The organism is Micromonospora sp. ABR4_055 (assembly GCF_056160425.1).
On record NZ_JBSWXD010000016.1, the window covers coordinates 1 to 55696 of the forward strand.

General features: G+C 71.0%; 58 protein-coding genes and 2 pseudogenes (1 of these 60 cut by a window edge). 21 read left to right on the forward strand and 39 right to left on the reverse strand.

Annotation, left to right across the window (positions count from 1 at the left end; translation table 11 throughout):
• Positions 1 to 134: 134 nt before the first annotated feature.
• Positions 135 to 1181: a S1 family peptidase gene (locus tag ACXAHD_RS06700; RefSeq protein WP_475049197.1), complete on the reverse strand. Its 1047-nt coding sequence runs from the start codon at positions 1179 to 1181 to the stop codon at positions 135 to 137.
• A 182-nt stretch (positions 1182 to 1363) separates the two neighbouring features.
• On the opposite strand from ACXAHD_RS06700, the gene ACXAHD_RS06705 reads away from it, so the two are divergent.
• Both ACXAHD_RS06705 and ACXAHD_RS06710 read left to right on the forward strand, forming a co-directional pair.
• Entirely contained in the window at positions 1364 to 1684 is a 321-nt protein-coding gene (locus tag ACXAHD_RS06705) for a hypothetical protein (RefSeq protein WP_289212831.1), read from the forward strand.
• Positions 1685 to 1743: 59 nt separating this feature from the next.
• Entirely contained in the window at positions 1744 to 2727 is a 984-nt protein-coding gene (locus ACXAHD_RS06710) for a threonine/serine dehydratase (protein WP_289212832.1), read from the forward strand.
• A gap of 31 nt (positions 2728 to 2758) precedes the next feature.
• Here ACXAHD_RS06710 and ACXAHD_RS06715 read toward each other — a convergent pair whose 3' ends face one another.
• Both ACXAHD_RS06715 and ACXAHD_RS06720 read right to left on the reverse strand, forming a co-directional pair.
• The gene (locus tag ACXAHD_RS06715; protein ID WP_289212833.1) at positions 2759 to 3457 is read right to left on the reverse strand and encodes a S1 family peptidase; all 699 of its coding nucleotides are present in this window, start codon (positions 3455 to 3457) and stop codon (positions 2759 to 2761) included.
• Between the two features lie 84 nt (positions 3458 to 3541).
• Complete coding sequence (locus tag ACXAHD_RS06720) at positions 3542 to 4147, reverse strand: TetR/AcrR family transcriptional regulator (RefSeq protein WP_289212834.1); 606 nt, start codon at positions 4145 to 4147, stop codon at positions 3542 to 3544.
• Positions 4148 to 4278: 131 nt separating this feature from the next.
• Between ACXAHD_RS06720 and ACXAHD_RS06725 the strand changes: the two genes are divergently transcribed.
• Positions 4279 to 4695 carry an FBP domain-containing protein gene (locus ACXAHD_RS06725; protein ID WP_289212835.1) on the forward strand — a complete coding sequence of 139 codons (417 nt, stop codon included), beginning with the start codon at positions 4279 to 4281 and terminating at the stop codon, positions 4693 to 4695.
• 6 nt (positions 4696 to 4701) lie between these two features.
• Here ACXAHD_RS06725 and ACXAHD_RS06730 read toward each other — a convergent pair whose 3' ends face one another.
• A complete protein-coding gene (locus tag ACXAHD_RS06730) occupies positions 4702 to 5781 on the reverse strand; it encodes a cation diffusion facilitator family transporter (RefSeq protein WP_289212836.1) in 1080 nt (359 codons plus the stop codon).
• Between ACXAHD_RS06730 and ACXAHD_RS06735 the strand changes: the two genes are divergently transcribed.
• From ACXAHD_RS06735 to ACXAHD_RS06760, 6 genes are all read left to right on the forward strand, one after another.
• Entirely contained in the window at positions 5780 to 6136 is a 357-nt protein-coding gene (locus tag ACXAHD_RS06735) for an ArsR/SmtB family transcription factor (RefSeq protein WP_289212837.1), read from the forward strand. The genes ACXAHD_RS06730 and ACXAHD_RS06735 overlap by 2 nt on opposite strands.
• Positions 6137 to 6211: 75 nt before the next feature.
• Positions 6212 to 6826, forward strand: a complete 615-nt coding sequence (locus ACXAHD_RS06740; protein WP_289212838.1) for a hypothetical protein — start codon at positions 6212 to 6214, stop codon at positions 6824 to 6826.
• 218 nt (positions 6827 to 7044) lie between these two features.
• Positions 7045 to 8526: a rifampin monooxygenase gene (gene rox / locus ACXAHD_RS06745; RefSeq protein WP_281554867.1), complete on the forward strand. Its 1482-nt coding sequence runs from the start codon at positions 7045 to 7047 to the stop codon at positions 8524 to 8526.
• Between the two features lie 39 nt (positions 8527 to 8565).
• On the forward strand, positions 8566 to 8925 hold the full coding sequence (locus tag ACXAHD_RS06750; RefSeq protein WP_281554868.1) for a hypothetical protein: 360 nt from the start codon (positions 8566 to 8568) through the stop codon (positions 8923 to 8925).
• On the forward strand, positions 8922 to 9584 hold the full coding sequence (locus ACXAHD_RS06755) for a nucleotidyl transferase AbiEii/AbiGii toxin family protein (protein WP_281554869.1): 663 nt from the start codon (positions 8922 to 8924) through the stop codon (positions 9582 to 9584). Before ACXAHD_RS06750 ends, ACXAHD_RS06755 begins: the two co-directional genes overlap by 4 nt.
• A 112-nt stretch (positions 9585 to 9696) precedes the next feature.
• Positions 9697 to 10356 carry a flavodoxin family protein gene (locus tag ACXAHD_RS06760; protein WP_281554870.1) on the forward strand — a complete coding sequence of 220 codons (660 nt, stop codon included), beginning with the start codon at positions 9697 to 9699 and terminating at the stop codon, positions 10354 to 10356.
• Here ACXAHD_RS06760 and ACXAHD_RS06765 read toward each other — a convergent pair.
• The 7 genes from ACXAHD_RS06765 to ACXAHD_RS06795 form a co-directional block, all read right to left on the reverse strand.
• Entirely contained in the window at positions 10296 to 10835 is a 540-nt protein-coding gene (locus ACXAHD_RS06765) for a hypothetical protein (RefSeq protein ID WP_281554871.1), read from the reverse strand. The two genes, ACXAHD_RS06760 and ACXAHD_RS06765, sit on opposite strands and share 61 nt — an antisense overlap.
• A complete protein-coding gene (locus ACXAHD_RS06770; protein ID WP_281554872.1) occupies positions 10825 to 11217 on the reverse strand; it encodes a carboxymuconolactone decarboxylase family protein in 393 nt (130 codons plus the stop codon). The genes ACXAHD_RS06765 and ACXAHD_RS06770 overlap by 11 nt, the downstream gene beginning before the upstream one ends.
• Positions 11218 to 11221: 4 nt before the next feature.
• A complete protein-coding gene (locus tag ACXAHD_RS06775) occupies positions 11222 to 12451 on the reverse strand; it encodes an MFS transporter (RefSeq protein ID WP_281554873.1) in 1230 nt (409 codons plus the stop codon).
• Between the two features lie 7 nt (positions 12452 to 12458).
• Positions 12459 to 12971, reverse strand: coding sequence for an aromatic-ring-hydroxylating dioxygenase subunit beta (locus tag ACXAHD_RS06780; protein ID WP_281555586.1), 513 nt, complete (start codon positions 12969 to 12971; stop codon positions 12459 to 12461).
• Positions 12972 to 12976: 5 nt separating this feature from the next.
• Positions 12977 to 14242 carry an aromatic ring-hydroxylating oxygenase subunit alpha gene (locus tag ACXAHD_RS06785; RefSeq protein WP_289212839.1) on the reverse strand — a complete coding sequence of 422 codons (1266 nt, stop codon included), beginning with the start codon at positions 14240 to 14242 and terminating at the stop codon, positions 12977 to 12979.
• Positions 14239 to 15405, reverse strand: coding sequence for a glycosyltransferase (locus ACXAHD_RS06790; protein ID WP_281554875.1), 1167 nt, complete (start codon positions 15403 to 15405; stop codon positions 14239 to 14241). Before ACXAHD_RS06790 ends, ACXAHD_RS06785 begins: the two co-directional genes overlap by 4 nt.
• Positions 15406 to 15495: 90 nt before the next feature.
• Positions 15496 to 15930 carry a hypothetical protein gene (locus tag ACXAHD_RS06795; protein ID WP_281554876.1) on the reverse strand — a complete coding sequence of 145 codons (435 nt, stop codon included), beginning with the start codon at positions 15928 to 15930 and terminating at the stop codon, positions 15496 to 15498.
• A 121-nt stretch (positions 15931 to 16051) separates the two neighbouring features.
• Between ACXAHD_RS06795 and ACXAHD_RS06800 the strand changes: the two genes are divergently transcribed.
• Together ACXAHD_RS06800 and lepB are read left to right on the forward strand one after the other, a co-directional pair.
• Positions 16052 to 16411: a PadR family transcriptional regulator gene (locus ACXAHD_RS06800; protein WP_281554877.1), complete on the forward strand. Its 360-nt coding sequence runs from the start codon at positions 16052 to 16054 to the stop codon at positions 16409 to 16411.
• Between the two features lie 2 nt (positions 16412 to 16413).
• Positions 16414 to 16968, forward strand: coding sequence for a signal peptidase I (lepB, locus tag ACXAHD_RS06805; protein WP_281554878.1), 555 nt, complete (start codon positions 16414 to 16416; stop codon positions 16966 to 16968).
• Positions 16969 to 17024: 56 nt separating this feature from the next.
• Here lepB and ACXAHD_RS06810 read toward each other — a convergent pair whose 3' ends face one another.
• The 3 genes from ACXAHD_RS06810 to ACXAHD_RS06820 are packed head-to-tail and all read right to left on the reverse strand — an operon-like array spanning position 17025 to position 19606.
• A complete protein-coding gene (locus ACXAHD_RS06810) occupies positions 17025 to 17990 on the reverse strand; it encodes an aminoglycoside phosphotransferase family protein (protein ID WP_281554879.1) in 966 nt (321 codons plus the stop codon).
• Entirely contained in the window at positions 17962 to 18984 is a 1023-nt protein-coding gene (gene pip / locus ACXAHD_RS06815; RefSeq protein ID WP_281554880.1) for a prolyl aminopeptidase, read from the reverse strand. Before pip ends, ACXAHD_RS06810 begins: the two co-directional genes overlap by 29 nt.
• Positions 18985 to 18994: 10 nt before the next feature.
• Entirely contained in the window at positions 18995 to 19606 is a 612-nt protein-coding gene (locus tag ACXAHD_RS06820; protein WP_281554881.1) for a TetR/AcrR family transcriptional regulator, read from the reverse strand.
• 122 nt (positions 19607 to 19728) lie between these two features.
• On the opposite strand from ACXAHD_RS06820, the gene ACXAHD_RS06825 reads away from it, so the two are divergent.
• From ACXAHD_RS06825 to ACXAHD_RS06835, 3 genes are all read left to right on the forward strand, one after another.
• On the forward strand, positions 19729 to 20976 hold the full coding sequence (locus ACXAHD_RS06825; RefSeq protein ID WP_475049242.1) for a macrolide family glycosyltransferase: 1248 nt from the start codon (positions 19729 to 19731) through the stop codon (positions 20974 to 20976).
• A 10-nt stretch (positions 20977 to 20986) separates the two neighbouring features.
• Positions 20987 to 21826, forward strand: coding sequence for an AraC family transcriptional regulator (locus ACXAHD_RS06830; RefSeq protein ID WP_289212840.1), 840 nt, complete (start codon positions 20987 to 20989; stop codon positions 21824 to 21826).
• Between the two features lie 64 nt (positions 21827 to 21890).
• Entirely contained in the window at positions 21891 to 22481 is a 591-nt protein-coding gene (locus ACXAHD_RS06835) for a dihydrofolate reductase family protein (protein ID WP_281554884.1), read from the forward strand.
• A 13-nt stretch (positions 22482 to 22494) separates the two neighbouring features.
• On the opposite strand, the gene ACXAHD_RS06840 is transcribed toward ACXAHD_RS06835, so the two are convergent.
• From ACXAHD_RS06840 to ACXAHD_RS06915, 16 genes and pseudogenes are all read right to left on the reverse strand, one after another.
• Positions 22495 to 23193, reverse strand: coding sequence for a histidine phosphatase family protein (locus ACXAHD_RS06840; protein WP_281554885.1), 699 nt, complete (start codon positions 23191 to 23193; stop codon positions 22495 to 22497).
• 76 nt (positions 23194 to 23269) lie between these two features.
• Positions 23270 to 23983 (reverse strand): D-Ala-D-Ala carboxypeptidase family metallohydrolase, encoded by a 714-nt coding sequence (locus ACXAHD_RS06845; protein WP_289212841.1) that lies wholly within the window; start codon positions 23981 to 23983, stop codon positions 23270 to 23272.
• A 591-nt stretch (positions 23984 to 24574) separates the two neighbouring features.
• Positions 24575 to 24835: pseudogene (locus ACXAHD_RS06850) on the reverse strand (transposase); the annotation flags it as partial.
• Between the two features lie 75 nt (positions 24836 to 24910).
• A pseudogene (locus tag ACXAHD_RS06855) lies at positions 24911 to 25090 on the reverse strand (transposase); the annotation flags it as partial.
• An 86-nt stretch (positions 25091 to 25176) separates the two neighbouring features.
• The gene (locus tag ACXAHD_RS06860) at positions 25177 to 25752 is read right to left on the reverse strand and encodes a cob(I)yrinic acid a,c-diamide adenosyltransferase (RefSeq protein WP_281554888.1); all 576 of its coding nucleotides are present in this window, start codon (positions 25750 to 25752) and stop codon (positions 25177 to 25179) included.
• Positions 25740 to 26672 carry a phosphotransferase family protein gene (locus ACXAHD_RS06865; protein ID WP_281554889.1) on the reverse strand — a complete coding sequence of 311 codons (933 nt, stop codon included), beginning with the start codon at positions 26670 to 26672 and terminating at the stop codon, positions 25740 to 25742. The genes ACXAHD_RS06860 and ACXAHD_RS06865 overlap by 13 nt, the downstream gene beginning before the upstream one ends.
• An 8-nt stretch (positions 26673 to 26680) precedes the next feature.
• On the reverse strand, positions 26681 to 27874 hold the full coding sequence (locus tag ACXAHD_RS06870; RefSeq protein WP_475049220.1) for an MFS transporter: 1194 nt from the start codon (positions 27872 to 27874) through the stop codon (positions 26681 to 26683).
• A gap of 14 nt (positions 27875 to 27888) precedes the next feature.
• Positions 27889 to 30441, reverse strand: coding sequence for a lantibiotic dehydratase (locus ACXAHD_RS06875; protein ID WP_289212843.1), 2553 nt, complete (start codon positions 30439 to 30441; stop codon positions 27889 to 27891).
• On the reverse strand, positions 30438 to 31373 hold the full coding sequence (locus ACXAHD_RS06880; protein ID WP_281554892.1) for a PHP domain-containing protein: 936 nt from the start codon (positions 31371 to 31373) through the stop codon (positions 30438 to 30440). The genes ACXAHD_RS06875 and ACXAHD_RS06880 overlap by 4 nt, the downstream gene beginning before the upstream one ends.
• Positions 31370 to 32419 carry a hypothetical protein gene (locus ACXAHD_RS06885; RefSeq protein ID WP_289212844.1) on the reverse strand — a complete coding sequence of 350 codons (1050 nt, stop codon included), beginning with the start codon at positions 32417 to 32419 and terminating at the stop codon, positions 31370 to 31372. The genes ACXAHD_RS06880 and ACXAHD_RS06885 overlap by 4 nt, the downstream gene beginning before the upstream one ends.
• Positions 32416 to 33501 carry an agmatinase family protein gene (locus ACXAHD_RS06890; RefSeq protein WP_281554894.1) on the reverse strand — a complete coding sequence of 362 codons (1086 nt, stop codon included), beginning with the start codon at positions 33499 to 33501 and terminating at the stop codon, positions 32416 to 32418. Before ACXAHD_RS06890 ends, ACXAHD_RS06885 begins: the two co-directional genes overlap by 4 nt.
• Positions 33498 to 34829: a B12-binding domain-containing radical SAM protein gene (locus ACXAHD_RS06895; RefSeq protein WP_475049225.1), complete on the reverse strand. Its 1332-nt coding sequence runs from the start codon at positions 34827 to 34829 to the stop codon at positions 33498 to 33500. Before ACXAHD_RS06895 ends, ACXAHD_RS06890 begins: the two co-directional genes overlap by 4 nt.
• Positions 34830 to 34865: 36 nt before the next feature.
• The gene (locus ACXAHD_RS06900; RefSeq protein ID WP_289212845.1) at positions 34866 to 37400 is read right to left on the reverse strand and encodes a lantibiotic dehydratase; all 2535 of its coding nucleotides are present in this window, start codon (positions 37398 to 37400) and stop codon (positions 34866 to 34868) included.
• A 206-nt stretch (positions 37401 to 37606) separates the two neighbouring features.
• Positions 37607 to 37867: a DUF6879 family protein gene (locus ACXAHD_RS06905; RefSeq protein WP_353850373.1), complete on the reverse strand. Its 261-nt coding sequence runs from the start codon at positions 37865 to 37867 to the stop codon at positions 37607 to 37609.
• A gap of 163 nt (positions 37868 to 38030) precedes the next feature.
• On the reverse strand, positions 38031 to 38213 hold the full coding sequence (locus tag ACXAHD_RS06910) for a DUF397 domain-containing protein (protein WP_289212847.1): 183 nt from the start codon (positions 38211 to 38213) through the stop codon (positions 38031 to 38033).
• A complete protein-coding gene (locus ACXAHD_RS06915) occupies positions 38203 to 39090 on the reverse strand; it encodes a helix-turn-helix domain-containing protein (RefSeq protein ID WP_289212848.1) in 888 nt (295 codons plus the stop codon). Before ACXAHD_RS06915 ends, ACXAHD_RS06910 begins: the two co-directional genes overlap by 11 nt.
• A gap of 456 nt (positions 39091 to 39546) precedes the next feature.
• Here ACXAHD_RS06915 and ACXAHD_RS06920 point away from each other — a divergent pair, with 456 nt between their 5' ends.
• Complete coding sequence (locus ACXAHD_RS06920) at positions 39547 to 39828, forward strand: flavin reductase (RefSeq protein ID WP_289212849.1); 282 nt, start codon at positions 39547 to 39549, stop codon at positions 39826 to 39828.
• Here the strand turns inward: ACXAHD_RS06920 and ACXAHD_RS06925 are convergent.
• The 4 genes from ACXAHD_RS06925 to ACXAHD_RS06940 form a co-directional block, all read right to left on the reverse strand.
• Positions 39791 to 41845: a tetratricopeptide repeat protein gene (locus ACXAHD_RS06925; RefSeq protein WP_289212850.1), complete on the reverse strand. Its 2055-nt coding sequence runs from the start codon at positions 41843 to 41845 to the stop codon at positions 39791 to 39793. The genes ACXAHD_RS06920 and ACXAHD_RS06925 overlap by 38 nt on opposite strands.
• Positions 41775 to 42242, reverse strand: a complete 468-nt coding sequence (locus ACXAHD_RS06930; RefSeq protein ID WP_475049229.1) for a hypothetical protein — start codon at positions 42240 to 42242, stop codon at positions 41775 to 41777. Before ACXAHD_RS06930 ends, ACXAHD_RS06925 begins: the two co-directional genes overlap by 71 nt.
• Positions 42243 to 42379: 137 nt before the next feature.
• Entirely contained in the window at positions 42380 to 43171 is a 792-nt protein-coding gene (locus ACXAHD_RS06935; protein WP_289212851.1) for a pentapeptide repeat-containing protein, read from the reverse strand.
• Between the two features lie 483 nt (positions 43172 to 43654).
• Complete coding sequence (locus ACXAHD_RS06940; protein WP_281554905.1) at positions 43655 to 44869, reverse strand: PP2C family protein-serine/threonine phosphatase; 1215 nt, start codon at positions 44867 to 44869, stop codon at positions 43655 to 43657.
• 75 nt (positions 44870 to 44944) lie between these two features.
• Here ACXAHD_RS06940 and ACXAHD_RS06945 point away from each other — a divergent pair, with 75 nt between their 5' ends.
• A complete protein-coding gene (locus ACXAHD_RS06945; RefSeq protein ID WP_281554906.1) occupies positions 44945 to 45334 on the forward strand; it encodes a DUF1304 domain-containing protein in 390 nt (129 codons plus the stop codon).
• A gap of 277 nt (positions 45335 to 45611) precedes the next feature.
• Entirely contained in the window at positions 45612 to 46436 is an 825-nt protein-coding gene (locus ACXAHD_RS06950) for a poly-gamma-glutamate hydrolase family protein (RefSeq protein WP_289212852.1), read from the forward strand.
• Between the two features lie 32 nt (positions 46437 to 46468).
• On the opposite strand, the gene ACXAHD_RS06955 is transcribed toward ACXAHD_RS06950, so the two are convergent.
• Both ACXAHD_RS06955 and ACXAHD_RS06960 read right to left on the reverse strand, forming a co-directional pair.
• On the reverse strand, positions 46469 to 47899 hold the full coding sequence (locus ACXAHD_RS06955) for an MFS transporter (protein ID WP_289212853.1): 1431 nt from the start codon (positions 47897 to 47899) through the stop codon (positions 46469 to 46471).
• Between the two features lie 18 nt (positions 47900 to 47917).
• Positions 47918 to 48853: a glycerophosphodiester phosphodiesterase family protein gene (locus tag ACXAHD_RS06960; protein WP_289212854.1), complete on the reverse strand. Its 936-nt coding sequence runs from the start codon at positions 48851 to 48853 to the stop codon at positions 47918 to 47920.
• Between ACXAHD_RS06960 and ACXAHD_RS06965 the strand changes: the two genes are divergently transcribed.
• The 4 genes from ACXAHD_RS06965 to ACXAHD_RS06980 all read left to right on the forward strand — a co-directional run bounded on the left by ACXAHD_RS06965 (position 48837) and on the right by ACXAHD_RS06980 (position 52036).
• A complete protein-coding gene (locus tag ACXAHD_RS06965) occupies positions 48837 to 50132 on the forward strand; it encodes an Hsp70 family protein (RefSeq protein ID WP_281554910.1) in 1296 nt (431 codons plus the stop codon). The genes ACXAHD_RS06960 and ACXAHD_RS06965 overlap by 17 nt on opposite strands.
• 65 nt (positions 50133 to 50197) lie before the next feature.
• Entirely contained in the window at positions 50198 to 50641 is a 444-nt protein-coding gene (locus tag ACXAHD_RS06970) for a hypothetical protein (RefSeq protein WP_289212855.1), read from the forward strand.
• Complete coding sequence (locus tag ACXAHD_RS06975) at positions 50638 to 51621, forward strand: MFS transporter permease (protein ID WP_289212856.1); 984 nt, start codon at positions 50638 to 50640, stop codon at positions 51619 to 51621. The genes ACXAHD_RS06970 and ACXAHD_RS06975 overlap by 4 nt, the downstream gene beginning before the upstream one ends.
• A gap of 4 nt (positions 51622 to 51625) precedes the next feature.
• Positions 51626 to 52036, forward strand: coding sequence for a thiol-disulfide oxidoreductase DCC family protein (locus ACXAHD_RS06980; protein ID WP_289212857.1), 411 nt, complete (start codon positions 51626 to 51628; stop codon positions 52034 to 52036).
• 62 nt (positions 52037 to 52098) lie between these two features.
• On the opposite strand, the gene ACXAHD_RS06985 is transcribed toward ACXAHD_RS06980, so the two are convergent.
• The 3 genes in view from ACXAHD_RS06985 to ACXAHD_RS06995 are tightly spaced (each overlapping or abutting the next) and all read right to left on the reverse strand, a layout consistent with a single transcriptional unit that may run on beyond the window.
• Complete coding sequence (locus tag ACXAHD_RS06985) at positions 52099 to 52737, reverse strand: hypothetical protein (RefSeq protein ID WP_475049236.1); 639 nt, start codon at positions 52735 to 52737, stop codon at positions 52099 to 52101.
• Complete coding sequence (locus tag ACXAHD_RS06990; RefSeq protein ID WP_289212859.1) at positions 52734 to 54584, reverse strand: dynamin family protein; 1851 nt, start codon at positions 54582 to 54584, stop codon at positions 52734 to 52736. The genes ACXAHD_RS06985 and ACXAHD_RS06990 overlap by 4 nt, the downstream gene beginning before the upstream one ends.
• Positions 54581 to 55696: the 3' portion of a dynamin family protein gene (locus ACXAHD_RS06995; RefSeq protein ID WP_281554917.1), read on the reverse strand. The gene runs 438 nt beyond the window's last position; the window shows 1116 of its 1554 coding nt (coding positions 439-1554); its start codon lies off the right edge, out of view — the gene reads right to left on this strand; it ends in the stop codon at positions 54581 to 54583. The genes ACXAHD_RS06990 and ACXAHD_RS06995 overlap by 4 nt, the downstream gene beginning before the upstream one ends.

Sequence of the window (55696 nt, forward strand, 5' to 3'; positions counted from 1 at the left end):
AAAACTGGGGAAAGAGGAGTGGGGGGAATTAGAAGCTGTTGGGGGTTGTGCCGCCGCCTTATGGGGTGTGGGTGGTTGTGGTAACGGGGTCGTGGGGGGTTTGTCTCTCCTTCCCCCCTCCCCCCAGGCCACGGTCAGTAGACGTTGACCCCGTACGCCGACAGCGCCTCGGCCACCGGCTGGTGGTAGGCCCGGCACTCGGCCCGGTTGCTGCCCGAGTGCAGACCCAGTGCGGTGCTGCCGGCGAACACCGCGCCGCCGCTGTCGCCCTTGTCCGCGCACAGGCTGGTCTGGAACAGCCCGGTCACCGGACCCGCCGAGTAGTTGACGGTGACGTTGATTGCGACGACCGGGCCGGTGGTGACCCCGGTGGTACTGCCGCTCTTGCTGACCGTCTGCCCCACATACGGGTTCCCGGCGCCGGTGATGTCCCGCAGCGTCCCGTCGTACAGATTGACCGCCCCGGGCCGGTTGACGGTGGTGTCGACCCAGCGGACCAGGCCGAAGTCGTCACCGGGGAAGCTACTGGCGACCGTGGTGCCGGCGTTGGTGACCCCGTCGACCATCCACTGCGTACGCGACTCGGTGCAGTGCCCGGCGGTGAGGAATCCCGGCCGGCCGGCGCTGTCGTACACGTTGAACCCGAGCGAGCAGCGGCCGTTGGAGTAGACCGGGTCGCCGCCGGCGGCGGTGGTCTCCACCGTGCCGGCGACGCGTTCGACGCGGACCGCGTCGCCGAAGCGGGCCGTGACCGCCTCGACCAGCGCCAGCCGGGTACCGGTGACGGTCGCGTCGACGGACACCACGACCTGGTTGCTGACCGGGTCGGCGTACCAACTGCTCCCCGGCACAGCCGCCGACCGCGACAGGGCACCAGTGACCCGGGCCAGATCATCGGCACCACGCTCGACGGTCCGGGCCACCCCACCCGCGGCGCGCACCACCCGGGCGGCCGTCTCATCGGTCACGGTCACCACCAGGTCACCGGTGACCTCGTCCCGGTACGCCCCGGCGGACCGGTCACCCAGCCGGTCGGCCAGCGCCAGGGCGGCCTCACCGCCGAGTTCGGGGGCGGGCCCGGCGGCAGCGGCCGCCGGACTCGCCAGCAGACCACCGACCAGTACGGCGGTGGCGGCCAGCGCGGAGCCGATCTGTCTGATCGGCGTGGATAGATCCCTCACACAGTCCTCCTGCGATCTGGTGAACGTGAGATGTCCGGTCAGGACGGCGATCATCATCGCCGCTGGCGGCGGCGCTGCACACCGTGCCATTGCCCATTTGTGGGCGACTTCCGGCCACGTGCCCGACGCTGACCGGTGCCGCCTCCCCGGGCCGTGGCGAGTGGACCTGCCACAATGGCGACATGGCGCGACCGGACCGGGACTCGTTGTTCGCCGCCGGGGCGGCCGTGGTCGTGGCCGTCGCGGTCGGACTCACCGTGTTCGCCGTCGCGCGGCAGTTGAACATGGGACAGCGGTGGACCGCGCTGGTGGTCATGGGGCTGGGCGCCACCTCGATCGCTGTGGTGCTGTGGGGGGCGTTGTCGACGCCGCAACGGCGTCGCCGGGAGGCGGACGACGGTGGTGACATCCGGTCCCGCCTGGCCGGGCATGTCCCGTTGCTCGGCTCGACGGCGCTGTTGACCGCCGCCGTGGTGCTGAACGAGGTGGCCCGGCGCGGGTGAACGGGTCGCCGTACCGGTGGGCATACTGGTAGCGCTGCTGACCAGTGCACCCGGAGGGCATGATGATCATTGACGTCGCGCAGATCGAGGCGGCGGCGCGGCGGATCGCCGACCATGTGGTGCGGACGCCGACGGTGCCCAGCCCCGGCCTGTCCGGGCTGCTCGGCGTACCGGTGACGGCGAAGCTGGAGCTGCTGCAGCGTACCGGGTCGTTCAAGGCGCGGGGCGCGGCGGCGAAGCTGCTGACCCTCGACGACGGGCAGCGGGCGGCCGGCGTGGTGGCGGTCAGCGGCGGCAACCACGGCATCGCGGTGGCGGTGATGGCGCAGGCCCTGGACGTGAAGGCGACGGTGGTGATGCCGCGTTCCGCGCCGGAGCGGGCGGTGGAGGTCGCCACCGCCGCCGGGGCGACGGTGCGGGTGGTCGACACCATGGACGAGGCGTTCGACCTGACGTCGCGGTTGCGGGCCGAAGGGCTGGCCATGGTGCATCCCTTTGACGACCCCGTGGTGGTCGCCGGGCAGGGCACCGTCGGTCTGGAGTTCGCCGCTGACGCGTTCGCCGACGACCGGACGGCACCGACGGACGTGCTGGTCAGCGTCGGCGGCGGCGCGTTGATCTCCGGGGTGGCGGCCGCGCTGCGCGCCCGCCGGCCCGGCGTCCGTGTCTGGGGGGTGGAGACCGACGGCGCGTCGGCGATGGCGCAGGCCTGCGGGCACGGCGGCCCCGTGCCGGTGGAACTGTCGTCGATCGTGTCGACGTTGAGCGCGCCGACGGTGTCGCAGCTGACCTACGACCACGTCACCGAGCTGGTCAGCGACGTGCTGGTGGTGTCGGACGCGGAGGCGGTGCGCGGCAGCCTGGACCTGGCCGAGCACGCCAAGGTGTGGGCAGAGCCGGCGGCCGGGTGTCTGCTGCCGGCCGCGCGCCGGGTGGTCGACCAGGTTGGCCCGGACGTCCGGCTCGGCCTGGTGGTCTGCGGCGGCAACGTCACCGTCGCCGATCTGACCGGTTGGGCCCGTCGGTTCAACCTGACCGGCTGATCCGACGGGCCGGGCCCGTCACCGGTGCCGGTCAGTACACCCGGGCGTTGTACGCCGCGAGCACCTCGGTCACCGGCTGGTGGAAGGAGATGCACGCGCCGACAACTCCGCCGGAGTGCAGGCCCAGGGCTGTGTTGTGGGCGAACACCGCGCCGCCGCTGTCACCACCGGCGGTGCACAGGTTGGTCCGGAATAGCCCGTTCACCGCGCCGGCCGAGTAGTTCGCCGTGACGTTCACAGCGTTCACCGACCCCCGGGTCAGCCCGGTGGTACTGCCGCTGGCACCGACCGCCTGCCCGACGTACGGGTTGCCGGCCCGACTGATGTCACGGGTGCTGCCGTTGTACATGTTGACCGCGCCGGGCCGGTTGGCGTTGGGGTTGTCCCAGCGGACCATGCCGTAGTCGTTGCCGGGGAAGCTGCTGGCCACCGTGGTGCCGGCGTTGGCGACTCCGTCGACGGTCCGGGGCACCCGACCCGCGGCCCGGACCACCCGGGCGGCCGTCTCATCGGTCACGGTCACCACCAGGTCACCCGTGACCTCGTCCCGGTACGCCCCGGCGGACCGGTCACCCAGCCGGTCGGCCAGCGCCAGGGCGGCCTCACCGCCGAGCTCGGGGGCGGGCCCGGCGGCAGCGGCCGCCGGACTCGCCAGCAGACCACCGACCAGTACGGTGCCGGCCGCGAACGCCGCGCCGATCCGGCGGATCGACAGGGGTGGCACGATCATGCGTCCTCCTGCGGGAATCGATTCGTCCGATCTGGATGGATCGATCCTCGTGTCAGCCGGGTTGCTAATACACCAGGCGGTTGCCTACACATCGACATCCGTCGGCGCGCCGGGCCAGTGGCGCAGCGACGCGTCGAGTGCGTCCAGGATGCGGGGCCAGCTGTCCTGCGGGTCTGGGTCGCTGTGGCTGAACCCGCCGGCGGCCGCCAGGTCGAGGTAGCCGTGGATGGTGGCGCCGATCAGCCGTACCGCGTGGGTCTGTTCCTGTTCGGGCATCCGGTAGCCGTGCAGCACGGCGCGCAGCAGCCGGGTGTGCCGGCCGCCGGCGCTGGCTGCGGCGGTGGCCGGGTCGAGCCGCAGCCGGGCGGCGGCGTAGCGGCCGGGGTGCTCGCGGGCGTAGTCGCGGTAGGCGTCGGCGAGCCCGGCCAGCGCGTCCCTGCCGGACCGGCCGGCGACGGCGTCGGCGGCCCGGTCGGCGAGCTCGGCCAGGGCGAGCAGGGCGATCCGGGTCCTCAGGTCGTCGGAGCCGCGGACGTGCGCGTACAGGCTGGCCACGGCGACGCCGACGCGGCGGGCCAGCGCGGAGACGGTCACCTGGTCGAAGCCGATCTCGTCGGCCAGCTCCGCGCCGGCCGTGGTCAACCGCTGCGCGTTCAGTCCGGCCCGCGCCATCCGTATCGCCTCCTCCATCGAACCGACACTGATTATGCGTTTGCCTAATACCTTTAGGCAACTAGCCTGGCCGGTATGACACCACTGACCGAGCAGGAGATCCGCGCCGCGTTCGTCAACTGCACAAGGGGGAGACGAAACGCCTGTACGTGCCGCGTGACCTCGCCGGCCGGCCGTGGGACGACCTGGACTTCCTCGGCTGGCGCGACCCGCAGTCGCCGGCCCGTGCCTACCTGGTCACCGAGCTGGCGGGCCGTCCGGCGGCGGTCGCGTTGCGCTGCCCCGATCCGGCCGCCCGCCACCTGCGGCGCTCCATGTGCTCGATCTGCCTGACCGCGCCGCAGGCCGGGGTGTCGTTCATGGTCGCGCCGAAGGCGGGCCGGGCCGGCCAGCAGGGCAACTCGGTCGGCACCTACCTGTGCGGCGACCTCGCCTGCTCGCTGTACGTGCGCGGCAGGAAGGACCCGGGGCCGGGCGCCAGGCTGCCGGAATCACTGACCCTGCAAGAAAAGACCGCCCGGACCCGGGCCGCCGTCGCCGCGTTCGTCGCCAAGGTGACCGGCTGACAGCTTCTACCGCAGCGTCGCGGCCCGGCGGCGGTGCGACAACGTGACGTGGTGGTGCGCCCCGGCGTGCCCGGCCGGGTCGGTGTGCACGGTCGCCGACACCAGCCGGGGTACGGCGTGGGTGAGCTGGTGTTCGGCGTCGGCGGCCACCTCGTGCGCGGCGAGCAGGCTCAGGTCGGCGTCGACGACGAGGTCGGCTTCGGCGTGCAGCCGGTGGCCGATCCAGCGCAGCCGTACCGCTGTCACGTCGCGGACGCCGGGCACCGCGCGCAGGGTCGTTTCGGCGATGTCGACCAGGGCCGGGTCGACGGCGTCCATCAGCCGCCGGTACACCTCGCGGGCGGCGTCACGCAGCACGTACCCGATCGCGACGGTGATCGCGAGGCCGACCAGCGGGTCGGCCCACTGCCAGCCGGCCGCCGCGCCCCCGGCTGCGGCGACGACGGCCAGTGAGGTGAATCCGTCGGTACGGGCGTGCAGCCCGTCGGCGACCAGCGCGGCCGAGCCGATGCGCCGGCCGACCCGGATCCGGTAGCGGGCGACGATCTCGTTGCCGGCGAAGCCGACGACCCCGGCGGCGGCCACCCACGGCACGTGGGTCATCGACGTCGGGTGGATCAGCCGGTCGACGGCGGTCCAGCCTGCGGCGATCGCCGAGCCGGCGATGACGACCACGATGACGACGCCGGCGAGGTCCTCGGCGCGGCCGAACCCGTACGTGTAGGCGCGGGTGGCGGCGCGCCGGCCGATCAGGAACGCGATCGCCAGGGGTACGGCGGTCAGCGCGTCGGTGACGTTGTGCAGGGTGTCGCCGAGCAGCGCAACCGAGCCGGAGGCGGCGACGATGACCGCCTGGGCGGCGGCGGTGGCGGCGAGGACCGCCAGGGAGATCCACAGGGCGCGGAGTCCGTCGCGGGACGCTTCGAGGGAGTCGTCGACCTTGGCGGCGGTGTCGTGGGTGTGCGGGGTGAGCCGGTGCAGCGCCCGTCGCCACCAGGCCCGCCGCACCGGATGCCGGTGACCGTGCGGGTGGTGGTCGTGACGGTGGTGGTCGTGGTCCATGGCGATGGCAGAATACGTGCTCATGTACGCACGCGACAACGCTGCAGGTGCCACGGATGGGCAGCAGCAACCGACCGGCGCGCAGGTCGACACGGCGGTGACCGCGTTGAAGATGCTGGCCGACCCGACCCGGCTACGCCTGCTGTGGCAGCTGCGCGACGGCGAACACGACGTCGGCACCCTCGCGGCGGCGGTCGGCGCCGCGAGGCCCGCCGTGTCGCAGCACCTGGCGAAACTGCTGCTCGCCGGCCTGGTCGCCAGCCGCCGTGACGGCCGCCGGGTGCTCTACCGGGCACGCGGCGGCCACGTCCGCCGCCTGGTCACCGAGGCCCTGTACGCCGCCGACCATTACCTGACCGGAACCCCCGACCACGACTGATCCCACATTGCCGGCTGGCCCGGCCGGCTAGAACGAGTGTCGGCCGACGTCGACGGCTGACTAGCATCACCGGCCGTGGATGACAGACGGTGGCGGGATCCGCAGTGGTTGGCCTGGGTGCGGGACTGGATCGACGGCCGGCTCGCCGCGGTGCAGCTCGACCTGGCCGACGACGTCGACGACCTGCTCGCCCTCGGCGTGCCCGACCGGCGGCTGGCCACCCTGCCGCAGGCGTACGCACGGATCATCGACGTCGTCGGCGCCGAGCGACGGTTCCGCGACGCGGCACCGATGGTGGCCGACCTGTGCGCCGAGCTCGCGCAGTACGGGCTGCCGGAGCTGCTGCAGCACGACGACCTGCACGACGCGCAGGTCTTCGTCCGCGACGGCCGCCACCTCATCATGGACTGGGGCGACGCCTGCGTGTCGCACCCGTTCCTCACCCTGTCGGTCACCCTCGACGGTGGGCTGGCGTGGGGGCTCGACGACGTGCGGGACTCGGTCGACACCTCGCCGTTCCGGGACGCCTACCTGGCGCCGTACGCCGAACGGTTCACCGGCGACCTGGTGGCCGCGACCCGGGTGGCATCGCGCCTGGGCTGGGTGTGCCGCGCGGTCAACGGGCACCTGCCCGGCGACGACAAGCAGACCCTGACCCGACTGCGGATGTTCCTCGACGGCCGACCGTAGCCCTCCGTACGACACGCGAGGCCGACTGAATACGGCAAGGAAGCAACCGTTCCTCGCCGTATTCAACGTATATCGCATAGGGGGCCTTGCGGCAAGACCCGGGTCGCGGCGCAGAATGTGCGACCGAAGCCGTCAGCTGCGAAAACGCGCGGATTCACGTACGTGTGTCCGCTGATCGACGCTGCCCGGATGGCTGATCGCAGAAATGGGGGAACCGAATGTTCGACGTCATCATTGCCGGCAGTGGGCCGACCGGTGTGATGCTGGCCAGCGAGTTACGGCTGCACGGCGTGTCCGTACTCGTCGTGGAAAAGGACACGGAGCCGACCAGCCACGTCCGCGCGGGCGGCCTGCATGTGCGCAGCATCGAGATCATGGACCAGCGTGGCCTGCTGGACCGGTTCCTCGCGTACGGCCAGCGGTATCCGTTCGGCGGCTTCGCCGGCATCGACAAACCCGCGCCGGACCGGCTGGACACCGCGCACGGGTACGTGCTCGCCATCCCGCAACCCGTCACCGACCGCCTGCTGACCGAACGCGCCACCGAACTCGGTGCCGAGATCCGGCGCGGCTGCGAACTGGTCGGCCTGCGCCAAGACGACGGTCAGGTGACCGCGGAACTGGCCGACGGGACCCGGCTGCGTTCGCGCTACCTGGTCGGCTGCGACGGCGGCCGCAGCACGGTGCGCAACCTGCTCGGCGTCGCCTTTCCCGGCGAACCGACCCGGGTCGACACCCTGCTGGGCGAGATGACGGTGGCCGTAGCGCCGGAGACCGTCGCCGCCGTGGTCGCCGAGGTCCGCGTCACCGAGAAGCGGTTCGGGGCCGCGCCGCTGGGCGACGGCGTGTACCGGCTGGTGGTGCCCGCCGCAGGGGTGGCCGCCGACCGTAGCGTCGCACCGACCATCGAGGAGTTCGCCCGGCAACTGCGGGTGACCGCCGGCACCGACTTCGGCGTGCACTCACCGCGCTGGCTGTCCCGGTTCGGTGACGCCACCCGGCTTGCGCAGCGCTACCGGGTCGGCCGGGTCCTGCTGGCCGGCGACGCCGCGCACATCCATCCGCCACTCGGCGGCCAGGGCCTCAACCTCGGCATCCAGGACGCGCTCAACCTCGGCTGGAAACTCGCGGCCGAGGTCGCCGGCTGGGCGCCCGGCGGGCTGCTCGACAGCTACCACACCGAACGGCGCCCGGTGGCGGCCGCCGTGCTGGACAACACCCGGGCGCAGATGGAACTGCTGTCCACCGAGCCGGGCCCGCAGGCGGTGCGCCGGCTGCTCGCCGAGCTGATGGACATCGAGGAGGTCAACCGCCGCCTGATCGAGAAGGTCACCGCCATCGGGATCCGCTACGACGTCGGCGGCGAGGACGGCGACGGCGGTGGCGGCTCAGCCCACGACCTGCTCGGCCGGCGGCTGCGCGACGTAGCGCTGACCGGCGGCCGCCGCCTGTACGAGCTGACGCGTGGCGGCCGTGGACTGCTGCTCGACCAGACCGGCCGGTTGTCGGTCACCGGCTGGGTGGACCGGGTCGACCACGTCGTCGACGCCAGCGACGACCTGGACGTAGCCGCCGTCCTGCTGCGTCCCGACGGCCATGTGGCCTGGGTCGGCGACGACCAGCAGGATCTGCTCCACCACCTGCCCCGCTGGTTCGGCGTAGCCGACAACCGGCTCAGGCCCGCCGCGTCGACACCGTAGGGCCAGCTCGCGACGGGATCGCCCGCTACCCTGTATGACGTGAGACGCAGCGAAGCCGAGGGTGGCATCGTGCCGTACCTGGCTCGGCCGGGTCGTCGCGCGGCAGTCGTTGCTGACCTCGCGCAGCTGCGCGGACCAGTCAGTGGCGTCGTCGAGTTGCCGCATCGGCTGCACTGGCAGCCCGACCGCCGGGTCAACCTCGACAACCCCGCACTGCTGCGGTGGATGTACGAAACCGTCCTGGTCGAGGCGGTCACCCCGGTCGAGCTGGTCACCTGGCTGCACGGCCCGACGCTGGTCCGGCTCTGGCCGGACCTGTGGGTTCCACGTGGCGTCAGACAGGCCTGGGAGCAACGGCACCCGCAGCTGCGCAGCGCCCACCAGCCCGCCGCCGCGTGACATCAGAGGAGTTCCAGGCCGAGGTGGCACGGCTGGCGCTCGCCGTGGCCCAGCGACACGGCTTCGCGTTAGCAGGCGGACACGCGCTGATCGCATACGGCGTGGTGGACCGGCCGACCGAAGACGTCGACCTGTTCACGGACCAGTCCGGTGGGGTCACCGCGGCTGCCGACCTGGTGATGTCGACCCTGAGTCGTGCTGGACTGCACGTCGAGGCGGTCACGGATTCAGCCGACCTCGGCGACGTCTTCGACGGTTTCGAGCATGATCTCGTCGAGTGCGAGGTGCGTCGCGGGGACCAGACGGTGCGGCTGCAGATGGTGCGGTTCGACCGGCACCACCAGCCGGTCATGATGCAGATCGGGCCGGTGCTGCACCTTGATGACGTGGTTGCCTCAAAGGTGGTGGCACTCGCTACCCGGGCTGCCCCTCGCGATTACATCGATACTGCCGCCGCCCTAGCCCGCTACTCCAGAAATCGGCTGATCCAGCTCGCCCGGCAGGCGGATTCTGGTCTGACCGAGGAGGACTTCACCGATGCCATGCAGCGGCTGGACCGGATGGACGACGCCGTCTTCCGCGAGATCTATGGGCTGACCGCGACACAGGTCAACGAGATTCGCCACTGCTTCTCCACCTGGCCGAGGTTTGCGCCCTGACCCAAGCGGGCAGGCGGCCCGGTAGGTTGGGGCTGTCTCGGTGAGCGGCCACGTACGCATGGTCAGGTGGCCGGTCCACCGTGGCGCTGAGCGGACAGGGGAGGCCCCTCGGGTGAAGATCATCGCGTTGTCCTGCACACAGAAGCGTCTGCCGTCGCTGACCGACGCGCTGCTCGAGGCGGCGATCAGCGGTGTCGTCCGGGAGGTCAGCGACGCGCGGATCCAGCGGATCCGGTTGATCGACCATCGCATCGCGATGTGCGAGGGCGAGGACACCTGCCTGGACCCCGAGGTGGGTCGGTGCACACTCGACGACGACTTCGCGCAGGTCGTCGACCTGGCCGAGGGCGCGCAGGCGATGCTGCTCGCCATGCCCGTGTACGCGGGCAACGTACCGGCGGTGTTGAAGATCTTCCAGGAGCGGTTGAAGAGTTTCATGAACGCCGGGCAGCGCCCGTTCGGCAACCTGCTGGTGGGGACGATCGTGCATTCGCGCACGATGCTGACCGAGCCCGCGCTGGGTTCGTTGTTCCCGTGGTACCTGCGGCTACGGAACAGGAACGTGGCGTCGGCGTGCGTCGCCCAGGGCGAGCATCAGGACCTGACCCGTACCGCGGCGGTCGACCTGTGTGTGGCGGTGGGCCGGCAGCTCGCCATGACACTCGACGTCAGCCGGTCACCGGCGGACGCGCGGACGGCGTTGCCGGTGGTTCAACCGCCGGTCCGGCCCCGCTGCGGCGACCCGGCCGCGTCGTCGCCTTCCGGCGGGTGAGCGGACTCCGCGCGCCAGGTGCACCCGTCGCCGGCCTGGTCGCACGACACCGTGACGTCCGGTTCCACGTAGCGGGCGGCGATCGCCGTGTTGAGTTTCTGGCAGTACGGGCACGGCGACGAGAACGTCAGCACGACGCCGGCGCGGGCGGCCCGTCTGCGGTACCGAAGGATCCCGCAGTCGGCGTTGCGCAGGACGGTGCCCGAGGGTTGTGGCTCGCGGGTCACCGCCGAGTCGTACAGCAACAGTTGACGCTGCAGCCGGGTCATGAAGTGGTCGGTGGCGGACACTCCGGCGGGCCGTTGCGCCCGCAGCAGTTCCGCGGTGATGCGCGAGTTTGCCTGGATCCACGCGGCCAGGCCTTCCTCGCCGTGTTCTCCCAGGATGAACTCCTCTGCGGCCGCCTGGGCCTCGAAGAACCGTTGGCGCCACAGGTCGACCTTCTCGGCCGGGTCGAGTGCGGACGGTTCACTGGTCATCGTCCGGGTCCTTCCCGGTGACGCCGTCCAGCTCGGCGAAGACCTCCTGGGCGACGCGCAACCCGTTGTTGGCGACCGGCCAGCCACCGTAGTAGGCGAGCTGAATAATGACTTCGACGATTTTCTCCCGCGACATCCCGAGGTGCATGGCGGCACCGATGTGGCCGCGCAGCTCCCAGTCGGTGCGCGCCAGCGTGACCGCGGTCAACGCGACCAGTTCGCGTTCCTCGACGCTCAGGTGCGGGCGGGTCCAGATCTCGCCGAACAGGTGGTCGACGGTGATCTGCAGGAACTCCGGGTAGGAACCGGGGCGCGGTTCGCGGCCGAAGACCTGCTGGAACATGGCCTCGCCCCGGTCACGTCGGGCAGCCGGCCGGTCCATGTGATCAACTCCTTCGGGTCGGTGGGACAGCGGTCGTCGGTCGAACCGTGGTCAACGTCCACGCCGCCGCGAAGGCGACGACCAGCAGCGCGGCGCCGCTGCCGAAGGCGGCCGCAGCGCCCGCCTGCTCGGCGACGAGCCCGACGACGACCGGGCCGACGACGGCGCCGACGTCGGTGCACATCGAGAAGACGGCGACGCCGCTGCCGGCCCGGCCGGCGACGACGTCACCGATCAGCGCGGCCGGCGCGGCGTTGAGCAGAGCTGATCCCGCCGCGTACGCGCAGAGTCCGACGACGAGCCAGGGGTAGGTGTCCACGAACACCAGGGCGGTGATCGCCGTCGCGGCCACCCCGGTGCCGGCGATCATGGCGGGGCGCCGCCCGGCCCGGTCGACGACCCGGCCGGCCGGGACGATCAGCAACGCCTGGACGACGGCGGAGATGGTGAACGCCCACCCGACCCAGGCCACGTCGTGTCCCCACGCGACGACCACCGTGGGCACCAGCGCGCTGCGTAGTCCGAAAAGGACCCAGCCCTGCGCCAGCGCCGCCGTACAGGCCACCAGGTAGCGCCGGTCCCGCAGCAGGACCGGCAGCCGGACTGCGGCACGGCCCGGGTCCGTGCCGTGGCGCGCGTCGGTCCGCAGCACCGCCAGGGTCAGCACCGTGGCGGCCAGCAGCAGCGCGGCGTACACCAGGAACGGCGCGGACAGGGCGATGAGCGCGAGCAGCCCGCCGAGCGCGGGCCCGCAGATGCCGCCGAGCAGGAAGCCGGCCTCGAACACGGCGCTGGCCCGGCCCCGCTGGTCGGCGGGGGCGACCGCCAGCAGTGTCGCCAGCGCGGACACCGAGAACAGCACCGAGCCGACGCCGCCGAGGCCGCGGAACACGAGCAGCTGCCCGTACGATCCGGCGAACGCCGCCAGGGCCGAGCAGACCGCGCACAGCAGCAGGCCGGCGACCAGGACCCGCCGTTCGCCGAACCAAGCTGCGAGCCGGCCGCAGAACGGGCTGGTGGCCAGCCGCATCAACGCGAACAGGGCGACGAGCGCGCCGATCTGGGCGGGCCCGGCCCCGAACGTCGCCGCGTACACCGGGAGCACCGGCAGCACCAGTCCCAGGCCCAGCATGACGCAGCCACCGACGACGCTGAGGACGTACACCTCGCGGGGCAGACCCGGCGGCCCGAAGGCGGCGACGGGTGGGGCGCCGCCCGGGGTGGCCGCCGTCACTGGCCGGTCACAGGATGATGCTGAGCTTGCCGTGCTCGTACAGCGTCTCGTGGTCGAGCACGACGAGCCGGCGGCGGACCCGGAACATCCCGCCGTCGACGACGAGTTCGAACCGGTACTTGCCGACGTACGCGTCGGAGCGTCCGTGCCCGAACCGGTGCACGACGACGTTCGCCGCCACGTCGAGGTGGGTGCCCCGGTCGGCCAGGATCTCCACGTTTGTGATCATCCGGTTGGTCCGCGACCGGGGGTTCTCGCACCACACCTCGCCGTTGAGTAGCTGTTCGATGCGCTGGCGCAGCCGGGCGGCGTCGTCGTCGATGAGCCCGAGCGCGTCGGCCGTGTCGCCCCGCACGTCGGTGGCCGGCACCGAGTAGCGGATGTCGGCGGTCAGTATCTCGTCGTACCACTGGCGCAGCCGCCACTCGTCGAGCAGCCGCGCCTCCCGGAAGAGGAACTGGCTCACCCGGTGCCACAGCCGCACCTGGGCCTCGTCGTCGACCGTCAGCTCGGTGATCATCGTCGTCACGCCCCTTGCATCAGCCGGTCCCACTGCCGCCAGAACTCGCGGGCGGGAAGCTCGTCGGTGGTCTCCGGGACCGCCTTGTTCATGCCGCGCGACAGGTCCGAGTAGCGGACCGCGCGGTTGAGGTACCCCCGCTGGCACGACTCGATGATCTCGATGTCGTCGGGGGTGGCGAAGCCGGCGGGACCGAGGAACGTCAGATAGTGGCTCTTGCGCAGTTCCCGGATGTCGGGGTCCTCGTCTCGGGGGGCCAGGGCGACCGAGGTGATCGCCATCTGGTCCGCGCCGACCGGGTCGATCTTGCGGATGGTGATCGCGATCGCGTCGATGATCATGAGGTTGGGGAAGATCAGCAACGCGCGGTTGGTGCCGGTGATCCGTTCGGCGCGTTGCGCACCGAACCGGTCGACGAACCGGGCGGCCGTCGCCTCGATCCGGGGCCGCACCTCGGCGCCGAACATCGGCGTCCAGTAGGCGAGCGGGCGGGCCGCCGCCGGTGGCAGCTCGTTGGCCCCGTGCCCCAGCCCGAGGGCGCGGCCGAAGCCGCCCCGGCGTCGCGGTGGCACCGACCCCAGCGACTCCATGTAGCTGACGTACCGCTTGTGCAGGGCCCGGAAGTGGTAGATGTCGACGCTGTTCTCCATCATCAGCTTCCAGTTGGCCCGGGCGCCGTGCAGCTGCGCACCCTGGATCACCTCCATCCCGACCTCCGACTGGTCGTCGATCAGGTCGAGGTACTCCGTGGCACCCGCCAGGTACTCGGTCAGGGTGCGCGGCTGCTCCGGGTTGAAGGTGACGAACACGAAACCCCGGTAACTGTCGCTGCGGTGCCGCGCCAGGCCGAAGTCCGCCTTACGGAAACCTGGCCCGTACCCGTCCGGGATCGGCACGCCGACCAGGTCGCCCTGAGTGGAGAACGTCCAGTCGTGGTAAGGACACCGGAACGACCGGGCCTGCCCGGCCGGCTGTGAGCAGATCAGCGCCCCGCGGTGGGTGCAGCTGTTCGCGAACACCCGGACCACTCCGTCGGAGCCGCGTGTCATCACGACTGGGCGCCCGCCGACGTCGCGTGCCACGTACGAGCCCGGCCCGGGCACCTCCGACTCGTGCCCGACGTACAACCAGCAGCGATCGAAGATCCTGGTCGTCTCCTGCGCTGCCAGGTCGTCGTCGGTGTAGGCGCGACGGTCCACCTGGAACGAGAGCCGTTCGAGATCGTCCACCACGATCGGGTCGACCACCGGCCGCTGCAGTTCGATCGTCACCGTTGCCCCTCCCGTTGAAGCGTCTCGATCGTGCCGATGACCAGCTCGGCGGTGCGCGCGGCGGAGTCGCCGCACTGCGGCCGCGCCGCGCGCAGCCGGGCCCGGTAGTCCCGGGCGGGGTCGAGCAGATCAGTGACCGCGTCAGTGACCGCCTGCTCGGTGACGCCCGCCGGCTCCAACGCCGTGCCGAAGCCCGCGCTGTCCACGAAGTACGCCTGGATGGGCTGGTCAACGGCCAGCGGGATCACCAGCATCGGGGTCTGCGCACGGATCGACTCCGCCACCGAGTTGTATCCGCCGTGGGTGATGAACACGTCGGCGCGTTCGAGCACCTCGCGTTGCGGCAGGTACGGGGCGGTGAGCACGTCGTCGGGCAGCGCCAGCTCCTCGGTGAGGTCGCCGACCGACGCGATCACCTGCGCCCCGGTCGCCGCCGCTCCGGTGATCACCGTACGCAGCAGGTCCGGCCGTCGGTAGAAGATCGTGCCGAAGGAGACGTACACCAGCGGACGGTCGGGGTCGATCCGGTCCAGGCGGGGGAAGGTGACCTCGTCGCCGCGGGCGCCCGCCGCACCGGGCAGGCCGACCAGCTGCACCCCGTCGTCGGTGACCGCGTCGTCGCCGACCAGGGCGGGGATCGTCGGCATCAGATTGAGAATCGGTGAACGCGCCGAATGGGTACGCATCGACCACATCACCCCGTGCCTGGTCAGATAGTTACCGACTTGTTCGTCGTACAGCCAGCGACCGCGCCGATGGGCAGCGGGGCACACCCCACCCAGATTGGCCCAGATCATCCCGTACGGCACGCCGGACGCATGTGTGCCGACCATGGCCGACGCGGTGACCGGCAGCGAGTCGACGAGCACGAAATCCGGTGCCGTCGCGCGCAGTACGTCGGCTGTCTGCTCGGCCACCGGCGACAACTGCAGCATCGGGCCGATCTTCGCCGGATCGTCGCTCCACGGTGCCATCTCGACCTGCCCGACCGCGTGCACCTCCGCCTTGCCCAGGGCCTGGCCGCGCTGCTCGTCGAGCACGCCACCGTCGGCCGACAACAGCAGCAACGCGACGTCACTGCCGGCGGACTGAAGCGCATTGACCACGGGAATGTACGGATTCAGGTGGCCGTGTTGAGTGGTGGTGAGCAGGGCGACACGCATCGAATCTCTACGCATTTCCACCATCGCTGAGGAGGAATATCGACTGCCATCAGGCGGTTTCGCAAAGCCTGCCGCGATGCGCGATCGATGTCAATACCTAGCAACCGGTCGCCATCGACGGCAGCCCGCCGGGGAGACTCTCATAGCCGCGCAGCACGTCCTCGTGACGAGGCGTCCCTCCGTCGCCCCGTCCCTTGCCTGGTCAACGCCTTCATGCGGGACCGACCTGCCGGGATCCTGGGCCGCGACCAGGCACAGCAGAGGCGCAAGGTCGGAGCGAAAGGCGAGATAGACGCCGGAACGGACAACCGCCGGCCTGGTCGGAAAACCGCCGATCTCGACCGGATCCACATGCAGGGTGACGGTCACCCAAAAATCGCGGAATGCGTCGAAAACGCCGGCCATCCGTTTAGTCGAGCAGGCGGGCGGGATAGTCGACAGGTCACTGATCGCCGCCATCACCGCGTATGTTCCGGCCACGATGCGATCGGGAGAAATCGGCAGCGGCCGAGCGGCGCCGGTCATGGGTCCCTCGATGACGGGTGATGAGCCGTCCCGATCGGCTTGGCGTCGTTGCCGTCGACCGGCGGAAGATCCACGCGGGACAGGGCTGGACCTGCTTAGTCGATATATGTAGAGTTTGGCCATGCCGCGCCGACCGAACAGCTCACCGCAGACCCTGCGGATCTTCGCCTGCTTCCTGGCCGCGCCCGACGACTGGCGCTACGGCTACCAGCTCAGTAAGGAAACCGGCCTGGCCAGCGGGTCGCTCTATCCGATCCTGATGCGCCTGACCGAGCAGCACCTGCTGGAGGCGCAGTGGCGGGAACCAGCCAGCCCTGGCCGGCCACCCCGGCACGTGTACCGGCTCACCACCGACGGCGCGGCTCTCGCGCGGACCCGGCTGGCTGAAGCCCAGCACAACGAAGCCGCCAACGCCCAGTCCCGCCGCCGCGCCACCGGCCACGCCGCGCCCGCGCCCCGCCCGACCATCCAGGAGGCTTGACGATGCCCAGCTCCAAGCCGGCCCCGCCGCTGACCCCGACGGCCGCCGGCCACAACCCCGTTCGACGGGCCGCTCGGGCAGTTCTGCGCTGGGCGGTACGGCGCGCCACGGCCGGCGTGCTCGTCGTGGCATTGCTCGCCGCCGTGGCACAACAGTGGGTGCTGACCGTCGTGTACGTACCGTCGTGGTCGATGTCGCCGACGATCGATGCGGGGCAGCGGATGCTGGTCGACCGGGTGGCGTACCGGGTCACCGGCGTGGACGTCGGCGACGTCGTCGTGCTCGACCCGGTCGACCGGGCCCGGACCATGCGGGTGATCGGCCTACCCGGCGACGAGCTGACCTGCCGCGACGGCCTGGTGTACCGCAACGGTGCCGCGCTGGACGAGCCGTACCTGCCGGCCGGCACCTACACCGAATGCACGCCGGTGACCGTGCCCGCCGGCCAGGTGTTCCTGCTCGGCGACCACCGAGACGGCGCATTTGATTCGCGGCACGATGGACCGTGGCGCCTCGACGACGTCACCGGCCGGATGGTGGCCCGGCTACCGAACTGAGGACCTGCGCCACTGGTCGGCTGGGCGAGAGCGCCGGGGCCAGGCGTCGGCCGCCGTCACGGGCGAGTCTCGGTGACAACGTTGGCCGTGAATTCGGAGCAGATTCCGGCGAGGATACGGTGCGCGTTCGCGAGTTCTTCTGCCTTCTCGGGATCTGCCGAGGCATTGGAGCAGCTGGCGAGGGTTTTCCAGAGTGCCCAGCCTCGTCCGCGTGCCCACGTCGCGTCATCCACCGCCAGCCGCGCGCGGAATGCGTGCCGGCTGTCGCTGGTCAGCAAGGTCCAGGCAATCGCCAGGTCGCAGGCCGGGTCGCCGACGCCGCAGGTGCCGAAGTCGATGACGGCCGCCAACTGTCCGTCAACAAGGAGGAGGTTTCCCGGGGCGATGTCTCCGTGGAACCAACGGTCGACACCGTCCCAGCGGGCGTCGATCGCCGCTGCCCAGACCTCGCGCACCAGTTCAGCGTCGACGTGGTCGCCCAACTCGGCGAGCGCGTGCTCAACCTCCTGGTCGTACGTGCGTAGGGTGCCGCCCCGGAACCAGTTGTGGAGACCCGGCTGCGGGCCGCCAGCGGCGTCGACGCCCTGCAAGGCTGCCAGGAACTCGGCCAGGTCGTTCGCGAATCGCGTCGGGTCGGCGATGCGGTCCGCCCTCGCCGACTCGCCGTCGAGCCACCGGTAGATCGACCACGGGTACGGATAGCCCGCAGTTGGCTCGCCCTTCGCCATTGGGGTGGGAACGGGCAGCGGCAGCCGAGCGGCGAGGTCCGGCAGCCACCGATGTTCCTTGTCGACCGCCAGGGCGTACTCGGCGGCGCTGGGCAGCCGTACCAGCAGGTCGGGGCCGAGGTGGAAGGTCCAGTTGTCCCAGCCGCCGTTGGCCACAGGCTCAATCGGGAGGTTCGCCAGGTGCGGAAACTGGTCGGTGATGAGCTGACGTACCTGCTCCGCGTCGACGGTGATGCGCTGCGGCAGGGGCCCGAGGTCTGGAACGTCATTCACTGAACCGCCCCGTCCGACCATCGAGATCGAGCGCGATGTGGCATGGCCGCGTGCGGGCCATCGTGTCGGCGGCGTCGGCCAGGACGCGCCGCATCGTGGCGGTGCCGGTGTGGCCGGCGTCGCCGATGATGTGCAGCCGCGCGTCGGGCCAGACCTGCGCGATCTCCCACGGGGTGATCGCCGGACCGCTGACATCGGTGCGCCCGTGGATCAGCACCCCCGGGATCCCGGCCAGTCTCGGCACGTTGCGCAGGATTTCGCCGTCGGCGAGGAACGCGCCGTTGCCGAAGTAGTGCGCGCAGATCCGGGTCATCGTGAGCCGCTGCCGCAGCTCCCGGTCGGAGTACGCGCCCGGGTTGCCGTTGTGCTCCTCGGAGATCAGCGCGTCCTCCCAGGCGCACCACTCGTCGGCGGCCCGCTGGCGTACCGCCGGGTCGGGGTGGGCGAGCACTTGGCCGTAGCGCAGCAGCACCGGCTCGATCGGCGGCTCGGTGTCGGTCGGCAGCCGGTAGCCGGGCAGGCCGGCGTGGGCGATGAACCGCTGCCACGCTTCGGGGAAGAAGCGGCCGGCACCCCGGTACAGCCAGTCGACCTCGCAGCGGCGGGTCATGGTGACCGCGACGAGGATCATGCCGCGTACCCGGTCGGGGTGGTTCGTCGCGTACGCCAGGGCCAGCGTCGCGCCCCAGGAGTCGCCGTACACGACCCAGCGGTCGATGCCGAGGTGCTCACGCAGCCGTTCGATGTCGGCGACGAGGTGGGCGGTGGTGTTGGTGCTCAGATCGGTGGCGGGGTCGGCGGCCGACGGGGTGCTGCGTCCGCAGTTGCGCTGGTCGAACACTACGAGCCGGAACCGTTCGGGGTCGAGCGTCCGGCGGTGCCGGGGCGTGCATCCGCTGCCCGGCCCGCCGTGCAACACGACGACGGGTACGCCGTCGGGGTTGCCGCAGACCTCCCAGTAGAGCTGGTGGCCGTCGCCGACGTCGAGCACCCCGGTGTCGTACGGCTCGGTCATTGCGTGCTCCTCAGCGGGTGCTGGCAGCGGTGCCGGTGGAGGCACCGGCGGGGGTGACGGCGGCGACGACGAGGTCGACGATGCTGTCGGCGTACTCGTCGGTCAGCGGGCCGGTGCGCAGCAGCCAACGATGGTAGAGCGGGCCGAACAACAGCTCCACGACCTGGTCCAGGGGGGCGTCGGGGCGGACCTGGCCGGCGTCGCGGGCGGCCTCCAGCCGAGTGCGGACCATGTCCAGTTGGGGGCGGAGCAGCCGGTCGCGCGCCTGGTCGGCCAGTTCCTCGTCGGCGAGTGTCTCGATGGTGATGGCGCGGGTGGTGGCGGACAGTCGTGGATCGGCGAACTCGGCGACGGTGGCCCGGAGCACCTGACGCAGGTCGGCCCGCAGGTCGCCGGTGTCGGGCAGGGCGAGGACCTCCGGCAGGTTGTCGGCGAGCGCGTCCAGGATGACCGCCCCCTTGCCGCGCCACCAGCGGTAGATGGTCTGCTTGCCGACCCCGGCCCGGGCGGCGATGGCCTCGACGGTGACGGCGGGGTAGCCCTGCTCGGTCAGTAGCGCCAGGGCGGCGGCGAGGATCGCGCGGCGGGACTGCTCGCTGCGACGGGCGGGCTGTGGGGTCACCACGACAGCCTACTGCGAGACGGTACGTCTCGTCTTGACGCGCTCGGGACACCATGCTTCGCTGTTGACGAGACGAAACGTCTCGTCTCCAAGCTCCGGAGGTCCCCGTGCCGCACATCGCCATGGTCAGCATCCCGTTCCACGGCCACGTCAACCCGAGCCTGGAGATCATCCGTACCCTCGTGCAGCGCGGCCACCGGGTCACCTACGCCAACGACCCCGCCTTCGCCGACGTCATCGAGCGCACCGGTGCCGAGCTGAAGCCGTACGAAACGACGCTGCCCGGCGACGGTGGATCCGGGACCGAGGACCCGATCGAGCAGCTCACGCTCTTCCTCGACGACGCCATCGCCATGCTGCCGCAACTGCGGGCCGCCTACGCCGACGACCGGCCGGACCTGTTCCTCTACGACATCGCCGGCGCACCGGCCCGGCTGCTCGGCGAGCAGTGGGGCATTCCGGCCGTCCAGCTGTCGTCGACGTTCGTGGCCTGGGACGGCTACGAACAGGAGATGGCGTCGGTCGTCGAGGCGATGCGGGCCGATCCGCGCGGCGCCGACTACTACCGGCGGTTCGAGCAGTGGCTGGCCTCGGAGGGTTCGTCGGTCACCGACAGCATGGCGTTCCAGGGCCGGCCGATGCGCAGCCTCGTGCTGCCCCCGGAGGCGCTCCAGCCGCACGCCGACCGGGTGGACCGGTCCGTCTACAGTTTCGTCGGCCCGGTCCTGGGTGACCGCTCCCACCAGGGGACCTGGGTCCGACCGGACGGCGTCGACAACGTACTGCTGGTCTCCCTCGGCTCCGCCTTCACCCGGCAGGCCGAGTTCTACCGCCGGTGCGTCGCCGCCTTCGGTGACCTGCCCGGCTGGCACACCGTGCTGCAGATCGGCAGCCACGTCGACCCCGCCGAGCTCGGTCCTGTTCCGGACAGCGTCGAGGTCCACCCGTGGGTGCCGCAGCTCGCCGTACTGGAGCAGGCCGACGGCTTCGTCACTCACGCCGGCATGGGCGGCAGCAGCGAAGGCCTCTACTGCGGGACCCCGATGATCGCCGTACCGCAGGCGGCCGACCAGTTCGCGAACGCCGAGCAGCTGGCCAGCCTGGGCGTCGCCCGGATCGTCGACTCGGCCACCGTCACCGCGGCGGAGCTACGTGGGACGCTGCTCGCCCTCACAGCGGACCCCGACGTGGCGGCCCGTAGCGCCGACCTGAAGCGGCAGGCCCGGTCGGCGGGCGGCGCCGACCGGGCCGCTGATCTGATCGAGGCCGAACTCGCCGCTGCTGGCGGACATCACGCCACCGGACCAGGCGCTGCTTCCATTTTGGGTCAGTGCGGTGTGGCCGACGTTGAACTGTGGGGGCGTCGGTGATGCTGTGGGCATGGAGTACGTGTCGAGAGTGCCGCGACCACCGCTGGACGGGCTAATCGACGACCTCTACTACCTGGAAGGTACGCCGCCGTACGCCCGGTTGACGCTGCTGCCGACGCCGGCGGCGTTGCTCATCGTCAACCTCGGGGCACCGTTTCGCATCCGCGCCGGCACCGACATCGAGACGGCCGAATACGCCGACGGCTGCGTGGTCACCACGCCCACCCGCGCGTACGACTTCAGCTACCCGGTCCGGACCCGGTCGGTTGGCGTGCACGTCAAACCGTGGGGGCTGGCCCCGTTCCTGCCGATGCCGGCCGCCGAGCTGTGTGACCGGCCGGTGACGATCGAACAGGTGTGGGGTCGGGCCGCCGTCGCCGAGCTGCGAGACCGGCTGGCTGCGGCGGACACGCCGCAGCAGATGCTGACGCTGCTTGAGGAGGAGCTGACGCGACGGCTGCGCGCGACCGCCGGTCTGGGACTGGTCCGCCACACGAGCGGCGTCATCACGGCGACCCGGGGGGCGGTCGCGATCGGCGACCTGGGCACGGCGGCCGGTGTCAGCAGCACCCATCTGGCGCGGCGGTTCAAGGAGCTCGTCGGCGTCACGCCGAAGCGGCTGGCCCGCACGTACCGCTTCGCCGCCACCGTGTTCGCGATCGACCCGGCCGGACCGGTCGACTGGGCCGAGCTCGCCAGCGGCGCGGGTTACTTCGACCAGGCGCATTTCGGCCACGAGTTCCGGGCGTTCACCGGGCTCACGCCGACCCGGTACGTCGAGGTCCGGCGGCGGTTCCTACGTGAGCATCCCGGCCATGTGCTGGACCGCTGGCCGCTAGCGGCGGATTGATTCTCTACAAGAACACCAGCTCACGGCACGCTAACTTGAGGCATCCGGACGCAGAGGAGAGCCCGTGGGCACGGTGGTCATGTACAGCTCGGTGTCGGTGGACGGCTTCATCGCCGACGTCAAGGACCAGCCCGGACCGCTGTTCGACTGGCTGTCCAGCGGTGACGTCCCGTTGGACGACAGCGGCGGCCTGACGGTGTCGCAGATCTCCTACGACTACATCCGGCCGTACTGGGACCAGATCGGGGTGACGATCGTCGGCCGGCACGTCTTCGACATGACGGACGGCTGGGGCGGCACGCCTCCGGCCGGGGTCGAGCATGTGGTCGTCGTGACACACCGGCCGGCCCCGGAGGGCTGGGACCCGGAGGCGCCGTTCCACTTCGTCGACGGCGTCGAGGCGGCCGTTGCCACGGCGCAGGAGCTCGCCGGCGACCGTCTGGTCGAGGTCGCCGCAGGCGACGTCGGCGGCCAGGCGCTCGCCGCAGGCCTGGTCGACGAGGTACGCATGGACGTCGTACCCGTCGTGTTCGGGTCCGGCAAACGCTTCTTCGGGTCGGTCGACACACAGCACCTCCTGGACGATCCTGACGTGATCATTCAGGGCAACCGGGTCCTTCACCTGCGCTATCGGCTGCGCCGCCCGTCAGCCTGAGTGGCAGTAGAAGTCACGGCGGCAGGTGGGCGGTGGTGGCGAACTCGACCAGTTCGAGGCCGTCACCGGTGGCGACGTAGCGGGTGATCGACGCGTTGGCGACCGGCGTGGTCGCGATGATCGCGTCAAGTTCGGTGAACGGCAGGCCGTCGAGGATGTGCCGGGCCGCGATGACCACCGCGTCGTGGGCGACGACCAGGACACGCCGGCCGGCGTGATCACGCTCCAGCCCGGCCAGGACGGCCTTGACGCGCGCGACGACGTCGCCGAACGTCTCACCGCCGGGCGGGCGGTAGGCGTACGGCCCGTCTGCGGCGAGCCGGGCGGCCTCGGCCGGAAACCGCTGGGTGATCATCAGCGGGGTGAACAGTTCGAGGTCACCCATCAGCCGGTCGCACAACCGCGCGTCGACGACCGCCTCCGGGCACGGTACGCCGAGCGCGGCGGCGGTGCCGGCCACGCGGGTCCAGGTCTGACGGGCCCGCAGGTACGGGGAGCAGACAACCACGTCGGGCCGCTGGTCGGCGGGTCGGGTGGCGAGCCAGCGACCGAGGTGGGTGGCCTGCTGCCAGCCGAGCGCGGTCAGCTCGATGTCGGCGTCGCGGCCGGTGAGGCCGTGGTCGGCCAGACCTCGGGCGTGGGCGTCGGCGAAGGCCGCGTTCGCGGTGCTCTGCCCGTGGCGGACGATGGTCAGCTGCGCGACGGTGTCCATCTGTTCATTGTGTCCGGTAGGCGCGTGATCCAGGGTCCCGGCACCGGGTGGCCGGCCCTGACCGCCGGTGATCCCCTCAGATGCCGCAGCTCGACGCGGACCAGGACCGGCTCGGCGTGGCGCCCAGGTGGGTGTGGTCGCTGTGGCCGGGGTAGCCGGGGCCGAGAATGTTGCTGAAGCCGTGGTAGCGGGCCTGCTGGGCGATCCGACAGAACGAGGGCGAGCCGACCAGGTCAACGCCGTCGCCGTACAGGTGCCGGCTGTTGGAGGCGCCGCCGACCGCGCTGTTGCAGGAGTAGCTGCGGAAGCCGCTGCTGACATAGAGCGGTACGTTGCCGAGCGCACGCCGCATGGCCTGCAGTTTCCACATCGACACGAGGGCGTTGAACTTGGCGGTGCTGGCGGACACCGCGCCACCGGACCAGCTGCTGTTGCAGTTGTTCAGCTCGGCGTAGCTGAAGTTGGCCGGCGTGCAGTCGTTGTCCTGGAGCTGGTAGATCTTGTTGAAGGTCCGCGGGCCGGCGACGCCGTCGGCGGCGAGGCCGTCGGCCTGCTGGAAGCGGATCACCGCAGACCGGGTGGCCGGGCCGTACGCCCCGTCGAGGGCGAGCACCGCGCCGTAGCCCGGGTAGCCCGAGACGCGGATCTGCAGCTGCTTGACGTCATTACCGGACATCCCCTGGGAGAGGGTGCGTCCCCACGTGTAGCAGCCGTCTGCGTGGGCCGCGCCACCTGTTACGACAACGCCCGCGAGGGCGGTGGCGGCGACGAGGGCGCAGGCGGCGAGCATCCGGCCAAGCCGGCGGATAACAGTCCCCAGGGTCTTCTCATCGACATATGACGATCGGCCGGCATGGGTAGATCATTCCGGTCGATCACCTGATGATCAAGACTCACTACTCTCTGTCATTCGCAACTTGGCGCGGTGGTGTGCTTCCCATGCCAGGGCAGCCTTGGCCATACCGTTCTTCCAGGGGTTCGGGTCGGCGGCGGCGATCTGCGCCCACATCCGGGCGAGGGCGGACGCGAAGACATCGACAGTCCGGGTCGGGGCACTGGTCCAGGCCGAAGCTGGGCTCATGCACGCTTCGGCCTGCTCCGGGCTGTGGCCGGCAAAGATCAGGCGCACGATCAGACAGCTCGGGTCGATGAACCCAGCGCCGAGCGTCGGCCATGCCCAGTCGATCAGGCGGGCCGCGTCTCCGTCGATGAGCACGTTGTCCGGGCTGCAGTCGGTGTGCAGGAGGGTGTCACCGCGCAGCAGGGGCAGATCGGCCGGCTCGACGTACGCCGCCCATCGCCGCTCGGCCCGTTTGAGCTGAGGCAGTTCGGGACACCAGAGCAGCGCCAGGCGCTGCATCGTGTCGACGACCTTGGGCAGGTCGGCGTACGCGTGAGTGCACAGGTCGATCGCGAGTTGGCCCTTCGTGCGGAACTCCGCGTGCGGGGCAGCCCGGTCCGCGCGGCGGTATCCGGGTCGGTGACTTGCTCGGCGGGGATCCACTGCCGGGCGGTGATCCGGGCGTGGCCGGTCCGTTCCCGCGCGTAGGCCAGGTAGACCGTGTTGATGCCTTTTGGAGACCCGACCGGCGCAGCCCATGTACTGCCGTTTCACCCCGGACATCGCCGTACCCTGCGGGGCCGGCCCGAGTCGTTGCCGGGCCTGCCGTAACGCGCTGCCACTGGGGCCGGCGTCGCCGCTGGTGGTGCCCGGCCGCCCTCCGGTGTCGGTCTCGGCCTGCTTCACCCAGACCCGCAACGCCTCGGGATGGGCCCCGAGCTGGTCAGCGATCCGCCGGATCGCGCCCACCGCGGACGCCGGGTCCCGGCGGGCCTCGACCGCCAACCGGGTCGCGCGCTCACGCAGCTCGTCGGAGTACTTCTTCGGTGCGGGCATCGCTGGTGCTCCTTCCAGGTTTCGATGTCTCCATCAAACCCGGTGCGTGACACCCTGTTCACACGTTCGTTAGCAACGCCCCTACCTCAGCGGTTGGCGCCCGGCTTCCACAGGATGTCGCCCTGGTCCCGGTTGGCGTGGCGAGCCAGGATGAACAGCAGGTCCGAAAGCCGGTTAAGGTACTGGGCCGTGTCGCGGTTCATTGTGCCGGGGTACTCGGACAGGGCCTGCCAGGTGGAGCGTTCGGCGCGGCGGGCCACGGTACGGGCCTGGTGCAGGAACGCGGCGCCAGGTGTCCCGCCGGGCAGAACGAAGCTGCGCAGCTTGGTCAGGGCCTCGTTGTAGTGATCACACTGCCCTTCGAGGAAGGTAACGTACCCGACGTTGACGCGCAGCTGTGGCATCGCGGGGTCGGGCGGGGAGGTCGGCGTGCACAGGTCGGCACCGACGTCGAACAGGTCGTTCTGGATGCGTTCCAGGAGGGTCCGCACGTCGGCGTCGAGGCCACCGACGGCGATCGCTACGCCGATGACCGAGTTCGTCTCGTCCACGTCGGCGTAGGCCTGCAAGCGGCTGTCGGTCTTGCCGACCCGGCTCATGTCGCCGAGAGCGGTCGTACCGGTGTCACCGGTCTTGGTGTAGATGCGGGTCAGGTTGACCATGGGTGCTCCTGTAGGGAGAGAGAGGCGGCGAACCGTTCGCCGAGTTCGCGGGCGTGGTCGGCGGCGGCCGGGCCACGCAGCGGATCCGGCGCTTCGGAGAGGAAGACCAGGGCGAGCATCAGGGCGGCGTCGAGGCGGCAGGCCAGCGTCGCCGGGTCGTCGTCGGGCGGGAGTGGGCTGGTGCGGACGTAGCCGTCGCGGATGTCGGCCAGGTCGAGTTCGTTTTCCGGGTAGCGGGCGTACTCGATGAGCCGGCCGAACTCCACGGTGGCGTCGCCCAGCAGGGTGTTGGACCAGTCCAGCAGCGCCTCGACGCGGCCGTTGCACCGCCGGACGTTGGCGCTGCGCACGTCGAGGTGGACCAGCCCGGCCGTGCCGATCCGGTCGAGTGCCGCGCTCAGCGCGGACGCGGCCGGCGGTGCGGGCCAGTCACTGATCAGGCATCCTACCTCGGCCCAGCGGCGCAGGACACGGGCGGTGAGCACCTGGGGAGTGCCGGTTTCCTCCGCTGCCACCGGAGTCAGCGGCGGTGGCGGGAGACGGTGCAGCCGGGCCAGGGTAGATCCGAGCAGGCGACCGTCGAGTCGGCTGCCGTCGTCGGGGACGTACCGCGCCATGAGCATGTCGGGTTCACCGTCGTGGTCGGACAGGTGCAACTCGATCGGCTCGGCCACCGCGAACCCGGCTGCGGCCAGATGCCGAGTGATCCGGTACTCCTGGATCAGCAAGTTCCGGACGTCCACGTGCGGATCGTTGACGTTCGAGGAGAAGCGCTGCCCGGCCAGCCGCAGAGCGACCGGGCAGCCGTCGGGCGCCACTGCTCGGAAGACGGTGAACTCCAGGCCCTGGCCGACCAGTTGCAGATCGTCGAGCTTCCAGCGGGAGGTGAGGTGAGCGCGCAGGACATCGTGTTCGGTCATCGGTTTCCTCAGCGGGTACGGGGGTCGCGCCGTAGCACGGGAACGACGGCCAGGCAGAGCACCAGTAGCAGCGCCCCGCCGGTAAGGAAGGCCGCGCGCGGGCCGGCGGCGTCACCGATCGCGCCCAGTGCGAGCGCGCCCACCGGCATCATGCCCCACGCGACCAGCCGGTATGCGCCCGTGGTGCGGCCTAACAGGTGGTCGGGGATCACGCCCTGGCGCAACGACACAGCTATGACATTCCACATCATAGCCCCCATACCCGATGCGGCGTACGCCAGCGCCACCACGATCACCTCACGGGTGGCCGCCACTCCAACCCCGGCGAGGCCGATCAGTGCCAGGCTGGCGCCGAGTGTTGACGCACGGCCGAACCGCCGGGCGGCCCGCGCCGCGACCACACCGCCGAGTACCCCACCGAGCGCGCCGCCGGCCACCAGCGCGCCGTACGCCGCCGACGGCAGGTCCAGAACGTCGCGGACGAGTAAGACAAACACCGCGACTTGGCCGAGGTAAACCGCGTTGATGAGTCCGGCGGACACCGTGATCAGGCGCAGCAGCCGATCCCGGAGCAGAAATTCGATGCCCTGGCGGATCTCGGCCACCAGATCGGGCTTCGTCCTAGAGCCCGGATCCGGCCGGGCGTCCGGCAGCCCGCGCAGCACCAGCGCGGACCCGGCAAACGACACCGCGTCCAGTACGAAGGGCACCGTCCGGCCGACCGCGAACAGCACCCCACCGAGTAGATGGCCCAGCAGGTCGCGGCCGATCGTCTGCACAGCGAACAGCCGGCCGTTGGCCGTCTCCAGATCCTCGGCAGCCACCACTCGCGGCAGGTAGGCGAACGAGGCGCAGTCAAAGACCACCTCACCGATACCGAGCAGCAGCGCCACCCCCACCAGCGGCCAGAACGACATCCATCCCGCGATCAGCAGCAGCACCGCGGCGCTCATCGTCGCCATGCGCAGCACGTCGGCCAGTACCATCAGCCGGCGTCGCTCGACACGGTCGGCGTACACGCCCGCCGGCAGTCCGAACAGCAGCCAGGGAACGGTGGTGGCCGCAGTGACCACGGCCACCTGGAATCCGTCGTCGAGCACCGCAGCGGCCAGCAGCGGCAGCGCAGCGAACCGGACGCCGTCACCGACCCCGGAGACGCCAACCGCGGCCACCAGTCGCCGGTACGCCGTCCGCGACCTCATCGGGGCACCGGTCGTCACCCGTGCCACCCGGCCGAAAACAGCGCGCACCGAAGCTCGGTCGTGTACCGGACGCCGCCGGTCTCGAACCACCGCTCGTCCGGGGACGGCAGCATCTCGGACACCTCCAAAAGCCCCGCGCCGCGACGGGCGATCCGGCACAGCTGGCGTACCAGCAGCGGCGCCTCCCAGTCGACGTAGACGGGTTTGGGCTCACCGGGCGCCTTGACGAAGACGTGACGCGGCAGGCCCAACTCGGCGCGCAGCCGGCACGCCGCGAGATATTCCGCAGCGTCATCGGCGGCGATCCGGTCGCCGGAGAGGGTCACACCACGCAGCCGCTCGGACGGCACCCGCCAGGTCTCCCGTTGCAGGATCACCCGCCCGCACCGGATACGGGGCACGTGCGTCAGGGAGGCGGCCCGCAATGCCACGCCGCCGAAATGGCGCGGAAAGGCGAACGGTGACAGCGGATCCTGAAGGATGCTTGGGCCTCCGGCTGGCGGCGCCATCAGCCGCAACCGTCCCTCGACGTGGTGGGCCCGCAGTTCCAGGCGCCCGCCATTGATGATCAGGTACAGCTGGGTGGGCTGCAGAACCAGGTCGCGATCCTGCGCCGAACGCCCGAACACTTCGAGATCGTGGCAGGGGTAGACCAGCTGGGTGGAGGACTTGTCCGGGTGCCCGCGGGACAGGTTGACCAGGATCTCGTCGCCGTCGAGCAGCGACTGGTACCCCCGGTACACCTCCGGCAGCAGGCGCGGGTCGAGCTCCTGCACCAGGGGACCGAAGCTGGTGTGCGTGATTACTTCACGGACCGCATGGCAGTCGCCGATCACGGCGGTGAACGCGCCGCGCGCCAACGCGGCCTGGCTCGGGGCGGCGAACAGGACATCGGGGTTGCACAACGCGGGCGGGTCGGCCGGGTGCGCCGCGATGATCCCCTCCAGTACGTCCCGGGGAACCACCACCTCCGGGCGGTCGGTGTCCGGCCCGATCAGCGCGTGCAGGATCACCTCGTCCAGCTCGACCAGTTCCGCCTCGATCGGCGCGCAGTCGCGGGCCAGCCGATCCAGGTCGGCGAACGAGCAGGCGTACAGGCGGTCAAGTGGCACCTCCACGCCGGTGCCGAACGTGTCGCGCACCCACCGGGTGAGCACCTCGCGTTCACGCCGCATCCGCAGGCGCGGCCCAGCCAGCACGAGCTCATAGACGACGGCGAGCTCGGTGGTGAGAAAGTCGGCCACGTCGGGTCCGATGGTCAGCCCGCGCAGCCGGCTGTGCGCCTCCTCGAACAGGATGCTGCGGTCGGCGTAGTGCAGGCCACTGTTGCGGTTGCCGGGCACCCCGGTCAGCTCCTCGAAACGCCGCTTGGCTGCGGTTAGCACGGCGGGGCGCTGGGCCGGGGGCGCGGCCGAGAAATGCAGCAGGTCCTGTTCGAACGCGTCGACGGCGGCCAGCATCGGCGCGGCGTGCGCGGCGTCGTGAGGCAGCAGCTCCCGCAGGCGGCGCAGCGGCGCGGCGTCGCCGACCGGCACCTCGAACTCGGCCGTGAGCCACTTATCGTCCACGGCACGCCGCAAGACCTCCTCGAAAGGTTCCGGGAATGGCCATTCCGCGCGCAGGTCGGCGACGGTACGAGCGCCCACGGCGCGTTCCCACAGCCACTGTTCACCGGGTGTCACGTCCCAGTCGCCTTGCTGTCGAAAGTGCCACTCGGCGTCCAGACCGTCGCGGGTAGTGAAGGCGTACGCCTCGATGCGACCGTCACGTAGGAACGTGAGTGGTCGCCGGCGGGGCCGGACGTGGTCGAGCATGCCGGGCATCTCCCCGGCGGCGAGCGCGAGCCGTTCGGCCGCCCAGTGGGTGAAGAACGCTGTGCGCCGCAGCGGCCCTTCCCCCGTCCAGGTGATGCCGGGCGTCGTGCCGACCCGGCCCACCGTGAACGGGCCGAAATGCGAGTGTGTCTCGTTCTTGGTGGTGATCCGTTGCAGATACATGGTGAGTAGGTCGGTCATCTTGCGGGTGTGCCGTCCCGGCTCGCCGTGGTAGCCGTCCAGCCAGGCCGCAAGAGTGGGATAGGCGGCGTCGTTGGACAGCAGCAGCACCTGGCGCAGAGAGTCCTCGATGAAGGCCCGCGCCACCGCGTCGCCGGCGGCGTCAAGCCGTTCCCGGTGCTGGTCGCGGAACACCTGCCAGTCGGTGTGCAGCGCGGCGGCCGCGTCCCGGTACGCGCGTAACGGACCGCTCTCGGTGTCGGGCAGGGCGTCGAGTACCGGGGCGAGGTCCTCGGTGGTGATCGGGCGGAGCTGCCCGATCTCGGAGGCGAGTCGCTGCGTGCCAGCCTTACGGTGCCGGCGGAGCACCGCCTTGGCGGTGGCGGCCAGTTCGGCCAGACGCTCACGGCGTTCGGTCAGCGAGACCGCCCGAGACGCCTGTTCGGCGTCGACAAGCGGATCGAGCATCTCCAGCGGATATCCCGCCTGCCGCAGCACGACGGTCGGCACCAGATGCCAGGCGTGGTCGGGCGCGTTCATCTCGACGCTTGCCGGATGTGTGTCAGTGGTCATGTGCCTGCCTTGGTCACGCGGGCGGTCCGGCGCTCGTGCAGGGCGTCAACGATCGCCATTGGGTCGGGGCCCACGACCGGGACCCGACCCGGCGTGGGCACCCAGGGTTTGAGCCGTGGGCCGTGATAGTCGGAGCCGGTCGTGGCGAGCAGGCCCACGGCCGCGCTGAGCTGTGCCAGCCGGGCACTGTCGGCCGGCCGGTGCCAGCTGGTCCACACTTCGATTCCGGCCAGGCCGGCGTCGGCCCAGGTGTCCAGCAGGACACGGCACGCGGCGTCGTCGCGTGCGGACAGCAGGGCCGCCGGGTGGGCCAGGACCGCCACGGCGCCGGCTTCGCCGATCCACGACAGGACCTCGGTCAGTGCGGGCCGCCAGGGCGCGGGCACGTGCAGTGGCTGGCCCGGGCGGCACCAGTCCCGCGCGATGGCGCCGTACGTGCCGGGCCCGTAGATGGCGAACCGCGGGTCGTCGCCAGCGGTGCGGGCCAGCAGCGCCAGGTAGTCGCCCACGTAGGCGACCCGGTCGTCGCCGAGTGCGGCGTCGACGTCTTCCTCGGTGAGCGGCACCCCGATCGCCTGCACCCGCTCAATCCAGGCTCGCCACCAGGTGGCCTCGGCGTCGTGTACCGAGCGCACCCGCCGGGCGAAGGCGGCGTCGGCGGGGTCGACGAAGTATGCGAGGCAGTGCACCTCCTCACCCTCCCAATCGGCGGTGATCTCGCAGCCGGCCACGACGGTCGCCGCGCCACCCACCGCCGCGCTGAACGGCGCGATGCCGCTCATCGTGTTGTGGTCGGCCACCGCCACCACACGCAGGTCGGCAGCCAGGCAGTACGCCGCAGCCTGTGCTGGTGCGTCGTCACCGTCGGAACGCGAGGTGTGCACGTGCAGGTCGACCGGAGTGGCGACGGCCGACGGGACGCCACGGGTCACGACGGCATCGGTAGCGAACGCCGCCAGGCCGCGGACAGCCAGCGCTCGTACTCGGTACCCTCGGGCTTGTCGACCACCATGCACAGTGGTTCGAGGACGCGACCGGGCCCGCCCCGCAACCCACCGTGAATCATGGTTAGGTTGTGGCCGATCAGCAGGTCACAGTGTTCACCGGGGGCGGCGACCTCCCAGCGCTCGCGCAGCTCGCTCCACGTCGAACCGGTCGCCGACAGCATCATGTGGCAGAACAGGCGCGCGGCGTCGCCCTCGCATCGCCCGCACGCACAGCGCCGTGACAGCGGCACGGCGGCCGGGAAGCGCTCGGCGTCCGCCGAACTCAGCGGGCTCTCGCTATGGTGGAAGGACAGGCCGTGCCACATCGTCTCGCCCAACCCCAGCATCGCGCCATAGGAGGGGTAGGGGCAGCCGTGCTCCGGCTGGCGCAGCACGGCCGTACGCAGGTTCTCCCCCAGCCACCGGGCGGCCGTGACCGTGTCGTCGGCGTCCTTGATGCCCCGTGCGCCCAGCACCTCGTGCACGATCGAGATCCAGTCGTAGTACGTGGTGACGCTCAAGCCCTCGCCGGGGTCGGCCAGGAAGATCCCCTGGTACATCTTGTGCGCCGGGGTCGTGGTGTATCCGGTGGTCCCGAACTCACGCATGGCCGGGTCCCACTCGGGCATGTCCAGCCGGCTGGGCGTCAGGTAGGAGCAGTGCTGGCCGTCGTGGTGGGGTAGCAGGGTGCGGGTGAAGAATCCGGCCGGCACGTAGGTGCTCTGGGGCTTATCCACCTCCAGCCGCATGTCTGCGGGAGCACCGCGGAAAATCAGTGTCCGGCGGATCCGCTGTGCCAGATCCAGGGCGATCCGTCGGCTCTCATCGACGCCCAGCCGCAGCCGTCCGATCCGGAACACCGCGAACCCGATGTCGTGCAGCAGGTCGACGGCCCGGCCGCTGAGCCGGTCGGCGAGGTCCGGACGTTCCCGCTCGGCGGCCGACGGCAGGTCGGAGCAGTCGATGAATGCGGCGGCGGGGGCGAATCTCATCGTTGCTCCTGAGTACTGCCGGGGGTCCAGGGTGCAAGTCCGGAGGGTTGCGAGTCGGTGCGGAACAGGAAGTTGAACAGCAGGTGCGCGGCGATCTGGGCGGTGCTGCCCGACGGGTCGTAGCGGGGGGAGACCTCGGCGATGTCGAGCGCGACGACGGGCAATGCGCGCAGTTCCTCGTACACGTCTAGCAGTTCGCCGACGCTGATGCCGCCCATGGTCACGTGCCCGGTGCCGGTGGCCGACGCGCTGTCGAGCACGTCGATGTCGAGCGAGATGTACACGGTATCGCATTGTTCTCCGAGCCGCGCGATCACCGGGGCAAGCGCGGCCGCCGCGCCGTCGCGGCGGATCTGGGCGCCGGGCACCACGTGGAAGCCCCGGTCGAGCAGGCTGCGGAACTGGTCGTACTTGGTGACATCACCGACGCCGACGAATGCGATGTCTTCGGGCCGGATGCCGGGAATCTCGCTGATCCGGCGGGAGTTCGACCCGTGGTAGAGCGGCCCGTGCAGCACATTTACGTTGCCGAAGTCGAAGTGGTGGTCGATGTTGATGAATCCGAACCGCTTCGGGCCGTTGTCGAGCCGGCCGGCCCGGAACCCGGCGAACGTCGGGAACGTGCAGGAATGGTCGCCGTTGAGGAAGATAACGTGCGGGGCGGCGGCGCTGACCCGGCGTGCCTCGGCGGCGACCGCCTGGAACGTCTTGACCGTGTTGGTGGGGTAGGTGTGCAGGTCGCCCACGTCGGCGATCCGGGGTGCCCGGTAGCGAAAGGTGTCGCCGCGGCGGGTGTCCAGCATCTGCCACTCGCCGAGGCTGTTCAGGTAGCTGGCGAAGACCAGGCTTGCCTGGCGGATTGCCCGGGGGCCCTCGGCCGCGCCGGGTCGGGAGCTGGCCGTGCCGTCGAACGGTATGCCGGCCACGGCCCAGCCTTCCCCGCCGAGATCGGGGGTGGCGCCACGGGCGTCGGGCGCGCCGAACAGCGTACCCAGTCCCGCCCAGCCGGGCAGCGGGTCCTGTTCGAAGTCGTCAGGTTTGACGCTGTTCTGTAGGGCCTCAAAATCTGGTAGCTCGCTCATCGCGCCTCCGAATCGCTGGTTGCGGCGAGGGCACCTGCCAACCCGCCGCGGACGATGCGGTGGGCGGTGGCGACCTTTTCGTGGAACAGTTCCCAGCTGCGCTGCGGGGTCAGGTACGCCGGGCGGTAGACGACCGGCGCGTCTTCGCGCCAGTTGGCGAAGTCCCAGTCGAAGATCCGGCCGCGCAGCCGGGGGAAGTCCGGTACCAGGGGGTACGGGACGAAGTTGTAAAGGTTGAACAGCCACAGCCGGTCGCGGTTCTCGTCGAGCCAGTCCAGCGTCACCCGGTGCGACTCCTCGGTCTCCTCGTCGAGGCCGCCCATCAGATTAAGCACCACTTTGAAGCCCGCGTCGCTGAGCTCGCGGATCCGGCCGGTGTAGTGGTCGAGTCCGCGCGACAGCTTGCCCAGCCGCTTGAGCATCCCCGAGTCCGCCGATTCGAAGCCGAGTTCCACCGCCACCACGCCCAGTTCCTGCATCTGGTCGAGGACCTGCTGCTTCACCTGCAGGACATGGGTCTGCACGATGAACCGGTAGCCGGGTCGGTCACAGAACACGTCGATGAGGTTGCGCACTGCCTCACGGGACTGGCCGAACGTCTTGTCGCCGATGTAGATCAGCCGGGTATCCGGGAATCGGGTGGCGAGATCGTCGACCTCGGCCTCCAGGGCCTTGCGATCCACCAAGGTAAGGCTCTTACTCCACGCGTCACCGCAGAAAGCGCACTCGTATAGGCAGCCGTGGCTGGCGTTGAGGCGCAGCAGCGGCACCTGGCCCCGATAGCCGCCGAGGTGCCGGTAGTCGGGCATCCAGGTGATGCGCTCCTCCGACAGGCCCTTGACGAAGGGTTTCTCGCTGGCCCTGCGGCTGTAGTCGAGGGCAACGAGCCGCCGGACGAACCTGGTGTCGAGCTGTCCTCGGTGCACCAGGTGTACCGAGCCTTCCGGAGCCAGCGGGGCCATGTTTCCGCCGAGGACCACCCGGCGGCCGGCGGCCTCCAGGTGGCCGGCGACCTCTAGGGCGAGCCGGAAATTCTGCGCCAGCGGGGAGCACAGCACCAGGTCGCCGGGTTTGGTCGCGGCCATCAGTGGCTCGGTGCAGGCGGCGGCGTCGGCGGGGATCCGCGACAGGTCCTGAAACGTGGAGTCGATGCCGGCGGTGTCCAGTAGAGCCGTCAGGTGGGCGACCCAGAGTGGCATCTCCCACAAGCCGTCGGCTGGGATGAAGTACTCGGGAAGGAACGACCGGAACGCCTGGTCGTAGGCGAGGTAGTAGTCGGACAGGCGGCTGTCGGGCGCCGCGGTGGATGGGAAGGGCAGTTGGACCACACAGCCGCGCAGCAAAGTTCCTCCAGTGGGTGCGTGTCAGGGGAGCTGCGCGCCGGTACCCCGGGAGAAGAGAGCACAGCGCAGCTCGCTCGTGTATCGCTTGCCGTCGAGGTCGAGCCAGAGGTCCGTACGGGCGGGGAACATCTCGCTGAAGTCCACGGGGCGTCCGGTTCGACGCGCCAGCCGGCACACCTGCCGCACCAATAGCGGCGACCTCCAGTCGACGAAGATGGGTTTGGGCTCCCCGGGGATCTTCACGAAGCCGGTGTCGGGCATGCCCCGGCGGCGTCGCAGATCGCGAGCGGCCAGAAACTCGGCTGCATCGCCTGAGGCCGGGTGCACGCCCGGGCTCCAGCCACGCAGCGCGGTCGCTGGCAGCCGCCATCGGGCCCGGTGCAGCACGACTCGGCCGCAGCGAATCCGGGGCAGGTGTTCGCGGTCATCGGTGTGCAGGCCGATCCCGCCGAAGTGCCGGGGGAACGCGAACGGTGACAGGGGGTCCTGGCGGATGCTGGGTCCGCCCGCGAGCGGGGCGAGTAGCCTCAGCCGCCGGTCGACTCCGTGCGCACGCAGTTCGGGCCGGCCGTCGCGGACGGTCAGAAACAGCTGTCCGGGGTGCAGGACCTCGCCGGGCCCCTTGGGCGATCGACCATAGACCTCCAGGTCGGGGCATGGATAGGTCAGTTGCGCGCCGGTCTTGTCCGGGTGGGAGCGGGACAGGTCGACCAGGAGTTCGTCGTCGTCGAGCAGCTCCTGGTAGCGCCGCACCACCTCGTCGAGGATGTCCGGCGCCTCGGCTGCGATCAGCGGCGCGAAACTCGAGTGGGTCAGTGCCTCGCGGACGCCGTGGCAGTCGCCGACGACCGCGAGGAACTCGCCGCGGCCGATCGCGGCGGCGTTGGGTGCGGCGATCATTACGTCGGGGTTGCATACCGCCGGTTCCGGCACGGCGAGCGCGGCCAGGGTCTGCTCCAGCCGGCTCCGGTCGGTGACCGCCTCAGCGTCGCCGAGGCGCCAGTCCTCCAGCAGGGTCGCCAGGATGGTGCGCCCGGCTGCCGCGATCTCCTCGTCGACCTGCTCGCATTGGCGGGCGAGGGCGTCGGCATCGACGTAGAACGCGGCGTAGAAACGGTCGAGCCCGACGTTCGTCCCCGCACCGAACCGGTTGGTCATCCACTCGCCGAGCAGCCGGCGCTCGCGGTGGACGCGGATTCGGGGTCCGGTCAGGGCCAGGTCGTAGACGATCCGCAGCTCCTCGGCGATCAGCGCGGCCATGTCGCCGCCGAGGCGCAGATCCTTGACTGGGCCGTACGCCTCCTCGTAGAAGATTGCGCGGTCGGCGTAGTGGGCACCACCGGCACGGTTGGGCACGGTGCCGGTGACGGCGGCGAAGTCCTCCTTGAGCCGGGCCAGCAGCGGCGCCCGGTGTTCGGCGGGGGCGGCGGCGAACCTGTCGAGTTGCTCGCGGAAGGACGCCACGGACCGGGCGTCGTCGTCGGTGTCGGGCAGCAGTCCCGCCAGAGCCCGCAGGGGATCCGCGGTGCCGATCGGGATTTCCCAGCGGTCGATCAGCAGGTCGGCCCGGACCAGGCTGTCGAGCACGTCGTCCAGGTGGGTTTGCCGGTCGCCCCAAGCCGCCCGTAGCTCGCCGATCGTGCGTGTGCCGTCGCAGTGCTGCCACAGCCACCGCTGGTCCTCGTCGAGCGGTGTGGTGGAGACGGCCTCGAACCGCCAGCCGTCAGGCATCCCGGTGGTGGCGCGGAAGGCGTACCGGACGAGGCTTCCGTCGTCGAGAAACGCCAACGGCCGTCGGCGGGGCCGCACCAACTCGTGGTTGCCTGGCCGTCCGCTGAACGTCTCGGCGAGCCGTTCACCGGCCCAGTGCGAGAGATGCGCGACGCGGCGCAGCGGACCGGCACGCCATGAGACACCGGTCGCGGCGGGGATCACCCGAGCCACCGCCAGCGGCCCGAAGTGTGAGTGGGTCTCGTTCTTGGTCGTGACTCGCTGCACATACATGGTAAGCAAGTCGGTCATCCGTCGGATGTGGCCGGACGAGCCGGTGGCGCCTCGCTCGAGCCAGGCGATGAACTCGGCGTACCGGGCGTCGTTGGACAGCAGGAGTACCTGCTGGAAGTCCGGTTCCGCGGCAATCCGGATCACCTCGCGGCGGTTCCGGTCGATCGCGGCCGTAAGCCGTGAGATCCAGGCGGTCCAGGCGGTGTCGAGGTCGGTCGCCGCTTGCTGGTATGCCGTCGCGGCACCGGCCACCGCGCCGGGATGGTCGCGCAGCAGCCGGTCGAGATCAGTCGCGTGGAAAGGGCGCAGCATGCCGACGCCGGACGCGAGATCGCCGCGCCACCCGGCCCTCGCTGCACGCAGGGCAACTTTGAGGCGCTGGGCAAGGCGCCACGTGGTGTCGCGCTGATCGAGCACATCATCGGCGTAGCCAGCGCAGTCCGGGTCGAGAAGGCCGTCGGCCAGGGCAAGAGGAAAGCCCGCCTGCCGTAGCAGCACGACCGGGGCGAGCGACCATCGGCCGATGGTCGCTGCGCGCGCAGCGATGCTCATATTCCCCCGTTACCTGATAGCCATTGCCAGACGGCTGTCAAATCCGCGACACACGTGCGGCGTCGCTCGATCGAGGACAGTGAGGTCCAGTAAACCCAAGACGAAGATCGGAGTCAATGGGATTACGAGTGTTGTACGACCGATGCCGGCAAGGTCCAGGACTGGCGCTGCGTCGGCCGCCTCAGCGTCGGATTGCCCGGCTGGGATCAAGCGTCGGGCCGCAGATGTAGTCGAGCCGTTCGTCCATCCACCCCGGGCAGCAGCAGGTCGGCGGTGCGTCGCCGTGGCAGCCATCGGACCTGCTCGCCAGCGGCGATGTTGGTGCAGGTCCCGTCGTACTCGTAACGGATGTAGGGGCTGATCGGCTCGGAGATGATTCGAGCCCGTCGCAGCACCATGCCGCGTCGGGTGGCCTCAGCCTCGACGTCCAGCCACGGCCGCCACCATGAGGCACGGACAGCCCACAGGTGATGCCGCCGGCATCAACTTTCCCTACGTGGGGCGTGATGTTGGCGGCATCGCGGGGTGAGGAACCTTCGGATGCTGCCGCCGAACGGCGCGAAGCCCTGGTCCGACGCTCCGTCATTGCCGGCGGACCAGGGCTTCGTCGTTGGTCGGGAGTGGTGCGGGTCAGTGTGGGGTCTTCACCGTGTCGACGAAGTGCTGCCAGGCGGCGGTGTCGAAGGTGAGGACCGGGCCGGTCTGGTCCTTGCTGTCGCGGACTGCGACGCGGTACGGGTGGCCGGCCACCTCGACACAGTCACCGTCGGCACCGGACCGGGTGGACTTACGCCAGACGCCGTCAGCCTTCATCGTCGTACTCCTTGGCGATCCGGGTGATGAACTCGGTCGATTCTAGCGGGGTGAGGCAGTGTTGCTTGAGTGACGACCAGATGCCCTCATAGGTCTCGATCTCGGTGGGTTTGTCGAGGTAGACGGCACCACACGGGCCGTCGGAGTAGACGGTGGTCGGCTCGGGCGGGCGGACGCTGACCTTGGGGAAGGTCAGGATGGAGAACGACCCGACCTCTGGCCTGCTGGGAAGTCCGGCGGCGAAGGGGAGGACCCGGACGGTCACGTTGTGGCGTTGGGTGGCGACGGCGGCGAGGTGCCGCAGTTGGCGCGCCATCGCGGCCCGATCCTTCGTCGGACAGTGAAGGGCTGCCTCGCCGATCACCACGTCGAGGTCGGGGGCCTGTGGGACGACGCGGGCGAGCAGCTTCTGCCGCTTGGACCGCACTTCGATGCGTGCCTGCTGCTGGGCCTGGCTCAGGTCGGGGTTTCCGGTGGTGATGATCTCCGTCATGTACTCCAGGGACTGGAGCAGACCGGGGATGACATTCGGCTCGTACTTGCGGATCGTCGAAGCGGCGGCTTCGAGGCCGACGTACAGCTTGAACCATTCTGTGATGGCGTGGTCGTAGGCGTGGTACCAGCCGCGTGACTTGGTCTCGCGGGCCAAATTGCGCATCGTCGTGATCGTTTCCGGGGGCGCGCCGTAGAGCCGGCACATCGCCTCGGCGTCGTTCGGGTGGATCGGCACCTGGCCGCCCTCGTAGCGCCAGATGCGCGGCGGCGACCATTCGAGTGCCTTGGCCGCTGCGGCGACCGTGACATGTGCGTCTTCGCGAAGCTCTCTCAGATATCGACCCAGTTGCCTGCGCGGGACAGTGCTGCCGGCGTCGTCCACGAAACCCCGTCCTCTCGTGTCGCGTAATGGTGGGTGGATGTTGGGTCCGAACCTACCGGTGCGAGATTGCGCTGAGCCAGATGGCGAATAAGCATGATGTGAAGGAAGAGTTCAGTGATCATGGGAAATGTGTTGCGAGAAGGGTTGACAAATGCGGTTGAGGTCCACACGCGACGGCGCGATACGGTTCGCACCGCGACACGCCCGGAACTGGCGGCGACTCGGCCGGTACTGCCGCTGCGGAATACGCTGGCCATGCCCCGACAAGTACCTGCCGTCGACCATCGCCCCGTACCTGCACAACACGCCGGTCCCGCGTCCGAAGCCGACGGATCGGCCGCCAAACCAGTCGCCGCAGTGGGATCGCGGCCCCCGATGGAACCAACCCACCGCGTACGTGTGGGTCGCCGGCCTGTTGACGCGCGGACAGCGTGCCCGAGTGAACGGGGCACACTGATGCACATCGCGTCCCGCCCCCACTGGAATTGTCGCGAGTGCGGTACGGAATGGCCGTGCGAAAGCGCCAAGATCGAGATCACCGCCGACTGGGCGAACGACCGGGTCGGGATGTGCGTCTACCTCGCCACCCTGATGTGTGAGGCGATCGACGACCTGCTGGAATGCGACGCCGAGCAGCTCAGCCCACCGGACCTGTACCGCCGGTTCCTCCGCTGGCCGGACCAGGTCGCCGAGTCCGAAGCTATTGCTCGGCTGTCAGCGCGTCCCGGCGAGCCCTGACCGCTATTGCCTCGTCCCCGCGACCAAGCCCGTCGAGTACGTCCGCCAACGTCCCCAACGCCCCGACCAGGTCCCCGACGTACGCCATTGGGATTTGCTGGTACAGCTTCTCGTAGCGCTCGACCGACTCGGTCGCGGCGGTCAACGCCTCAGGCAGTTCGTACTGGTGGGCTGTCCGTACCCAGGCTTCGGTCCAGAGCGACATGGCGAGGTCGGGTTCGTAGGCGGCGGGTTTGACCTGGGCGAGCCGGCGGCGGATCGTGACGGCTTCGGCGGTGGCGGTCATGGCCTCATCCTGCCGCCCCAGGTCCGACAGCATCACGCCGAGGTTGTTCAGCGACATGGCGAGGTCGGGTTCGTAGGCGGCGGGGTTGGCCTGGGCGAGCCGGCGGTAGACGTCGGCGGCTTCGGTGGTGGCGGTCAACGCTTCGTCGCGCCGGCCCGCCTCCGACAGCCGATTCCCGAGCGATCCGAGTAGACGTGCCGTAGTCGGCTCATCGGCGGTAGCGAGCCGGTGCGTTGTGAGGCGTCTGGTGATAGCTGCTTTGGCGACGGCCAAGCCGACGTGCAGTTCCTGCGGCAGATGCGGCTCAATCGCCTCGAGCGCGCTGATGTCGAGCGTGTCGACGTCGGCTATCCGGGCCAGGATGGTGCCGCCAGCGGCGACCGCCAACTCGGGGCGCTGACGCAACAGCGGGGAGAGCAGCCGGGACGCGACGTGCGGCCAGCGGATCGCGGCCTCGACCAGCACCGTCAACGCCGCTGCCGACCAGGGCGGCTGGCCGGCGCTATCCGATTCAGTGCCGGTGATCAGCCGGGTGATCGCCCGGCCGGACCACGGATCGGCCGGGGAGCCAGCCACCCCGTGACCGGGCAGCCGCAGCGCGATGAAGTCCTCGCCGAGCCGGTCGGGATACAACGGCTCCAGCACCTTGTCCGGCTCGGTCGGCGGGTAGCAGACGGCATGGTCGGCCAGCATCTGGTCGGCAGCGTCCGGCGCGCACACTCCTGCCGTCGTCAACGCGGCCAGGCCGTCGTCGTAGTCGAGCGGCCGGGTCAACGTCGCGGTGCAGACCGTACGGCTCAGCAGCTGCGAGATCGTGACGAAGCCGGCGCGCTGTTCGTACAGCTTGTGCCAGTGGTCGACCTCGCGGCGCAGCAGATAGGCCGACAGGTCCCGATCGCCGGTCGGTGCGGTCCGCTGGCGCGCGGCGGCGTCGACCGCGACCAGCGCCGCCATGTGGATCACCAGGATCTGCCGGTACGCCTCCCCGGTGGCCAGATCGGCCGGCGGATGGATCGAGCCGCCGTCGATGCCGTACGCGTAGGCGAACCGGTCGGCTGCTTCGGTGAAGATCCGCTGCCGGTTCGCGGGTCTGTCGGCGGCCGGGGTCAGCGCGGTGACGTCGGCCGCGTACCCGAGCGTGGCCAGGTCATGCTGGTACGGCCACAACGTCGACTCGGGTCGGGCGAGCAGCAGAAGCCGGGTCGGCACACCCTGGCGCAGCAGCCGGTCCTTGAACATGTCCCGCAGGTCTTCGGCGGGCCAGCGTTCGGCATAGTCGATGATCACCAGCAAGCCACGCCCGGTTGCCTCGGTGGCCTCGGGCGGGTCGTCGGCGGCGAGTTGGCTGCGGTGCCGGGCGACCGCGACCGCCCAGCCGGCGGCGATGCTGTCCGCGCCGAACTGGGCCGCGAGCCGGGTCTTGCCCTGCCCGCCCGGCCCGTGCAGCAGCCGCACAGCGACCCCGCGCGCCGGGTCGTCGCGCCAGGCGGCCAACTCGGCGCGGTCGGCGTCGCGCAGGGCGGTGAACGGCACCACCTGATTGTTGGCGGCGAGCAACATGCTCGGCTGGTCGACCAACGTACGCGGGTCCGGTGGCCGCTGCGGCTGCCACCGCTCCACCCGGTACGCCGGCCGCTGCTCGTAGATGGTGATGTGCTGGTCACCGGCGGCCTGGAACACCTGCCCGTGGCCGCTGGCCTCGCCGTGCAGGTGGATGTCCGGGTTGGTCACTTCTCGTTGATGTGCTGGTCGCGGGCGGCCTGGTAGACGCGGGCGTTATGCTGCCGACCTGCTGCTGGTCGGCGGGCGGCAGCAGGGGAGTGAGGGTGTCGTCGAGCAGGCGACGCAGCTCGGCGGCGAACGCCGGATCCTGGCGGATCAGCCGCTGCAGTTTGCGTTGCCAGTCGTCTACCAGGCCCCGCTCGGCGTCAGTGTCACCGTCGCGGCGAGCGGCCATGACCTCCTCGCGTACCTCGGCCAGCTCGGCGGCGACGGCGTCGGCCTGCTGCGGGCGTACCCGCCGCCACAGCGCGACCGCCCCGTCACGAGCCTTCTCCCACGCGTCCGTCGCGATCGCCTGGATCAACGCGGCACCGGTCGCCGCCGCGACCGGGTCGATGTCCACCATGCCAGCCACTCCGTCCGTCCGAGGTGGCAACCACAGTAGACCCATACCGCCAGCCAGTCGGACCGCCTCGCTGTCGGATCCGCTACAGCAGGGGTGATCGTGGCGCGCTGAACCACCTGTACGAGTGACGGCTGCCGTCACTCCGACTCCGCGTCCCCTTCTGTCTCCTCCTCCACCGGTACGCGCACCACCCGCCGCGTGTCGAGATCGACCCGCCACCCCGCCGGCCACATATCGCTGTCACGATTGCCGTCCCCGATGCGGGCATCAATGAAATCGATCTTTTCTTGGTACATCGCTCCGTCGAACCAGGCAATGCCGATGAATGTCGCTTCAGCGAAGCGGGCGGTGCCGGCGAACGTCACCCCGACGAACCGGGCGTCGTTCAGATGGCAGTTACTGAAGTCGGTGTCGAGGAGGGTGGCCTCGGTCAGGTCGAGAGTCATGCCATTCCAGTAGGCCTGGCTCGGGGTGCCGTTCGGCGTCGTCGGCCGCAGGTGACGGGCGAGGATGCGCTGTGCGGCCAGCCGTACCTGGCGCTCCTCCCGGGGGTCAGGCTGCTTCGGGGCACCCGGTTCCTGGCCGGTATCGGGTTCGGCGGTGTTCTGATCTGCCTGCTCCTCGGTCCGCGGGGTGTACGGCATGCGCAGGTAGGCGCAGATCACCTCGACGATGCTCTGCCGGTGCACCGGGTTGTCCTGGGCGAGGCGTTCCAGGGCGTAGAGGCCGGCCAGGCGTACCGGTGCCTTGTCGGAGCCGAGCTGTTCGGCGGCCTTGACATACAGCTCGGTGACCCGTTTCTCGCCCGCGTCGTACTCGGTGGCCTGCTGGGTCCGTTCGGTGACCTGCTGGCGGCGTAACGCCAGCAGCAGCGCGGCGGCGGCACCGAAACCCGCGCCGACCGATAAGCCGGTGCGGATCGTTTCCACCTGAAGCTGCGCCTGCTCCAGCGGCGTCCCGACACCGGCGAACCGTGGACTGTAGGCCCCACACCGCCGCCCAGGTGATAGCGACGACGGCCAGGAAGCCGATCCCGAGAATCCAGGTCGGCAGTGGACGTAGTGGACGCTGCGGCGGTACGGGTGCCGCCGACGATTCGCCCGCCCGCCGCGCCCGCCGCCACAGCACCCCGCCGACTGCCAACCCAGTCACGCCGGCCACGGCAAGCAGCAGCACCAGCCAGTGGCCGACGATCAGCCGCCCCAGCATCGTCCACAGCCGACCCGGCAGCAGCAGTACGGCGGCGGCGAGCAGGGCCACCGCACCTGCGGCCGCTGGCGTCGCCGCCTTCCAGTGTTTGATCACCCGGGTGTCCCGCCGTCCGCCGAAAGCCATCCTCGGGGCACCACAGTAGATCCGTACCGCCAGAAGGGTCGGACCGGCGCGGTGTCGGATGCCTTACGGCGGAGGTGTCACAGCGGGGTGGGCAGGACACGGACGGCTGCGGTGCGGGACCACTCGGCCAGCAGCAGGGTGGCGTCGTCGTCCGGTGCGCCGCCCCGGTGCTCAGCGACGGCGCGGGCCAGTCGGCGTACCGCCTCGGGGGCCGGCAGCCCGGTGGCGGCCTGCCGTTCGGCGAAGTCGACCAGGCGGCGCAGACCGAACGGCTCACCGGTGCGCACCCCGGCCTCCGGCACCCCGTCGGTGAACAGCAGCAGCTGGTCGCCGGGTTCGAGGATCTCCTCGCCGACGCGGGCGGCGGTGTCAGGGATGCCCAGCGGCAGTCGGCGGCCGGCGCGCAGCTCCCGGACCATTTTGCCGCCGCGCAGCAGCAGCGGCCTCGGGTGCCCGGCGTTGACATACCGCAGCAGACCGGTCTCCAGGTCCAGATCGGCGAGGAACGCGGTGACGAACCGGGCGTCGGTGAACTGGTCGGTCAGCGACGCGTCGGCGGTGCGGCCCTGGGTGACCAGGTCGTGGCCGCAGCGGCGGGCCGACCGGACGGCGGCGATCACCGTCGTGCAGGCCAGGCCGGCTTTCAGGCTGTGTCCGACGGCGTCGAAGATCGCCAGGAAGGCGTGGTCGCCGTCGATGGCGTAGTCGAAGCCGTCGCCGCCGACGTCGTAGCAGGGTTCGAGGACGGCGCTGACGGTGATCCGCTGCGTGGCGGCGGTCAGCGGCGGCAGCACCTGCGACAGCAGTTCCCCGGCGACGGTCGCCGGCCGGGACCGGCCGACCAGCCGCAGATGGTCACCTTTCGGCCGGGTGACGGTGATCAGGTGCCCGACCAGTCCGGCGACGGTCTCGCAACGGCGGCGGGTGTGCCGGCCGTCGGCGTCAGCCGCATCGTCGAAGACGTACTCGATGACGCCGAGCCGGTCGGTGCCGTCGACCATCGGAATCCACCACGCGGGCGCGTTCAACGCCGGGATCGACTCGACCAGGGTGAACGAGCGTCCGGCGACGGACCCTTCGACCGGTTGCGGCTGCGGGTCGGCCCGCCCCGGCACCGGTACGGGCCGCAACGTGTGCTGCTCCTCGTCGGCCAGGTAGATGGTGGCGTGCACACCGAGAGTGGCCATCACGTCGGCGAACGCGCCGCCCAGCTCGTCGGGCTGGAACAGGTGGGAGCGCAGCAGCACGTCGCTGAGCGCGTCGAGCCACTGTCGTTCCGGCGTACGTTCCATGGCCGCCACCCTACGGCGTGGCCGGTCCGATAGATTTCGTCCGGTCGGTACACGACTCGTGGGAGCGGGGACACCGTGGTTGTCGCAGGTCTGGTCCTCGCCGGTGCGGCGGCGCTGATCCACGGCTACATCTTCTACCTCGAATCGGTGGTGTGGACCGCGCCGCGTACCCGAGCGGTGTTCGGCATCCGCAGCGAGCAGGACGCGCTCACCACCCAGGCCCTCGCCTTCAACCAGGGCTTCTACAACCTGTTCCTGGCCGTCGCGGTCGTCGCCGGCATCGTCGTGGTCGCGGCCGGGGCCACCGCCGTCGGCGCGACCCTGGTGTTCACCGGCGCCGGCACGATGCTCGCCGCCAGCCTGGTCCTGGTGGTCTCCCGGCCGGCGATGCTGCGTGCCGCGCTCATCCAGGGGTTGCCGCCGCTGCTGGGTGTGGTCGCCCTGGCGGTCGGGCTCGCCGGCTGACCGGACCCGGCTCACTGTCTGAACCGCTCCGTACGGCAAGGCCAGTCGCTGATTGGTGGCCTGCCGTCGATGTCGGGTCACCAACACCCCAGACGTCGCTGATCCGACGATTCTTCGGTGCAAATGGCGCCGTACCGCTGCATTTTTCAGCCGGACAGGGCCTGCGCGGACGGAAACCCGGTCGGCAAATGGTTAGCGGTGCCGTCGGCGGCCGTGACACGGTGTGCCTCGCCCGACACCGGAGGGCGAACCGCAACCACACCGCAGGAGACACCTCGTGAACACCAGCAGAAGGACGGTCCTCGGCCTGCTCGCCACCGCGGCGGTCGCCGGACCCCTGGCGACGCTGCCGGCCACCCCGGCGGCCGCCGCCGACATCTACACCTCGAACACCGACCTGTACTCGGATCCGAACCTGGCCGAAGGGGTCGACTACGCCCGCCGCTACCGCCGGCATCCGCTGCTCGACAACTCCGACGCCACCGCGACGCCGTTTCCGCGTACCGCGATCATCGCCCCGCACGGCGGCGGCATCGAAGGCGGCACCTCGGAGCTGTGCCTGGCGATCGCCGGCTACCACCCGGCGGACCTGGCGGCGACCCCGCCGGCCGGCCCGACGTACGACTACTGGATGTTCGAAGGCATCCGCTCGTCCGGCAACGCCGAACTGCACGTCACCGCCAGCCACTGCGACGACGTCCCGGCGTTGTCGGTGGCGGCCGGCGCGCTGAACGTCGTCACCCTGCACGGCTGCACCCCGGGCACCGCCGGGCTGCCGTCGAACGCGCAGGCCGTCGCCGTCGGCGGACGCAACGCGGCGTTGCGGGCCGCGCTGATCTCCGCCTACACCACGGCCGGGATCACCGCGTTCGACGCCACCGGCATCCCAGCGATCGCCGGCACCGCCACCGACAACATCGTCAACCGGACGCTGCTCGGCATGGGCGCCCAGCTGGAGCTGACCACGCCGCTGCGGGCGGCGATGTTCGGCACCAACACCCGCTCCCAGCGCAAGAACACCACCAACACCCTGTTCTGGGATTTCGTGGCGGCCACCCGCACCGCCATCACGCAGATCGAGGCGACGCAGCCGATCCTGTGACGCTCACCGCGGCACCCCGCCCCGCTCCCGGGTCACAGCACCCGGGGCGGGGTGTTGCCGGCGGCGACGATCGCCCGGCGCATCGGCACCGCCAGCAGCAGCACGAACCCGACCACAAAGAAGATCAACAACGAGACCAGACCCACCCGGTACGAGTTCGTCAGCTGGAACACCAGCCCGAACGCCAGCGGCCCCAGCCAGCTGGTGCCCTTGTCGCTGATCTCGTAGAAGCCGTAGTACTCGCCTTCCTTACCGGCCGGGATCAGCTGGCTGAACAGTGACCGGCTCAGCGCCTGGGAGCCGCCGAGCACCAGGCCGATCGCCGCGCCGAGCGCCATGAACTGCGCCGGCGCCTCGGCCGGCAGCCGGAACGCCGCCACGATCACCCCGGTCCACAGCACCAGGCTGCCCAGCACCGTCTTCCACGCGCCGATGCGTTGCGCGACCGCCCCGAGCAGCAGCGCCCCACCGAACGCCAGGAACTGCACCAGCAGGATCGTCACGATCAGCGTCGACTGGCCCAGCCGCAGCTCCTCGGTGCCGTACTGGCTGGCCAACGCGATCACCGTCTGGATGCCGTCGTTGTAGACCAGGAACGCCAGCAGGAAGAACAACGTCAACGGGTACGTCTTCAGCCCGCGCACCGTACGGCCCAGCTGTTTGAACCCGTCGGTGAGCACGTTGCCGCCCGGCCGGGCGTCGACCGCCGGGTGTTCCCGCAGCCAGGCCAGCGGCACCAGGGTGAACACCGCCCACCACACGCCGGCCGACACGATCGACCAGCGGGCCAGGTCCAGGGTGCGCTGCGCGTCGCCGTCGACGCTGAACGACTGCACCACCACCAGGTTGACGGCCAGCAGCAGCCCACCACCGAGGTAGCCGAGCGCCCAGCCCCGGCTGGAGATCCGGTCCCGGTCGTCGGGGCCGCCCAGCTGCGGCAGGAACGAGTTGTACACCACCACGCTGGCACCGAACGCGATGTTGGCCAGGACGAACAGCCCGCCGCCGAGCAGGTAGCGGTCCCCGGTGACGAACACCATCGCGACGGTCGCCCCGGCGCCGACGAACGCCGACACCGCCAGCAGCCGCTTCTTGTGCATCGACCGGTCGGCCAGCGCACCCATCACCGGCAGCACCAGCACCGTCAACGCCACCGACAGCGACACCAGGTACGGGAAGTACGCCCCCGGCGCCACCTCGATACCGAGCGGGTACACGGACCCGGCGCACTCGTCGGCGTCGGCCGCGCAGCCGGCGGCCTGTTTGGTGACCGTGGTCAGGAACGGCCCCAGGAACACGGTGATGACGGTGGTGGAGAACGCCGACATCGCCCAGTCGTAGAAGTACCAGCCGGTGCGTTCCCGCCGGGTGCTCGACGGCGCGGCACCGGGCGACGCCGACGGCGGCGGTACGGGCGCGGGCCCGGTAGGTGGCCCGCTGGTTGGCTCGGTGGGGTCGGCCATCGGATCCTTCACTGTCGGTCAACGGGCGGCGCGGTCCACGTCGACCCGCCGGTCGGGCGGCCAGTGGCCGCGGGCGAGATACACGTCACGCAACACCTCGACGTGATCGGTCATGATGCCATCCACCCCGAGGTCCAGTAACTCGTGCATCTGGGCGGGTTCGTCGATCGTCCAGACATGCACCTGCAACCCCAGCCGGTGGCAGTACGCCACGAACCGGGCGTCGACCACCCGTACCCGGTTGAACCGCACCGGCACCTGCGCGGCCACCACCGACGGCGGCAGCCGCAGCCGCCGGCCGGTCAACGACCCGACCCGCAGCCGGGTCACCGCCTGCATGCCCAGCGACGTCGCGACCCGACCGCCGGTCGACGTCCGCAGCCGGTGCAGCCGCCGGTCGGAGAACGACGCCAGCAGCACCCGGTCGGCGGCGGCGCACCGGTCGACCGCCGCCAGCGTCGGCTCCACCCCGCCGTCGGCCTTCACGTCGATGTTGAACCGCACCTGCGGCCAGCTGTCGAGCACGTCGTCGAGCCGCGGCACCACCGACGCGCCGCCGACCCGCACCGTGGCCAGGTCCGCCCAGCGCAGCCGCGCGATGCTGCCCTTGTCGCCGGTCACCCGGTCCAGCGTCGGATCGTGGAACACCACTGCCACCTGATCGGCGGTGCCGTGCACGTCGGTCTCCACGTACCGGTAGCCGAGCCCGACGGCACGGCCGAACGCCTCGGCGGTGTTCTCGTCACCGCGGGCCGCGCCGCCCCGGTGCGCGAACGCGATCGGAGCCGGCGAGTCCAGGTACGCGAACCGGTGCGACACGCAGCGCAGTATGCCCGCCGCCGGCAACCTGCGGGCGTACGGCAGGTTGCGCGACGCCGACCGGTCACCGGCCGGTGACCGGTGCGGGCCGCCGCACCGCCGGCAGTAGGGTGCCCCCATGCGGGCACTCGGCATCGACTTCGGCACCTCGAACACGGTGGCGGTGGTACGCGGCGGCGACGGCCGGGTACGGCCGCTGCTGTTCGACGGCACCCCGCTGTTGCCGTCGGCGGTGTACCGCGACGCCGACGGGCGGCTGCTCGTCGGCGCGGACGCGCACCGCCGCGCCCGCATCGACCCGTCCGGGTTCGAGCCCAACCCGAAACGCCGCGTCGATGACGGCACGGTGCTGCTCGGCGACGCCGACGTCGCGGTGTCGCAGCTGGTCGCCGCCCTGCTGCGCCACGTCGCCACCGAGGCCCGCCGCCAGCTCGGCGGCGTCGACGAGGTCCGGCTGACCCATCCGGTGCGGTGGGGGGAGCGGCGGCGGATGGTCCTCATCCAGGCCGCGTACGCCGCCGGGCTGCCCCGGCCGACGCTGATCGCCGAACCGGTCGCCGCCGCCTCCTACTACACGTCCGCGCTGGGCACGGCGATACCGCCCGGGCGGGCGTTGGCCGTCTACGACCTGGGCGGCGGCACGTTCGACGCCGCCGTGGTCCGGCGTACCGCCACCGGGTTCGACGTGCTCGCCGAGCAGGGCCTGGCCGAACTCGGCGGACTCGACTTCGACCAGGCGCTGGTCGAGCATCTCGGTGGCGTCTACTCGCCCAGCCGCACGAGCGTGTGGAACGGTCTGGTCGCGCCGGCCGACACCGGGTCGCGGCGGGCCCGAGCCCTGCTCTACGACGACGTCCGCGGCGCGAAGGAGATGCTGTCCCGTACGGTCAGCGCCGACGTGCACCTGCCGGCGTTGGACATCGCCGCCCACGTCACCCGCGACGAACTGGAGTCGCTGATCCGCGACCACCTGGCCCGTACCGTGACGTGTCTGGCGCAGACGGTCGCCGCCGCCGGCCTTACCCCGGCCGACCTGGTCGGCGTGTTCCTGGTCGGCGGTTCCAGCCGGATCCCGCTCGCCGCGCAGCTGATCCACACCGAACTGGGGGTTGCACCGACCACCTTGGAGCAGCCGGAGACCGTCGTCGCCGACGGCGCGCTGCGCCTCGGTGCCGCCGCCCGCGCCGGCCTGCCCGGCCCGCGTCCACCGGCGCCGGTGCACCCGACCCCGATGTCGCCGGCGCCGATGCCGACGCCGGTCTCACCGCACCTGGCGCCGATGTCGCCGTATCCGGTGTCTGCCGCGCCGGGCCGCCCCTGGTACGACGAACACGGCCCGGTCCTGGTGGCCGCACTGGCCACCATGGTCGGCATCGCCGCCGTGGTCGTGGTCGTGCTGCTGCTGTCGGGCTGACCGGACATCCCGACACCCCGCCCGCACGGCCCCGACCGCCCCGGCCGGTCCGGTACAGTGCGCCGGTGCAGACCGACACCCTGACGGCGGCCGGCCGTCTGGTCCGTGCGTCGGCCGCCGTCGTGGTGTTCGCACTGCTGACCGCAGGCACATTGTGGGGCACCGACGACCATTTCCCGTTCGGACCGTTCAGCATGTACGCCGGCGTCAACGGCCCGAACGACCCGGCGCCGGACACCCGGGTCGAAGGCGTCGACGTCACCGGACGGACCCTGGTGCTCAACGAACACAACGCCGGGGTGCGCCGCGCGGAGGTCGAAGGACTCGAATCGGCCTACGTCGACGACCCGGGACGGCTCGAACTGATCGCCGACAGCTACGCGCGGATGAACCCGGACGCGCCGCCGATCGTACGGGTAACCGTGATCGTGCGGCTGCACGAGATCCGCAACAGTTCCCTCACCGGGCGGTGGCACGACGAGACCCGCGCCGAATGGGATCGGCCGTGATCAGCCGCTGGTTGTTCGCCGCCGTCCCGCTCGGGCGGGTCGCCGCGCTGCGGACCGTCACCTACCTGTTCATTGTGTTCGACCTGCTGGTCTACATGTCGTGGGTGCGTGCCCGCGGTGACGTGCCGGCCGAACTGTACGAGCCGCTGGCGTTCGCCCGGGTCCTGCACCTGCCGGCACCGACAGGTGTCGTCGTCGATCTCATCTGGTGGTCGTTGCTGCTGCTGGCGCCCCTGGCGGCGACCGGCCGGTTCCCGCGGGCACTCGGCTGGTCGGTGTTCACGTTCTACTTCGCGTGGCTGATCGTCGCGATGAGCTACGGCAAGGTCGACCACGACAAGTTCGCGTTCCTGCTCGCGCTCGCCGTGCTGCCCACCGTCGGCGCCGCCCGGCACGGCGACGACCGGCCCAGCCAGGCCGCCGGCTGGTCACTGCGGATGATCCAGATCGCCGTGGTGTGCACCTACTTCCTCGCCGCGTACGCGAAGATCCGCTTCGGTGGCTGGGGCTGGATGACCGGCAGCGTCCTGGCCCGCGCGTTCCTGCGGCGCGGCTCGGAGTTCGCCGACCTGATCGCCGCCGTGCCGTACGCCCTGATCGCCGCCCAGATCGGCATCGTCGTGTTCGAGGCGCTCAGCCCGCTGGTCTTCCTGACCCGGGGTCGGCTGCGGTACGCGGTCGTCGGCTTCTTCTACTCGTTCCATCTGCTGTCGTTCGCGACGATCTCCATCTCGTTCGCCCCGCACCTGGTGGCGATGGGCGCGTTCCTGCCGCTGGAGAAGGTCCGGCCGGTCGTGTGGGCGCGGCGGCTGGCCGGCCGCCACCGCAGCGCCGACCCGGACCGGCCCGACGGTGACGGCGGCCACGATCCCGGGCCGGGCGGTGAACCGCCGCGCCTCGCCGGCCCCGGCGCCGACACGTCGGCTGTGCGGGATCGGACACATCCGGTGGCACCGGCTGGCGCCGACGCGGGACAATGATCGTATGAGTGACGCCAGCGCACCCTCGGGCACCTTCGTCTACGACGGCGACTGCGCGTTCTGCACCATGTGCGTCCGGTTCATCGAACGCCGGGTGCCCAACGACGCCACCGTCGCGCCGTGGCAGTGGACCGACCTGGCCGCCCTGGGCCTGACCCGCGACCAGGCGGTGACCGCCGTGCAGTGGGTGCCGGCCGACCGGGCCGGCTCCGCCGCAGGGCCGGCGGCGATCGCCGCGCTGCTGCGCACCAGCAACCCGCTGTGGCGGGCCGCCGGCGCCGTCCTCGGGCTGCGGCCGGTCACCGCCCTGGCCTGGCCGGTGTACCGGTGGGTCGCCGACAACCGGCACCGGCTGCCCGGCGGCACCGCCGCCTGCGCCGTACCGCCCGCTGCGGCACCGACCCCGACGCACTGACCACCCGACCCGCTGCCTGCCCGGTCGGCTGACCGACCGGGCCGGGCCCTGATCCCGGCCGGTCAGCTCCCGGACCAGAACCGGGCCAGCGTGCCCGTCGCCGGGTCGTCGCTGGCCAGCAGCGCCGCCCACAGGTCACCGCCGGCGGCGGCGTCCGCCCCCGCGTAGCCGGCCAGGTCGACCGGGTCGACCGGCGTGACGTGCGGCACGGCGGCACCGACCGGGCCGCCGTCGCCGAGCAGCTGCGGATCCGCCCACGGCCAGCCGTCCACCGGCGTCGGCACCCCCGCCGGATCCAGTGGCGGCGGGAACTGCGCCTCCGGCCACCCGTCGGCGCCCGCCGGTGCGTCCGGGTCGACGCCGGGCGGCGGGTCCGCCGCACCGAAACCCTGCTCCGCCGCCGGCTCCGCACCGAACCCGGCGTCCACCGGCTCCGCCGGGTCCGCGCCGGACAGGTCGTCGCCGTAGCCCAACGCCGGCACCGCGTCACCCCCGCCGTACCCGCCGCCGGTGGTGTCGTCGCCGGACAGGTCGTCGTCGACCGGCGGATCGGCGGCCCCGAACCCCTCCACCGGGTCGGCCGCGCCGAACCCTTCCACGGCCGGGTCACCCGACCCGTCGACCGGGCCGCCAAGGTCGGCGGTGTCGGCGTCGTCACCAACCGGGTCGTCCCCGGTCCAGTCACCGAACTCGCTGGTCATCGCGGCACCGCCTCCGCTGTCGGGGTCAACACCCGGGCCCGGGCCAGCACCTCGTCGACCTGCTTCACCCGCGCCCGGACGGCGTCGCGGCGGGCCTGCGCGGCCGACCGTCGCCGCGCCCGGTCCGCCTTGTCCCGCGCCAACGCCGCGTCGATGTCGGCGATGTGCGCGTCCAACTGCGCCAACCGCCGCTCCACGGCGTCGTCCAACGCCACCGTCAACGCGTACTGCAGGTCGGTGAACCGCTGCGCCAACTCGTCGGTCAACGCCGCCCGTGCCTCCCCGAGCACCTCCCGAAGCCACACCCGGGCCTGCTGCCGGTCGCTGGCGACCCGCCGCCGGAACAGGATGAACGCGCCGGCGGCCAACCCCAGACCGAGACCGGCGACCGGGATCAGCAGGCCACCGCCGACCAACGCCCCGGCACCCAACGCCGACGCGCCCGCCGCGACCCCCCGGCCGGCCATGAACGCCATCCCGCCGGCCGACAACGCCACCATCACGTTGTCACCGCCGCCACCGTCACGCCGTGGCCGGGTCGCCAACGCGTGCCGCAACGTGCCGTTGATCCGCTGCAGCACGAACTGCAACTCGGCCGGCGCGAACACCTGCGCCAACGTCCGCTCGGCGACCTTGTGGAACCGGAACCGCAGATCGTAGGACAACTGCAGCGACAGCGCGTGCAACGCCCGGTCCACCTCGGCCGGCAGGTTCTTCAACGTCTCACCGCGGGCGGCGTCGATCCGGGTCAGGAACTGCTCCTGCAACCCGCCGACCGCGGTCCGCAGCCGCCCCGTCGCCTCCACCCGGGCCCGCTGCGTCTCCGTGTTCAACGCCAACGACCACTGCCGCGCCTCGGTCCGTTTCCGCGCCGCCAACCCGGCCCGGTCCCGTTTCGCCCGCTCCACCTCGGCCGGATCCGGGTCACAGGCGGCGACCCGCTCACCGGCGGCCAGATCCAGCCGGACCAGTTCGCTGCGCACCGTCCGCAGCACGTTCGCCTGGGCCAGCAGATGCCCGTTGCCGGCCAACCCCACCAACGCGTGCTGCAGCGGCGCCACCCGCGACTCACCGACCAGCTCACCGGCGGCCTCCGCCGGCAGCGTCAACGCCAACTCGGCCAGCCGCGCCGACACCGGGAACCAGGCGGCGGACGCGAACCTCGGCGCGTGCGCCTGCAGCTGCGCCCGGTTGTCGGCCAGGATCGTCCGCCACCCCGGATAGGCGTCGACCTTCGTCAACGCGAACACCACCACGTCGACCCGTTTACTCGCCTCGATGAGGAAGTCCAGCTCCGGCCGGGTCAACGGCGTCGACGCGTCCACCACGAACAGCAGAGCCGCCGCCCGTGACACCGCGTCCAACGCGATCTCGGTGTGCGCCGGATCCAGCCCGCCGGCACCGGGGGTGTCCACCAGCGTCAGATACTGCAGCAGCGGCGCCGGGCAGGTCACCGCGATCCGCCGGGGCGGGCGCATCCCGTCCGGCAGCGCCGCCACCGTCGCCCAGTCCGCCAGCCGGTCCACCGGCACCGGCACCGGCTCGTCGTGGCCCGGCGCGTACGCCTGCGCCGACGTCATCGCCCCGTGACCGAACTCCAGGTACGCCGACGTCGCCACCGCCGCGTCCACCGGCGACAGGCCGGTCACCCCGATCAACGCGTTCACCAGTGAACTCTTGCCGCGCTTCGTCTCACCGACGACCACCACCGACGGCCGGGTCACCTCCCGGCGCCGCTGCGCGTCGATCTCCGCCGCCGCGTCCGCGTCGACGGTGCGGACGAACCCGAGACACGTGTCGACCGCCCCGGACAGCAGCGCACCCAACGCCGCCGGGCCGCCGCTCACCGCGACACCGCCCGCGCCTGCTGCGACAGCAGATGAAACCCCCGGTGGGCGACCAACGCCACCCGCGACTGCGTCGGCGACGCCCCGGCGACCGCGAACACCCGCCACCGGGTCGCCGCCTCCACCGCCGCCGCCGACAACTCCTGCGCCGACGCCGACGGCAGCTCCAGCACCCAGCGCGGATCCGCCGACAACGCCAACCGGGTCAACTCCCGCTCCATCGGCTCCGGCAGCTCCACCGCGCCCGTCGTCACCTGCTGCGCCACCTCCAGCAGCCGCAGCCGGTGGTACTCCGGCTGGTGCAGCAGCCGCTCGACCGCGTCGCGCAGCAGCTCCCGGTCACCCGGATGCGCCGTGTGGCTGGCCACCTTCTCCAGGCACGACAACGCCCACCCGGCCTTGATCGCGTCGGTACGCCACCGGAACGCCTCGTCCAACGTGTGCCGCAGCCGCGCGAACCCCGACGCCGCGTACAACGCCCGCACCAGATCCCCCGACGCCAACTGCGGTGACGCCTGCAGCTGCGCCACCGCGAACCCCACCCCGTACAGGTCCAGCAACGCCAGCAGCCGCTCACGCTGCCGGCGCGGCACCGGAGCCTCCCGCGACACGAACAGGTCGACCGACGCCAGCAGCACCGCCCGCTGCGCCGCCGGCAACCCGGCCAACGTCCGCAGCGCCTCACAGTCGGCCGCCGTCAACCGGCCCGCCTCGGTCGTCTCCGCCAACAGCCCCACCGTCGGCACCACATCGGACACCACCCGCCGCAGCACCCGGGTCTGGTCGGCCGACAACGGCGCCGCCACCGGCCACGGATCCGCCCCACCGGCCACCAACTTGTCGACCTTGTTGAACAGGCCCACCGAGTTGATCGGACTGCTCGACAGCCGCGCCGACACCGACCGGAACGCCTCCAACGCCCGCACGTCGTCGTCGCGGACCGCCTGGGTGAACACGTACACGATCGCCTCGGCCCCGGACACCGCCCCGACCGAGTCACCGTCGATGCCGGCGTCGAACGGCGCCGTGTCGTCCACCACCGGGCCGCCGCCACCGCCCGGCGCACCGGCCTGCCCGGCGAACAGGAACTGCCGCGCCGACTCGCTCACCCC

Bases quoted from the DNA above. Each gene is read 5' to 3' on its own strand.
- ACXAHD_RS06980 (WP_289212857.1), top strand. From the start codon at position 51,626: ATGAGTGACGCCAGCGCACCCTCGGGCACCTTCGTCTACGACGGCGAC.
- ACXAHD_RS06845 (WP_289212841.1), bottom strand. From the start codon at position 23,983: ATGCTCGCCGCCTGCGCCCTCGTCGCCGCCACCGCCCTCGCGGGCGTT.
- ACXAHD_RS06930 (WP_475049229.1), bottom strand. From the start codon at position 42,242: ATGGTGGACATCGACCCGGTCGCGGCGGCGACCGGTGCCGCGTTGATC.
- ACXAHD_RS06705 (WP_289212831.1), top strand. From the start codon at position 1,364: ATGGCGCGACCGGACCGGGACTCGTTGTTCGCCGCCGGGGCGGCCGTG.
- ACXAHD_RS06710 (WP_289212832.1), top strand. From the start codon at position 1,744: ATGATGATCATTGACGTCGCGCAGATCGAGGCGGCGGCGCGGCGGATC.
- ACXAHD_RS06875 (WP_289212843.1), bottom strand. From the start codon at position 30,441: ATGACCACTGACACACATCCGGCAAGCGTCGAGATGAACGCGCCCGAC.
- lepB (WP_281554878.1), top strand. From the start codon at position 16,414: ATGCCCAGCTCCAAGCCGGCCCCGCCGCTGACCCCGACGGCCGCCGGC.
- ACXAHD_RS06920 (WP_289212849.1), top strand. From the start codon at position 39,547: ATGCACATCGCGTCCCGCCCCCACTGGAATTGTCGCGAGTGCGGTACG.
- ACXAHD_RS06960 (WP_289212854.1), bottom strand. From the start codon at position 48,853: ATGCCGAGTGCCCGCATGGGGGCACCCTACTGCCGGCGGTGCGGCGGC.
- ACXAHD_RS06810 (WP_281554879.1), bottom strand. From the start codon at position 17,990: ATGGTCGGACGGGGCGGTTCAGTGAATGACGTTCCAGACCTCGGGCCC.
- ACXAHD_RS06800 (WP_281554877.1), top strand. From the start codon at position 16,052: ATGCCGCGCCGACCGAACAGCTCACCGCAGACCCTGCGGATCTTCGCC.
- ACXAHD_RS06765 (WP_281554871.1), bottom strand. From the start codon at position 10,835: ATGACCAGTGAACCGTCCGCACTCGACCCGGCCGAGAAGGTCGACCTG.
- ACXAHD_RS06795 (WP_281554876.1), bottom strand. From the start codon at position 15,930: ATGACCGGCGCCGCTCGGCCGCTGCCGATTTCTCCCGATCGCATCGTG.
- ACXAHD_RS06840 (WP_281554885.1), bottom strand. From the start codon at position 23,193: ATGGACACCGTCGCGCAGCTGACCATCGTCCGCCACGGGCAGAGCACC.
- ACXAHD_RS06955 (WP_289212853.1), bottom strand. From the start codon at position 47,899: ATGGCCGACCCCACCGAGCCAACCAGCGGGCCACCTACCGGGCCCGCG.
- ACXAHD_RS06865 (WP_281554889.1), bottom strand. From the start codon at position 26,672: ATGACCGAACACGATGTCCTGCGCGCTCACCTCACCTCCCGCTGGAAG.
- rox (WP_281554867.1), top strand. From the start codon at position 7,045: ATGTTCGACGTCATCATTGCCGGCAGTGGGCCGACCGGTGTGATGCTG.
- ACXAHD_RS06780 (WP_281555586.1), bottom strand. From the start codon at position 12,971: ATGATCACCGAGCTGACGGTCGACGACGAGGCCCAGGTGCGGCTGTGG.
- ACXAHD_RS06830 (WP_289212840.1), top strand. From the start codon at position 20,987: ATGGAGTACGTGTCGAGAGTGCCGCGACCACCGCTGGACGGGCTAATC.
- ACXAHD_RS06715 (WP_289212833.1), bottom strand. From the start codon at position 3,457: ATGATCGTGCCACCCCTGTCGATCCGCCGGATCGGCGCGGCGTTCGCG.
- ACXAHD_RS06985 (WP_475049236.1), bottom strand. From the start codon at position 52,737: ATGACCAGCGAGTTCGGTGACTGGACCGGGGACGACCCGGTTGGTGAC.
- ACXAHD_RS06735 (WP_289212837.1), top strand. From the start codon at position 5,780: ATGTACGCACGCGACAACGCTGCAGGTGCCACGGATGGGCAGCAGCAA.
- ACXAHD_RS06890 (WP_281554894.1), bottom strand. From the start codon at position 33,501: ATGAGCGAGCTACCAGATTTTGAGGCCCTACAGAACAGCGTCAAACCT.
- ACXAHD_RS06730 (WP_289212836.1), bottom strand. From the start codon at position 5,781: ATGAGCACGTATTCTGCCATCGCCATGGACCACGACCACCACCGTCAC.
- ACXAHD_RS06910 (WP_289212847.1), bottom strand. From the start codon at position 38,213: ATGAAGGCTGACGGCGTCTGGCGTAAGTCCACCCGGTCCGGTGCCGAC.
- ACXAHD_RS06965 (WP_281554910.1), top strand. From the start codon at position 48,837: ATGCGGGCACTCGGCATCGACTTCGGCACCTCGAACACGGTGGCGGTG.
- ACXAHD_RS06900 (WP_289212845.1), bottom strand. From the start codon at position 37,400: ATGAGCATCGCTGCGCGCGCAGCGACCATCGGCCGATGGTCGCTCGCC.
- ACXAHD_RS06860 (WP_281554888.1), bottom strand. From the start codon at position 25,752: ATGGTCAACCTGACCCGCATCTACACCAAGACCGGTGACACCGGTACG.
- ACXAHD_RS06770 (WP_281554872.1), bottom strand. From the start codon at position 11,217: ATGGACCGGCCGGCTGCCCGACGTGACCGGGGCGAGGCCATGTTCCAG.
- ACXAHD_RS06870 (WP_475049220.1), bottom strand. From the start codon at position 27,874: ATGAGGTCGCGGACGGCGTACCGGCGACTGGTGGCCGCGGTTGGCGTC.
- ACXAHD_RS06825 (WP_475049242.1), top strand. From the start codon at position 19,729: ATGGTCAGCATCCCGTTCCACGGCCACGTCAACCCGAGCCTGGAGATC.
- pip (WP_281554880.1), bottom strand. From the start codon at position 18,984: ATGACCGAGCCGTACGACACCGGGGTGCTCGACGTCGGCGACGGCCAC.
- ACXAHD_RS06940 (WP_281554905.1), bottom strand. From the start codon at position 44,869: ATGGAACGTACGCCGGAACGACAGTGGCTCGACGCGCTCAGCGACGTG.
- ACXAHD_RS06885 (WP_289212844.1), bottom strand. From the start codon at position 32,419: ATGAGATTCGCCCCCGCCGCCGCATTCATCGACTGCTCCGACCTGCCG.
- ACXAHD_RS06790 (WP_281554875.1), bottom strand. From the start codon at position 15,405: ATGCGTGTCGCCCTGCTCACCACCACTCAACACGGCCACCTGAATCCG.
- ACXAHD_RS06720 (WP_289212834.1), bottom strand. From the start codon at position 4,147: ATGGAGGAGGCGATACGGATGGCGCGGGCCGGACTGAACGCGCAGCGG.